The sequence below is a fragment of the Rhizobium sp. WYCCWR10014 genome (assembly GCF_001657485.1).
GTDB lineage: Bacteria > Pseudomonadota > Alphaproteobacteria > Rhizobiales > Rhizobiaceae > Rhizobium.
Genome location: NZ_LXFU01000032.1, coordinates 1 through 41,265, shown reverse-complemented (window position 1 = coordinate 41,265; position 41,265 = coordinate 1). Strand labels below are relative to the sequence as shown.

The 41,265-nt window shown below is 53.7% G+C and carries 40 protein-coding genes; 7 read left to right on the top strand and 33 right to left on the bottom strand.

Translation table 11 applies throughout. The features are described from left to right. Positions 1-104 precede the first annotated feature (104 nt). Together A6U98_RS13525 and A6U98_RS35860 are read left to right on the top strand one after the other, a co-directional pair. Positions 105-518, top strand: coding sequence for a hypothetical protein (locus A6U98_RS13525; RefSeq protein ID WP_064650505.1), 414 nt, complete (start codon positions 105-107; stop codon positions 516-518). A 1-nt stretch (position 519) separates the two neighbouring features. Continuing rightward, positions 520-744, top strand: a complete 225-nt coding sequence (locus A6U98_RS35860) for a hypothetical protein (RefSeq protein ID WP_017993019.1) — start codon at positions 520-522, stop codon at positions 742-744. Between the two features lie 209 nt (positions 745-953). Here A6U98_RS35860 and rffA read toward each other — a convergent pair whose 3' ends face one another. From rffA to A6U98_RS13455, 14 genes are all read right to left on the bottom strand, one after another. Next, positions 954-2,102, bottom strand: a complete 1,149-nt coding sequence (rffA, locus tag A6U98_RS13520) for a dTDP-4-amino-4,6-dideoxygalactose transaminase (protein ID WP_082933909.1) — start codon at positions 2,100-2,102, stop codon at positions 954-956. Further along, a complete protein-coding gene (rfbA, locus tag A6U98_RS13515; RefSeq protein ID WP_064650501.1) occupies positions 2,092-2,985 on the bottom strand; it encodes a glucose-1-phosphate thymidylyltransferase RfbA in 894 nt (297 codons plus the stop codon). Before rfbA ends, rffA begins: the two co-directional genes overlap by 11 nt. Before the next feature lie 92 nt (positions 2,986-3,077). Continuing rightward, positions 3,078-3,959 carry a class I SAM-dependent methyltransferase gene (locus A6U98_RS13510; RefSeq protein ID WP_082933908.1) on the bottom strand — a complete coding sequence of 294 codons (882 nt, stop codon included), beginning with the start codon at positions 3,957-3,959 and terminating at the stop codon, positions 3,078-3,080. Then, complete coding sequence (locus A6U98_RS13505; protein WP_245304529.1) at positions 3,956-4,342, bottom strand: GtrA family protein; 387 nt, start codon at positions 4,340-4,342, stop codon at positions 3,956-3,958. The genes A6U98_RS13510 and A6U98_RS13505 overlap by 4 nt, the downstream gene beginning before the upstream one ends. Positions 4,343-4,352: 10 nt before the next feature. Beyond that, on the bottom strand, positions 4,353-5,294 hold the full coding sequence (locus A6U98_RS13500) for a hypothetical protein (RefSeq protein ID WP_064650499.1): 942 nt from the start codon (positions 5,292-5,294) through the stop codon (positions 4,353-4,355). Further along, positions 5,291-5,956 (bottom strand): acetyltransferase, encoded by a 666-nt coding sequence (locus A6U98_RS13495; protein WP_064650496.1) that lies wholly within the window; start codon positions 5,954-5,956, stop codon positions 5,291-5,293. Before A6U98_RS13495 ends, A6U98_RS13500 begins: the two co-directional genes overlap by 4 nt. After that, entirely contained in the window at positions 5,953-6,588 is a 636-nt protein-coding gene (locus tag A6U98_RS13490; RefSeq protein WP_064650494.1) for a class I SAM-dependent methyltransferase, read from the bottom strand. The genes A6U98_RS13495 and A6U98_RS13490 overlap by 4 nt, the downstream gene beginning before the upstream one ends. Positions 6,589-6,992: 404 nt before the next feature. Continuing rightward, positions 6,993-7,940 carry a glycosyltransferase family 2 protein gene (locus A6U98_RS13485; RefSeq protein ID WP_064650492.1) on the bottom strand — a complete coding sequence of 316 codons (948 nt, stop codon included), beginning with the start codon at positions 7,938-7,940 and terminating at the stop codon, positions 6,993-6,995. Further along, on the bottom strand, positions 7,937-8,758 hold the full coding sequence (locus A6U98_RS13480; protein ID WP_064650490.1) for a phytanoyl-CoA dioxygenase family protein: 822 nt from the start codon (positions 8,756-8,758) through the stop codon (positions 7,937-7,939). Before A6U98_RS13480 ends, A6U98_RS13485 begins: the two co-directional genes overlap by 4 nt. Further along, positions 8,755-9,852: a class I SAM-dependent methyltransferase gene (locus A6U98_RS13475; protein ID WP_064650488.1), complete on the bottom strand. Its 1,098-nt coding sequence runs from the start codon at positions 9,850-9,852 to the stop codon at positions 8,755-8,757. Before A6U98_RS13475 ends, A6U98_RS13480 begins: the two co-directional genes overlap by 4 nt. 490 nt (positions 9,853-10,342) lie before the next feature. Continuing rightward, a complete protein-coding gene (locus A6U98_RS13470) occupies positions 10,343-11,035 on the bottom strand; it encodes a WbqC family protein (protein ID WP_064650486.1) in 693 nt (230 codons plus the stop codon). Between the two features lie 528 nt (positions 11,036-11,563). Further along, positions 11,564-13,609: a DCC1-like thiol-disulfide oxidoreductase family protein gene (locus tag A6U98_RS13465; protein ID WP_082933907.1), complete on the bottom strand. Its 2,046-nt coding sequence runs from the start codon at positions 13,607-13,609 to the stop codon at positions 11,564-11,566. Positions 13,610-13,791: 182 nt separating this feature from the next. Then, entirely contained in the window at positions 13,792-15,630 is a 1,839-nt protein-coding gene (locus tag A6U98_RS13460; protein WP_064650484.1) for a hypothetical protein, read from the bottom strand. 410 nt (positions 15,631-16,040) lie between these two features. Continuing rightward, entirely contained in the window at positions 16,041-16,751 is a 711-nt protein-coding gene (locus tag A6U98_RS13455) for a class I SAM-dependent methyltransferase (RefSeq protein ID WP_011650555.1), read from the bottom strand. Positions 16,752-16,819: 68 nt separating this feature from the next. Here A6U98_RS13455 and A6U98_RS13450 point away from each other — a divergent pair, with 68 nt between their 5' ends. The 3 genes from A6U98_RS13450 to A6U98_RS13440 are packed head-to-tail and all read left to right on the top strand — an operon-like array spanning position 16,820 to position 17,713. Beyond that, positions 16,820-17,077 (top strand): hypothetical protein, encoded by a 258-nt coding sequence (locus A6U98_RS13450; protein WP_064650482.1) that lies wholly within the window; start codon positions 16,820-16,822, stop codon positions 17,075-17,077. After that, a complete protein-coding gene (locus A6U98_RS13445; RefSeq protein WP_064650480.1) occupies positions 17,052-17,519 on the top strand; it encodes a lysozyme in 468 nt (155 codons plus the stop codon). The genes A6U98_RS13450 and A6U98_RS13445 overlap by 26 nt, the downstream gene beginning before the upstream one ends. Beyond that, positions 17,519-17,713, top strand: a complete 195-nt coding sequence (locus tag A6U98_RS13440; protein ID WP_064650478.1) for a hypothetical protein — start codon at positions 17,519-17,521, stop codon at positions 17,711-17,713. Before A6U98_RS13445 ends, A6U98_RS13440 begins: the two co-directional genes overlap by 1 nt. On the opposite strand, the gene A6U98_RS35855 is transcribed toward A6U98_RS13440, so the two are convergent. Beyond that, on the bottom strand, positions 17,638-18,027 hold the full coding sequence (locus A6U98_RS35855; protein ID WP_245304528.1) for a lysylphosphatidylglycerol synthase domain-containing protein: 390 nt from the start codon (positions 18,025-18,027) through the stop codon (positions 17,638-17,640). The two genes, A6U98_RS13440 and A6U98_RS35855, sit on opposite strands and share 76 nt — an antisense overlap. Positions 18,028-18,451: 424 nt before the next feature. Between A6U98_RS35855 and A6U98_RS13435 the strand changes: the two genes are divergently transcribed. Further along, positions 18,452-20,524: a nucleoside-diphosphate sugar epimerase/dehydratase gene (locus tag A6U98_RS13435; RefSeq protein WP_064650476.1), complete on the top strand. Its 2,073-nt coding sequence runs from the start codon at positions 18,452-18,454 to the stop codon at positions 20,522-20,524. 304 nt (positions 20,525-20,828) lie between these two features. Next, on the top strand, positions 20,829-21,656 hold the full coding sequence (locus tag A6U98_RS13430) for a Wzz/FepE/Etk N-terminal domain-containing protein (protein ID WP_064650474.1): 828 nt from the start codon (positions 20,829-20,831) through the stop codon (positions 21,654-21,656). A gap of 4 nt (positions 21,657-21,660) precedes the next feature. On the opposite strand, the gene A6U98_RS13425 is transcribed toward A6U98_RS13430, so the two are convergent. The 18 genes from A6U98_RS13425 to A6U98_RS13340 form a co-directional block, all read right to left on the bottom strand. Beyond that, on the bottom strand, positions 21,661-22,437 hold the full coding sequence (locus tag A6U98_RS13425; RefSeq protein WP_064650472.1) for a glycosyltransferase family 2 protein: 777 nt from the start codon (positions 22,435-22,437) through the stop codon (positions 21,661-21,663). 62 nt (positions 22,438-22,499) lie between these two features. After that, positions 22,500-23,672, bottom strand: a complete 1,173-nt coding sequence (locus A6U98_RS13420; protein ID WP_064650470.1) for a glycosyltransferase family 1 protein — start codon at positions 23,670-23,672, stop codon at positions 22,500-22,502. Then, on the bottom strand, positions 23,669-24,619 hold the full coding sequence (locus A6U98_RS13415; RefSeq protein ID WP_064650468.1) for an SDR family oxidoreductase: 951 nt from the start codon (positions 24,617-24,619) through the stop codon (positions 23,669-23,671). The genes A6U98_RS13420 and A6U98_RS13415 overlap by 4 nt, the downstream gene beginning before the upstream one ends. 9 nt (positions 24,620-24,628) lie before the next feature. Continuing rightward, positions 24,629-25,471, bottom strand: coding sequence for a class I SAM-dependent methyltransferase (locus tag A6U98_RS13410; protein WP_064650466.1), 843 nt, complete (start codon positions 25,469-25,471; stop codon positions 24,629-24,631). Then, positions 25,468-26,061, bottom strand: coding sequence for an acyltransferase (locus tag A6U98_RS13405; protein ID WP_011650563.1), 594 nt, complete (start codon positions 26,059-26,061; stop codon positions 25,468-25,470). Before A6U98_RS13405 ends, A6U98_RS13410 begins: the two co-directional genes overlap by 4 nt. Further along, a complete protein-coding gene (locus A6U98_RS13400; RefSeq protein ID WP_064650464.1) occupies positions 26,058-27,149 on the bottom strand; it encodes a glycosyltransferase in 1,092 nt (363 codons plus the stop codon). Before A6U98_RS13400 ends, A6U98_RS13405 begins: the two co-directional genes overlap by 4 nt. Positions 27,150-27,157: 8 nt before the next feature. Further along, a complete protein-coding gene (locus A6U98_RS13395; protein ID WP_064650462.1) occupies positions 27,158-28,516 on the bottom strand; it encodes an O-antigen polymerase in 1,359 nt (452 codons plus the stop codon). Next, complete coding sequence (locus A6U98_RS13390) at positions 28,506-29,666, bottom strand: N-acetyl sugar amidotransferase (RefSeq protein ID WP_011650566.1); 1,161 nt, start codon at positions 29,664-29,666, stop codon at positions 28,506-28,508. Before A6U98_RS13390 ends, A6U98_RS13395 begins: the two co-directional genes overlap by 11 nt. Then, on the bottom strand, positions 29,659-30,414 hold the full coding sequence (locus tag A6U98_RS13385) for a HisA/HisF-related TIM barrel protein (RefSeq protein WP_231283837.1): 756 nt from the start codon (positions 30,412-30,414) through the stop codon (positions 29,659-29,661). The genes A6U98_RS13390 and A6U98_RS13385 overlap by 8 nt, the downstream gene beginning before the upstream one ends. Beyond that, positions 30,414-31,025 carry an imidazole glycerol phosphate synthase subunit HisH gene (gene hisH / locus A6U98_RS13380; RefSeq protein ID WP_064650458.1) on the bottom strand — a complete coding sequence of 204 codons (612 nt, stop codon included), beginning with the start codon at positions 31,023-31,025 and terminating at the stop codon, positions 30,414-30,416. The genes A6U98_RS13385 and hisH overlap by 1 nt, the downstream gene beginning before the upstream one ends. Beyond that, the gene (locus A6U98_RS13375) at positions 31,026-32,621 is read right to left on the bottom strand and encodes an oligosaccharide flippase family protein (RefSeq protein WP_064650456.1); all 1,596 of its coding nucleotides are present in this window, start codon (positions 32,619-32,621) and stop codon (positions 31,026-31,028) included. After that, positions 32,618-33,721 (bottom strand): DegT/DnrJ/EryC1/StrS family aminotransferase, encoded by a 1,104-nt coding sequence (locus A6U98_RS13370; RefSeq protein ID WP_064650454.1) that lies wholly within the window; start codon positions 33,719-33,721, stop codon positions 32,618-32,620. Before A6U98_RS13370 ends, A6U98_RS13375 begins: the two co-directional genes overlap by 4 nt. Positions 33,722-33,935: 214 nt before the next feature. After that, a complete protein-coding gene (locus A6U98_RS13365; protein ID WP_064650451.1) occupies positions 33,936-34,421 on the bottom strand; it encodes an acyltransferase in 486 nt (161 codons plus the stop codon). Continuing rightward, on the bottom strand, positions 34,418-35,497 hold the full coding sequence (locus A6U98_RS13360) for a Gfo/Idh/MocA family oxidoreductase (protein ID WP_197496388.1): 1,080 nt from the start codon (positions 35,495-35,497) through the stop codon (positions 34,418-34,420). Before A6U98_RS13360 ends, A6U98_RS13365 begins: the two co-directional genes overlap by 4 nt. A 20-nt stretch (positions 35,498-35,517) precedes the next feature. Next, on the bottom strand, positions 35,518-36,636 hold the full coding sequence (gene gmd, locus A6U98_RS13355) for a GDP-mannose 4,6-dehydratase (RefSeq protein ID WP_064650449.1): 1,119 nt from the start codon (positions 36,634-36,636) through the stop codon (positions 35,518-35,520). After that, positions 36,636-37,616, bottom strand: a complete 981-nt coding sequence (locus A6U98_RS13350; protein WP_064650447.1) for a GDP-L-fucose synthase — start codon at positions 37,614-37,616, stop codon at positions 36,636-36,638. Before A6U98_RS13350 ends, gmd begins: the two co-directional genes overlap by 1 nt. Before the next feature lie 894 nt (positions 37,617-38,510). Beyond that, entirely contained in the window at positions 38,511-38,900 is a 390-nt protein-coding gene (locus tag A6U98_RS13345) for a hypothetical protein (RefSeq protein ID WP_150131655.1), read from the bottom strand. 1,087 nt (positions 38,901-39,987) lie between these two features. Continuing rightward, the coding region (locus A6U98_RS13340; RefSeq protein WP_197496387.1) for a calcium-binding protein at positions 39,988-41,265 on the bottom strand (1,278 nt) is incomplete at its 5' end.

The window sequence follows — 41,265 nt, the reverse complement described above, 5'->3', positions numbered from 1 at the left end:
CACCAGCAACGATCTTGAATCACAAAATCAAAGGCAAGGGAATCTCTCCACACGATTCCGATTAGCGCTGACAGACTCTAGAGCAATCGGCCGACAGCGAAGCCATGCATGATGAAGATGAGATGGACCTTTCCGGTCTCTATTGGACGCCACCGGGCGAAATGCAGCGGGAGGACGCGCACAAGAACTTGTTGGAGGCGATTGCCGGAAGGCGACCGGATCAAGTCAAGCTCTTCAGTGCCAGCGCTTTTGAAATACCTTCGGCCTTCCCGGCTGGCTTCTTTGATGTAGCTATCGACATGGCTACGCATGAAGCGTGTGGTGTTTACAGAGCTTATCGCGACCACAACGACTATGCGACGAAGCCGGAATGGTTCTCCAGCAAACTGAAGGACACTGACGAAATATTCAGCGAAGTTTACAACCGCTTGATTAAGTCAGGCTTTTTCGACTGGTATTTTCAGGGGAAGCGTCCCGAGGAGCCTGTTGACCAAGGCGCGACATCACACGGCCGCTGACATGCCTGAGACCCAAGCAAAACGTGGTGTTGTCCCCATTCGGGATGACGTTGAGACCGAGCGGGAAATTGAAGCAGTTCTTGCTTGGCATGACGACAATGTCCGCGCAGCGATCGGCACGCTACTCGACGATATCCGGCACCTTCGCCGGCAGTTGGCATTGGCAGAAGGTGCCATGAGCCGAGGCATGACCCGCGGATGGCGGCCGGACTATGACCGTCGATGATTGGAATTCGTCCGACGCCGGCACGGGGCTAAAGTCATATGCAGGTAAGCGGGTGGGCGTGATTGAGGTGCTCCCCGATAAGGGGTGAATTTTGGATGCTGATTGACAACCTTGGAAATTCAGCGGATGGCAGCTTGCGTATCCAGCCTCTATAAGGAACAGCCGCTCGTTCGCGGAATTTTGGGCTGAGGTTAGGCGCGGATGACAAACTACGCCGCCCATCCTTCCAGCGCGTCAGCCAGAACTGCCGCAACGCGGTTCTGTTGCTCGAACGTCAGGCCTACCCACAAGGGCAAGCGTATCAGACGCTCTGACTGCGAAGTCGTTACCGGCAACTCGCCTGACATCCGCGCATATCGTCTTCCTGCGGGCGAGGAATGAAGAGGGACGTAATGGAAGACTGACGAAATGCCGTTGCTTTTCAGCTCACCTAGTACCTTTTGACGGTCTCTCTCTTCCGGCAGCAGTACATAGTACATGTGGGCATTATGCTGGCAATCATCAGGCACGATAGGGCGACGGAGCAGCCCCTCGGTTTCGAGCGGCTCAAGGATCGCGTGATAATAATGCCAGATCGCCAGACGGTCTTTTGTAATGCGCTCTGACTCTTCGAGTTGCGCCCACAAGAAGGCCGCGATCAACTCCCCCGGCAGGAAGGACGAGCCCACTTCCTGCCAAGTGTACTTGTCAACTTCACCCCGGAAGAAACGACTGCGATCAGTGCCTTTTTCACGGATGATTTCGGCCCGCAGAGCCAGCGCAGGATCATTGACCAATAGCGCTCCGCCTTCGCCAGAAATGACATTCTTGGTCTCGTGAAAACTGTATGCCGCGAGATCGCCGATGCTGCCGAGCGGGCGCCCCTTATATGCGGCCATCACGCCCTGTGCCGCGTCCTCTACGACCTTGAGACCGTGTTGTTTGGCGATGCGCATAATGGTGTCCATTTCGCATGCAACGCCCGCGTAGTGAACTGGGACTATAGCGCGAGTGCGCGGGGTGATCGCCGCTTCAATCAAGCTTTCATCTAGATTCAGAGTGTCTTCACGGATGTCGACGAATACCGGGACACCGCCGCGCAGGACGAAGGCGTTTGCAGTCGAGACGAAAGTGTATGATGGCATTATGATCTCGTCACCCGGCTGAATGTCGAGAAGCAGAGCCGCCATTTCGAGCGCCGCAGTGCATGAGTGAGTTAGTAGCGACTTGTTGCAGCCGCTTGTTTGCTCAAGCCACTCATGACATCTTTTGGTAAATGGGCCGTCTCCCGCAAGCATGTTTCCAAACTTTGCTTCGGCAATGTAATAGAGTTCCTTCCCTGTCATGAAAGGACGGTTGAATTCTATTTTATTGCTCACTGCTTCCCCCTTGAAGTCTGTGCCATTCCTCGGAGACACTGTGCAGGTATTCGCTGTATTCGCATTTTGGCATGCGAGTTATCAGGCCTTCGAATTGCTCAATACTGAGGAAGCCTCTTACGAGGGCAGCCTCTTCCGGGCAACCAATTTTTACGCCCTGTCTTCGTTCGATCGCTTCGATATAGCTAGACGCCTCATGCAGAGCAGTGCTGGTTCCGGCGTCAAGCCAGGCGAAGCCACGGCTCAGGCGTCGCACCTGTAATTGGCCGCGTTCAAGGTATTCCAGATTGACAGCGGTAATCTCCAGTTCGCCGCGCGCGGACGGCTTGACCGCTCTTGCAATCTCCAGCACGCTGTTGTCGTAGATATACACTCCGGGTACTGCAAAATTGCTTTTTGGGTGGCTTGGTTTCTCTTCAATGGAAATCGCTTTGCCGTTTCTGTCGAATTCCACAACGCCGTAGCGTTCTGGATCCTTGACATGGTAAGCAAATATCGTCGCACCCCCCGTAAAACTTGATACCGCTCGGGGAAAATCGTCCCCGCCGGAAAAAATGTTGTCACCTAGCATTAGGATGACATCATCGGAACCGACGAAATCGGAGGCGATCAAAAATGCCTGCGCAATTCCTTCAGGCCTTGGTTGCTCGCGGTACTGGATCGCCACTCCCCATTGTTCGCCGTTTCGGAGCAGTTGCTGGTATCGGGGTATGTCTGCTGGCGTTGATATGATGCAGAGTTCCTTGACACCCGAAGCAATCAGGACGGTCAGAGGGTAATAGATCATAGGTTTGTCGAAAACAGCCTGGAGCTGCTTACTGGACACTTGCGTCAGAGGATACAGGCGCGACCCCGCGCCGCCAGCAAGAACAATCGCTTTCATTCATGTCTCCCCACACGATAGCCTCGCCGCGATCGGTCTCCGTTAGATGAATGCCCTTCCACTCGACAAAAGGGAAAGGGACAACATCAGCCTCACATCTTTCTGGCGACGAGCAGTCGCGAACCACCCAAAGGGAAATCCAAACCAGTTCCGATGAGAGCGCTTTCCGCACGCAATATCCATCTGAAAGCGTTATTGAGCAGGCTTGGAAGTTGCATCTCGGTTCGAACGTCGATCTCGTCAACCGATTTATTCCGGCTCATTAAACGCGAAGCAAGCATCGCCGGCAGCAGGAACGAGACGAAGGAGGTGTTGCGAAGGATGGTGAAGCCCGCGGCAGTAACTTTCCTGTTCAATTCGCTGGCCGTGTACCGACGGCAATGGTGAGCGTAATCGTCAAGGGGACTCCACAGCCATGGATGTTGCGGAACAGTCACCAGCAGCGTACCTTTAGGCTTCAGCGCGGCGTGCATTTGCTGCAGGACGGTTTCATCTTCCTCGATGTGCTCAAGAACATCAAATGCGCCGATGGCATCAAATTCCTCCGCGAATGGAATTGCCCGGGCATCCATTTGCATGAGTCGTGCATTAGGCAATCTCTCAGAAGCGAATCGCAGACCCTCGATAAATATCTCGCTTCCGAAAATCTCAGCTTCTGGATATTTCCCGGTGACGCCGGAAAGAACAAAACCCGTTCCACAGCCAATTTCCAGAAAAGAGCGGAATTTGGGATGGTACTTGCGCAAAGCCCACAGGATAAGATCGTTTCGGGACCGGAACCAGAAATTTGTGGCCTCTAATTCCGACAAAACTTTGAAATAAGAAGCCTCAAATCCACCTCCTTGGTTAGCAAACTGTGGAGCGTAAGCTGCAATTCCGCCTATTTCCTCAGGCTCCCAACGGCAAGCGGGGCAATGAGGCTTGCCGGCTTCGCTGTCGAATTTAGTTCCACAACCCAAACAACGGGAGCTCACGGATTTTGTTTTCTCTTGCTGGTGGAAGGGAAGGCATAAATGCTGCACGCCGCATATACGAATGCGGCCACAGCAACTATACCAAATGCTTGCACATAAAAGTGAGCGTAATGGAGCCTATCCACAAACACGTAGAGGATGCTGTAGTTCAGCGCGTAACCAACGCCATAGATGATTCCATATCGGACTAGGGCGCTCTGCTGCTCCGCAGCCTGCATGAAAACCCAGCGCCGATTGGCAGCAAAACTCATAACAACTCCGAGCAAATAAAGTATAGTCATTGCCAACTTTGGCGGAATCCCAGCAAAGGTGACCATGAGGTACAGGATATATCCGCAGGCGTTCGTCAATAAGCCGATAAATCCAAAACGGGCCAGCTGCAATATACTACTTTTAGATAGAATCAGATCTCTCCACCTTATTTTCGTCCAGAACGGCCAAGCCAAAACCCGTTTTCCCGAAACTATCGCCATTGTATAGCATATATGTATTGTCCCCGTGCCGAAACACGTAAGGGTACTCGATCATCGTGCTATCCCAGCCGTTTTCGGAAACGTCTATACCCGCTTGGTCTAATTTCAAGATCCACGCGATTCCGTCTCGGCTTTCAGAATACCCGATCCGATAGGCTTCGCCTTGACCGCTGCGGTAAGAGAACCACATCCGGTAACCACACACTGCATCAATGAGAACCGTGGGCCGGGAGAAGGCTTGCGCCTTGCCTATTTCATAGGGAATTGCCGTACCGTCCTTGTGCCATATATGGCCATCCCTTGAAGTTGCGGACTTGATAACATGGAGCATTTCGCCGTTGCCCGCGTCCCAGCTTACGGTAGATCCGTACCACATCCTGAACGTTTCACTATCTGTCCTTTCAACCCATGGATAGGAAAGACTGACGGAATCCTCCTCATCCGAGGCCATAAACGCTAGGTCGGCGTCCAGTTCAAGCGTTAGATCGGGTCGAACCTTTATGCGGCCTATATCGCCTCGCCAGTGCCTTCCCGGGGGCCTCTGCCATCCCATGAATAGCATATAGCGCTGCGGACCCGCACAATAACAGTTACCGATGCTGATACCCGCTTCAAAGAAACTGCCGCCAGCACCGTGTACCAGAAAGGGCTGCTTGTGCTCGTGCACGACTTCTCGCGTCAAGAGATTGATATCAACGGCGCCCACAGAGGAACGATTCTCGCTGTCACGCCCGCTAAAAAATACCCTGTATGTGTCACGTTCGAGGTGAAGTGCGAGCGGGTTCGCAGCGTGACTCCTCAGCTTGGGGTGAACGCCGGACGGCTTGAAGAGCAGGCCGGCTTTGATCCATGTGCCGGTCATATCTTGCGCAGTTTTGAGCTGGGAACACGCGAGCGTTCAGTGGTGCTAGATACGTAGACTCCATCAGCCTCGGCATCGGACAGTATGAGCGCTGCGGCACCGATAACGCATCTTGCCCCGATACTAACGTGATCGCGAAGGGTGGCATTGACCCCTATGAAACACTGCTCGCCAATCCTGACCCCACCGGACACCACGACATGCGAGGAAATAAACGTGTGACTTCCAATATCCGAATGATGACCGATATGGTTACCACTCCACAACGTGACATTATCACCAATATGCGAAAATGGTTGGATCGTATTGTCTTCAAGAATAAAACAATTACGTCCGACGGAGTGCTCGTTGAGGACTGTTGCGCTAGAACTGATATAGCTTGCCAGGTCGTAACCGAGAGCCAGCCCGGCCTCGAACTTCTGCTTGCGGATTTGATTTAGCTTAGAGTAGCTGAGTGCGACGAAAAGGGCATGGTCGGCCGGGGGATAGCGATCAGCGACGTTTTCGAAGGCAACGACCGGCAGGCCACAAAACTCTCGATCAGTTAAATAAGCTTCGTCCACAGTGAACGCGACCACATCATAATCGCTGTCATTTTCGAAATAGTAATGGGCGAGTTGGGCAATTTCACCTGTCCCAAAAATGACGAGCTTCCGCCTCATGGCAACTTCCTCACGATCATCGTAAACTCGTATAGCTCATAGTCATGTAACAAAGCTACCTGCCGTGAATAGCGCCGTTTGCAAAGATCGAATAAGTCCAGCGGGTTGGCGTAAAAAAGATCACCCCGCATCCGGGCTTCGTCAGAATAGGATGTTAGACAATTGAAAGAAAAACCTGTCCGACTGGATATGTTCATCATGTCCAGTGTTTCCACCAGATACGCAAGCCACTCCTCGTCCGTCCGACTAAGCCGCACATTGAAAATTCCCGACGCTACAGAATAATCGACGATCTCACCTGGCGAGTTACCCGGCCTAAAAGTCACGTCCGGCGACGCGGCGATACGCGAACGGGCGGCTTCAATCATCGGCAGAGCAATGTCGACACCTATATACCGAGTGGCGTGTCCCAACTGCGAGAGGTGGTCAAGCAACGCTCCATATCCGCATCCTATATCGGCGATAGAATATGGTTGCGAAGAATCGACCACTTTGAGAAGTTGATTGAAGCGCATGATTTGGCCGGCTTGGCTGTTCCAGTCAACACCTGCTGCGGTTTGGCCATGTTCAGCGATCCGTCCCGAATAATAGTCAGCCACATCCTTCAGGATGTCATCACTCGATTCAACCATGAATGTCCCACCACGTGTAAGGGCGCTGATGTTTAGCGGCGCTAATTGTTCTCAAAAATCCTATAAACACACTACCAGTCCGCCACTCAAAGAAATATGAGGTCTTCCTTCGATCTTCGTTATCGCTTTCAGCGCTCGCATTTGTGAGGGACCAGCAACATCTCGTATCCCAATTTTGGTCATTTCCCGTGAGCCGGTTACCGCGTCCGAATACTCAAGTGACGGGTATCTACGATTGACGCGGGCGATCATCAACATGAACTCCAGGTAGGTCACGCCACGTGGTAGCCATTCCAGCAATATCTACTCCAACACCCGCGACAGCATATACCGCCCGGCTGACGACGTTGGAAACGCCCCTCCAACTTTTGTAAAGCGCGTGAGTATTTTTCGGAATAGATCGGCTAGGTCTCTGAGGAATTCCTTTTAGAATAGATATCTTGAATGATCGAGCGCGGTCTATCCTTCACCTCCTCCAGGATCTGCTTGACATAAAGGCCCATCAGCCCGGTAAAAACAGCATTCAAGCTGAAGAAAAAGACCACGACGGCCATGAGTGACGCCCATCCGTCTTGGACCGGTCCGATCAGCGCGCGCACCACAACAAACCCGCCGTAGACGATACCTAAGAAAGCCATCATTAAGCTGAAGCACAGCATTAATATCAGTGGCTTGGCTGAAAACGTCGTGATAGCAAGGGCGGTCAGAGCAATCCGCCTTCCTAACGAGTAGGTCGTATCCGAGGTGCTGGCTTTGACAAAAGGGAACGATGCCTGGGGATAGCCAACAAGAATGCTTAGTGGAACGAAGACTGGGTTTTTGTCGCGAAATTTAAGTAGAGCGGATACATAGCGACGGGTCATCAATCGCATCGTTGATACGTTCTGGGGTAGGCGTACCTCGCTTAACGCGGAGAAAAGCCAATAAAAAAGGTGCCCCGATATCCGCTCCATCCGGCCGCCTTTCCGACGTTCCTGCAGCCCGTAGAGACAATCAACAGCTTTTCCCCGCAAAACCTGCGCCATTTCCGAAAGCAACTCGGGAGGCTCCTCGAGATCGCTGTCAATCAGGAATATTAGGTCGCCTTGGGCATGCTCCAAACCCACGAGCATCGCTTTATGATGCCCGAAATTTCTGCTCAAGCATAATAGCGAGATCCGAGCGTCGCGCTCAACCCAATTTCGCACGATGTTCGCCGAACCGTCCGGACTGCCATCATCGACAATCACGATTTCAATATCATCCGATACCGCCTCTCCCGCGGCCAAGGCACGTTGGATGAACTCATCGATTGTGTCCATTGACCTGTATAGAGTGGTAACAATGGATAACTTGCGTGTCATGGAACTCATTTGACTTTCGGCAACCGAGAGTTGAACCAGTCGCCAACTGAACGAAATTCATCTAGGCCATAGCCCAGTATTTTCTTTTGCTGCTCTGTAAAATCTGGAGCTTCACCTAGCACAGAAGGAATATGGAACTGCTGACGCAGCATAGGAATTGTGAAGACGTGATTAATGGCGCGACGATTTTTATCGGTCTTATTGGTGCTGCCGGCGTGATAAACCATGCAGTCCAAGACAATGAACGTCCCCCGTTTGACGGTGACGTGGGTCTCCAAGCGCCGAACAACTTCGTCAGGTGGAAACGCTTCACGATGATGTGTTCCAGGGATCACGCGCGTGGAGCCATTTTCGATAGTGAAGTCGTCTAATGCAAAGAGTGCATTGATAGCGAGCGGCCGAGAGCTAGTGAAATGCTGATACGGAAGATCTCTGTGATACTGGGCTTGGTGGTATTTGCTTTGGTGGCCGCGGTTTATCAGGCCGTTCACCTGGTTCAGGATGAAGTAACCGCCGAGGAGCCGCGACAATAACACATGAAGTGGCCGATTGAAAACGACCTCCCAGAAATTGGGGCACACCATCGGAAGGAGGCGAATCGTATCACGCTCATTAATCTTGCTAAGATCATAACCTCGGTCTGTTGCCTCGGTATCGTATTCTAACTCCGCTCTATTGAACAACTGCGAGAGTTCATCGAGCTGAGCCCCGGCCAATCCGGAATCTAGCGTAGTGTATCCCAGTAGCCTGACCTCCTCCGCGAGGATGTCGTAAATGTCGTTTGCTTCGGTTGTCGCAATAACGCCGTAGCGAGAAATTTCCGTCATAGGATGGCATCCTGCCTTGCAATTTCAAGAGAATGAAAGATCGGAACATCCTCCGATCCAAAACGATCTCGGATGAGCGACCAGCTTCGCTCGTGCACAGCCGCGATCAGGGGCATTCTTGGAAAGCTCAAGAAGTCTTTGACCGATACAACAGGTTTACCATAGAAATCCGCCTCTACCGGTTGATCCCTAACAAAAAACTCTGCGTTTTCGATCACGGACGGGCTATAGGCGTGAAGAAGATCCGAATACTCACCCGTGCCGAAGATGCCATACTTCCGGCCCTTAAGCACTCGGTTGGTCGCGTCTCGTATCTTGCTCCACGTGTTCACATACTCTGCGCGCTCCTGAGAAAGAAAGGCGAAGCCGCGGATCTGACTGTCAGGGTCAGCGTCGCCGAACTGCAACAGGTAAATCCTAAATCCCTGCAGGCTGCCCGTTAAGGGGGAGTTCGCAACCATCCGCAGGTTTGCACCCGCTACAATCATTGCCAAGGAAGCGGACGTAAAGTTGGATATATGATCGTAAAACAGCAACTCCGACCCTACGATTTCTCCATCCGGACAAATGACGACAATATTCCCCGTTTTAACAATGACGCGTCGGCATGCTTGCAGAAAACCGAGGGGATTACGTGTGTGCTCTATCACGTTAACGGACAGGCAAAGATTGTAGCCGGGGGGGGAGGCCTCGAACTGCTCAGCAAAACCCTCGTGGATGGAAATTCGACCTCCCACGTTTGAACGCGCATTCGCGGCTATCCGGGAACTAGGCTCCACTCCGGTTGAAATTTGAGCGCCAAGCCTCTTGGTCAGATGACCGAGCAACGTACCGCTGCCGCATCCAAACTCTATGATTTTGGAAAAATTGGCTTCATTCCCCAGATGATGCGTCAAGAAAGCTTCTATCTGTCGGCTATATTCGGCGGAGCGCGCAGCCTCCGCCACCGCGTCTCGCAGGCCGATCGAGTAGTCGGCGCTATAAATCTCTTTTATTTGCTCTTCTGAAAAACTTTGGGTGTGGAAGCCATGGCCGCAGTTGTTACAAGAACAGCGCTTAAGAGGATTCGATACCACCTTGCCGTCGCTAACCATCGAGCGGGCTGCATGCGGAATAGGTAGATTTCTACAATCTGCTGACCCACATGCGGGACACCTAGAAATATATTCCGTCAAGCGAAGTCCCCCGCAGTGCTTGCTAGCGGACCGCAATAACGCAATTTTGTCACCACGCGCAAGCCTTAAAAGTGTGGAGGATTGGCGCCAGTATCCGGTACGCTTTCTTCTTTCTGCACACGCGCACCAATGCTCCAAAGGGTGGTGCGGCGCCGGAAACCCACGCCAAAGATTCAAGTGTTAGTCAACTCATTATGCCTCTCCCAAGGATCAAAACTGCCCCACGCTATTTACATTGCAGCCTCCAGGCTACAGAGAGCGCCGATCATCCACCCTTCGTTTCCTTGTTCCCGGGAGTTGGTGGCGAGAGTGTCGAAACACCGAAACACCTCCAGCGGTGCCCAATCATTTCCGCCACTCTCAAAAGCGCAATTCACTAGAGGACCAGAAATTTGGCGCTGTGAAGGTTTCATTTCAGGTACCTCATGTGATTTCGCGTGTCCCTTCCACAATTAAAGAGAAGATCGAGGATCGTCACTCCATGAACGAATTCACCCCAGAGCTGAGGGTATTTAGGATAGCTGGCATAGTCGAACCAGGTAAGCCTAATTCCTCGTTCTTCAAAGACTTCTTCATCTACATAGTCTTTTGCCGCGGGGCCAGATACGTACTCTGTGCCACCCGCTTGAGCACAAAGCGCAGCCAGACGCTCTGTCTTTCCTTCCACTAACGTGTAGTCCCATGAATGGGAAATTACAGTTTGGATTGAGAGATAATTGCAGATTGCTTCAATGAATCGGCGATTGAGCGGCGAAAGGTGACTTGGCGGTTCATTCAGGTAAAGAGGCTCCAGCCACACAGCGATTTCCTCAAAGTGTGCAGCACGACGATAGTTCTGGATCAGGCTCTTCCAATGGGCGTTCGCCCATTCGGTGCCTTCTATCTCAGTTTCTCGGATTTTCTGATGGTACTTTCCCTTTACCTGAACGGGGACTGTGAGCCATTGAATCCCCTGAGGCGTCTTGATCTGATTGCGATTGCGCCAATCACGTCGCGTATATTGCATGTCGTCGTAGAGGATAAACTCATCCACGGCAGCGATCATATCGAAATAACCCTTCCACGGGATATAGTTTGACTGGACGATAGCCACCTTCTTCACTTCATTTCCTTCGCTCGAATGGCACGGCAGGCGTTCAAAGCCTCACTCGCTGCCGTCGGTTTGTAAAGCTCTTGAGTACGGCTGGCATCATAGCCGCCTGCGCCTGCGGCTGCACATCATTGTTTGTTGGGAGATCGTCAACGCGCCTCCTCGGGGCATCCTGTTCAAGGAGATTGGCAGCGCCCGCTGATCGTCGATGGGCTGACTAGAGTCTCGGTAATCAGATGGTATGGTTCGCGTCTTGATGAGCCCCGCGATGATAGGAGGCCGATACGGCGGCGTGCTCCGAAGGAGCTCTGGGTTGAACTGAACCAGTCACGTCACAGGACAGCAGCTCGACGGTTCGCAGGAGCCGCCGACGAAGGACGATAATTCTCTTGACCACGAGGGTTTTAACAAGAAGCCGGAGCAGATAAAGTCCTTTTGGTCATCGCAGCAAAAACGATTCAGGATTAGCGAACTCGCCTCCCCAGTCCTGATGAAAGATGATTGTATATGGACAGCCGCCCTCAAACGTCGACAGTTCCGCTAAAACGTCACTTCGCAAACCAGTCGTCTCTCGCTCGCCATATATTGGCCCCGCAGTAGCAAATCCACGCTGGGTAGCGGCTCCACGTACTGACGATAAATGAGGGTCTCACCGTTTGAATGTTCGTTTTCGCCAAGGTAGCTGACCTGCTGGCGAAACGCTTCAAATTGGCAGCCCTCCTTCCCGATTACGCCGCGCCTGAACGCCACAGTGTTCCCAAAATAGACCCGGTCCGATCTGTGAGCAGCTAGACGTTTCCCGTCCTCGGAGAATATTGGAAGAAGCTGTTCGAAGCCGTCCTTGGTCTTCTTGCTGAGGGTAAACCAGTTCTCAGCCATCCGAAGATCGGTAGAATTAAACACGTCAATTGGACCGACCCCGTAGATACCAGCTGCGTTCGTCGGGGCCGCAACGGATCTCTGGATTTTCCGCAGGACCGTCGGAGGATTCTTCACCAGGTACGGCAGAGGAAGCGAGATAGCAAAGCATGCCAGCAAAATCATTACATGACAGAAGACGGTGGAGATCGGATCACCCGGGACGATGTCCTTGTGGACCATCTGGCCCGTTGGCAACAGCGTATACTCTGGCTTTGGCGTAGGGATTTGACAGACGCCGAACATCCTCGTCCGACGCTCGGCAACGAACCTGTACACTGCCGGTCCGCCCAAATATCGACCGACTATGAGCAACGGATGAAGCGGCAGCAAAAGGAACACGTGCTTCGATAAAAGCACATAGAACTCGTAGCCCTTGACGGCATTCCCGCTGCTGACGTCGACAGCGTAAAGGTCCTTTCGTGCATCATCTGGATCGATGCCGACTTCGATAAGCCAAGGAATGTTCTTGGACAACGGCTTAAGGTGGACTCGCCTGAAGAGATCGACGGCCTTTACGAACGTCACCGTTCTATCGCACAGGTTGCAGCGGTCATCGTACGCCACCTGCAGCCTGTTTGCGCCACTGATGAATGTCTTGCTCCAAAACAAGGCGGCCAAGAACAGGAACTCGAATTGGGCTAGCCACCCGAGCTGGAGGATGAATAGGCTCAGCCCGAAGAACAGCAAGCCCCACATGATTACATATTTGCGAAACACTCCGCCGAGAAGCACAAACGGAAGCAGCAGAAGATACCACGGCAACATCGCCCAGAGTGATACGCGCGCCAGGAAAACCGGGATCGGGCCTTGCGAAAGCAGCCAGCTAAACTCACTCGAATATCTGGACATGAAGTTATTGGTGAGCAGCAGTGGGCCAGCCGAACCTGACATCCAGGCAGGCTCGGCCAAATGGATCGAAAGCGAGTACAGGCACACGCACCAGTAACAGGCGAGCGTCATCAACTTTGCGAGCTGCAGCCCGGATTCACTTGGCAAACCGTTGTCATAGTAGAACGCTGAGATGACCTTGCACGCGAACGTGCCTCTTTTCATAAGCAGCCGGTCCAGCGAAAAATTCGCTCCGGCGTTTGCGAAAATCAGAAGCACTGAAAGCATCGCTGCGATCCAGTTTCCCAATGTGGATGTGCGGAGTAGTATGTCTCCCATCTGCCACTGAAAAACGATCAGATACACGAGAGTGTACTGCGTCAGCAGACCCGCTGTCACCAAGACGCCGCAGAGCAATCCCATCATGGCAGTCAACCAAATCGATGGCTGCCCCCAATCCGAAGGCTCAAGATAGGAGATCACCCAGAAGGCGCGCTCGATCATGAAGAGCCCAAATACTATTCGGATCAGCGCGAATTTCGGTGCTTCCTCCTCTGGATTTGATACGAAGGCCCCGCGTCTAGCGAGCCAATCCGCAAGACCACTTAGGACGACTGCGGCCTTCACTCTAACTACGGGGTGGATGCCGAGTACGAACAAACCGATCAGCAGCGGGAAAAAGCCGAAAAAGCGATTCGCGAACCAGTCCCAAGTTCCGGTAAGAGCGACCAGGGAAAGAGCAATGATGAATATCAGGCTGGTTACGAGGATCCCTTTGCTGCGGCGCACGTTTGAAAGGGACTCCACGCCCGCTGATATATCCGTCGCATCAACCATGCCCAACCGTCGCCTTCGATTTCTTCGCTAAGTCTCATTAGGGGCGTACCGTTCAGCGGCCTGGAGCTTAGCGCCTCCTGCTTCCATGACCTCTATCCAAGCGAACGCTTACTTTAGAATCGAGCGAAGCTCAAGGCACGACTTCCAAGGGATGTAATTTGACTGGACTATCGCAACTTTCTTCATTCCGCATCCTTATCTCGCAGTGCCTTGCACGCTTTCAGAGTGTCCGCGGGGTTTATCGGCCGATAAAGCTCCTGAACCCGGCTTGCGATGTAACCGCCCGCACCATCAGCGGTGCTCCACGTTCCCGCATGCTTGTAGTTTTGCGGAAACATTGCTCCCATGTCGGCCATGAGTTCTGTCGGAATGCTGCGAGGGCCTGTTGCCTCCACCAGAACCCAAGCTGCGGCGAGTTTTTCACACGACACACGGCCCATCACTGCGGTCGCATATTTCAGGCTGCCGGTGTAGCCGCCAATCATCCAAGCGGCTCCGATGCTTTCGGCGCCCATGGCGTACAGGAGCGTTGGAGATTGACCAGATAGATCGATGACGGGATCGCCTGGTTTGAAACCGCTGTTTTTAGCAGCCATAACCGCATCCGAAATATAGGAAGCATACGCCTTCGATAGTATCAATTCAGATCGATGAGGCCCAAGGTTTATGGGGGCATCGTTGAGCTTGAGCGATTGAGGTTGGCGAAACGGTTGCTCTAGTGCTGACTGAAGAAGGGTCGCCGTCACCGCTTGGGCGGCAAGGACGAGGGGTAACAAAAACGACCAATTTGATCGTTCACGAGCAATTGGGCTAAGTAGTACAATGCCGGCCAGCAGCCAAAAAAAACCCGCTTGTATCCCACTTTCCCAATAATTAACGTTTGTCCCAAAGGCATACATATGCGGGGTTATCAAAAAGAGACACGCGATGCTCCAGTGCGCCACCGATAAGCCCTTGAATGGTCTCGGCCTGCCAAAGGCTAGGCCTGCGAGCGCTGCAGCATAGACGACGCCGAAAAATGACAACCCTTGAAACTGCCCCAGCTCTGCAACCTTAGGGATCTGGCCAAATACGAGGAGCGCCGTCACGAGGAAGAGGCTGACCGCAGCGATCAGGGATACAATCACGCTCACGGATCGTCGCGACAAGAAACCCCAGACGGCAATAAACGTTGCTAGGAATACGAGTTGGGTAAGTAGTTTATCTTTGCCGTTCAGCCAGAAACTATCGATGCGCAAAAGTTCGGTGAATGTGTGGCCGCCACCGAGATATTGTCCAAACTCAAGTCCTAGCTGTAGCCGTTCCACAAACTTCCGAAGGGAGCCATCGATTACGAATGCGCTGAGCAGAAGTGGGACGACCGCACTGGTGATGGCAAGTAAGAGCAGACGCAGCTGGAACTTTTTGGAAACGATCAGGTAGACCAGGGTGCCCACAGCCAGTGCGCCTGCAGTGCTTGGCTTGGCCATGAAGGCCAGCCAGCCACCTGCGCCGATCAACATCGAGCCTGCAACGCTCCGCCAGTTCCATGCTGGTTCAAACATGAGCATACCGATGCTCGTCACCAGCAAAGACTGAAGTGCCAAGCTATAATAGCTGGGCGTTAGAAGCCACGAGTCGAACAGGGCAAAAACGCTAGTTGCCAGTCCAGCCGCGGCAGCGCACAGGACGACATCATTCGCTCTTGATTCGGGTGCGACTGCCACGAGAAGTGTATGTGCCAGCCCCCCAGCCAAAGCGAATGTGACGAGTATGTTGGCCTGCCTTAATGCCGCAATGTCCCCGCCGAGCAAAACATACAGAGGATGATACACAAATCCGAACTGCGTGATCGAAAAATCATAGATGAACGGGTTAGATATCGACACCAGATGAAAGCCTTCATCGGTGAACTCGATCCCGTAGGAGCTATATTTGAGCACCCAGCCGAGGATCAACATTGTTGCTGCTAGCGTCAGGCCAGTCATCGCGTGACTGGAGCCTGCGACAGGGGCGCTTTTATAATTCTCACTCAGCGCCATATTGGACTGCTCGCTGCTTATTTCTGGATCGCCTTCGATTAAGCGACCCTGTCACGGTTGTGGTTAAAGTCGTCTTAGATCACTTTTCACGTGATATAAAACTGCTTTTTCATGCTGAGGTCCAAGCTAGCTTTTTTCACCTCTCCAATTTCAATCCGACCGTTGATGTAAGCTGCAAATTGGGAACCAACTGATTCAGCCCACGCGTCTCGCTCCCCACGGGTCGCCGTGCTTGCTCTGATCATCGACGGTGTTGTGGACGAATAGGCAAGTGCCGGGTTCCCGGTTCGCTCTGTCCCGGTGAACAACTTCTACAACGCCACGACGGATTGCGATGAGGACGGCATCCACCCGCACACGATCGGGCATCTGAACTATGCGTGCGCCTATATATCGGAAATCCACATCCTCTAGGCGGAGCAGAGAGCCCCGGCCATATACACCATGTTCCGCGCAGCAGTCTTCGGAGCCAATTTCAGGAAATTCTGCCGGATCTGATACTTCAGCCACCCCTTTGCCTTACCGGCAAGGTGCTGCTCGTATTCGATGTCATGTGGGAACACCATGAGGCGCTCCACCTTAAAACCGCATGTCTTCAGCAGGTTTTCGAAAGAGCCGGGGGTGTAGAAGTTGATATGCCCATAAGGGCCGGATTCGCGGATCGACTTGTCTAGGTTCCGCGTCAGCTCCAAGGGCACCTCGATATAGAGCTTCCGGCTCACCCGTCTGGCCTCGTAGAGGAACATACGCTCATGCTCGACATGCTCAAGGACATGGATGGCAAGCGCGAGGTCAAAGGCTTTGCCCGGGTGGGGGATCTTGTAGCCATCGAACTGATCAACTGAAGCCAAGTTCTTGATGCGCCGGTTGCTTATCGCGTCCAGCCCTGATTTCGAGATTTCCACGGCTGCGAACTGCTTTGCAAAGGCAGAATTGCTCAACTCGGAAAGAACCGCACCTTCGCCGGCGCCGATGTCGACAACCGAGTTGAACGTCTGGCCTTCCGTGATTTTGCGTATGTGCCCGACAGACTGCCGCGCAGCTATGGCTCGTTTCTCCGAGACTGAGCCGTCTGCGTAATACCCCTCGTACATCTCGAGTATTTCGGTGCTGCTGTTCATCTCGTCCTCCGGAGCAGTGAGAGGGCATCGATACACCACAAAGTGAAATCCCACAATCTGGAGCTCCCATGCTCGTCAGCAACTTGCGCGCGGTGGTCAAGCATGCCTGGTCAATCAGGTTCATGGTCCTGGCCCTGCTCTGCATCATCATCGAGCCGATCTACACCTTCTTCGCCGCCACATGGGTCGCGAAGAACATCTACATCCAACTTGGGATGTCGGCGGTCACCGGCCTCTTGGCCGTTGCCGCTATCATCGCCCGCATCTTCGTTCAACAGAAAGTCTCTGGAGACCTCGCCAATGGCAAGCCGCCTCAAGAAGGGTAGCGCGATTGCTGCTGCCTGCATCGCCGTCGTCAGCACCTTCGAAGGGCTGCGAACTGTCGCCTATCGAGATCCGATCGGGATTCCAACAGTGTGCTTCGGAGAGACACGCGGCGTCAAGATGGGTGACAGCTACACCGTCGCTCAATGCAAGGACATACTCGGCGACAGCCTGAAGGAATTCGAGACGGGCATGCGCGCCTGCATGAAGCAGCCGGATCAAGTGCCGTCCGGCGCCTATGTCGCCTTCCTCTCCTTCACGTACAACGTCGGAACCGGGGCGTTCTGCAAATCGACACTGACGCGCAAGCTGAACTCGGGCGACGTCGTCGGCGCCTGCAATGAGCTGCCCAAGTGGGATAAGGCCGCCGGCATCCGTCTCCCGGGCCTCACGAAGCGCCGCACAGCGGAACGGGCGCTCTGCCTCAATGGTATCCGGACCTGATGTTCGGCATCATCGACTATCTCAAGATGGGCGCCGGCCTCGCTGGTGGCCTGATGCTCTATCACCTCTATGCCGTCTCGATCGGCTATCCCTCAGCGGCGAGGCAGGCGCGCGCCGGCTATGTTCTTGTTGCCGAGAAGAGCGCAGCCGAGGCCCAGGCGGACGTAGGGACTGTCGCGACAACTCGGCTGTAATGCACGCGCAAAAGGTCTCCGCCTCTCGCGGGAAGAAACATGTTGGCGCCCAGACCGAGCAGGGAAGCCATGAGAGACGTCCCGTAACTGATCTTCCCGTCCAGCAATAGCCGCCATCGCAGCGCATAGCCGACAGCGATACCGAAGGTAACAAGCATAAACCACAAAAGCGATGTTGCCGATATTCCGCTACGAAAAATGCGGATAGCTTCCTCCCAATCCAATGCCCGAAGCAGGAAGATCAGGACGACAAGGCTTATTGCCGAGGCTATAAGCGCCCGCGGGCGCTGATGATTGAAGAGGCCACGTATCACGTTCTTTTGATGTTCTCTTTGGAAGCGGTACCGTCTCTGGACCGGGAACGCCTTCGCTCTTCTCGGGTCGCTGCCCCTAACATATTACCACAATCAGCTGCAACCCCGTGACCTCGCGCTTTCACAGGCGTTGCAGTCACGACGGCGGTTGACTTATCTCTTGACCTGCTCTCTCTTGATTCAGAGCCAAGTGAACCGACCATTGGCTTGCGATTCATGATGAACCGATCGTCAACCTCAATGTGCTGACGTATGCCGGCAACTTGGAGAATCTCGCCTCCATCATGACCCGCGCCATCTGTTCGTCAACTTCTGATAGATAAGTCGGTGCGGAAGACCTTGATTTCCGATTATTTCAGTTGCGCTCGTTGCAGAAAGCGACAAGAAGGTGGTTGTCCATTGATCTGCGAGACGCTGGTTAGCAATGCCTGAAAATACTCCCACTGAGACGCCGCGCTCAGGATGGTTCTTAATGCCGATGCAAGCGCTCGTCGCCCCTCTGCTGGCGATGCCGCGGGTTGCCAAACGTGCCCTGGCTTTGCTGGTCGATTCCAGCTTTTGTGTTCTGACGATCTGGCTCGCCTATTGCTTCCGCCTAAACGAATGGACGGTGCTGACGGGTGTGCAGTGGCTGCCGGTCTTCGTTTCACTGTGCATGGCCCTTCCCATCTTCATCGTCATGGGCATGTATCGGGCGATCTTCCGCTATGCCAATATGGCTGCTTTCATTACTGTTCTGAAGGCGATTGCGATCTACGGCGTCGCCTTCATGACGATATTTACAGCACTCAGCGTCCCCGGTGTTCCGAGAACCGTCGGCATCCTCCAGCCCTTCCTTCTGTTGATTGCGATCGGGCTGTCGAGGTTGAGTATCCGCTACTGGCTCGGGGATGCCTACCAGCGCATCCTTCACAAGAATATGCTCGCCAAGGTGCTGATCTATGGGGCAGGGACGGCCGGGCGGCAACTGGCCGGTGCCTTGATCAACAGTGCCGAACTCAATGTCGTCGGCTATCTGGATGATGATCCGCGTCTCAAGGGCGGCGTCATGGGTGGTTTGCCGATCTACGACCCCTCGGATCTTCCGGTGCTTGCCGAATCTCTCGGCGTGCACAACGTGCTTCTTGCTCTTCCCTCCGCATCGCGGCAGCGTCGCAACGAAATCCTGGAGCACATCCGTAAAGCCAGGGTCAATGTTCGCACGTTGCCGGATCTCACTGCCCTGGCTCAGGGACGTATCGCCGTCTCCGACATCCGAGAGCTGGAGATCGAAGATCTGCTGGGAAGAGAAGCGGTCGCGCCGCGCCAGGAGCTACTCGACAAGTCGATGCGCAACAAGGTGGTGATGGTCACCGGTGCTGGCGGCTCGATCGGCGGCGAGCTATGTCGTCAGATTTTGCGCACCGGGCCTTCCAGCCTCATCCTCATCGATCAGAACGAGTTTGCGCTTTATAATATCCATGCCGAATTGCAGAAGCTGGCCGAACTGTACAAGCATGAAAATATGCAGATCGTTCCGATTCTGTGTTCTGTCCGCGATCAGGATCGCATGGAACATGTCATGCAGAGCTGGCGACCTCAGACGCTCTATCATGCAGCCGCTTACAAGCATGTTCCCCTTGTCGAACACAATGCCGTGGAAGGCATCAAGAACAATGTGATGGGTACGCTGGTCGCGGCACGCGCGGCGAATAAATGCGGCGTCTCGAATTTCGTGCTGATCAGCACAGACAAAGCCGTACGTCCGACAAATGTAATGGGCGCCAGCAAGAGGCTGGCGGAAATGGTTCTGCAGGCGCTTGCGGCGGAATCGGCTGTCGACAGAATGCGAACGAATTTCTCCATGGTCCGTTTTGGAAACGTCCTCGGCTCCTCCGGATCCGTCGTGCCGCTTTTCCGGCAGCAGATCAAGGACGGCGGCCCCGTGACGCTGACACATCCTGACATAACCCGCTATTTCATGACCATTTCGGAGGCTTCCCAACTCGTCATACAGGCGGGCGCGATGGCCGAGGGGGGCGATGTCTTCCTGCTCGACATGGGAGAGCCGGTTCGCATCGCCGATCTCGCCCGCAAGATGGTAGAGCTTTCCGGGCTGGCCGTCCGCGATGAAGACAATCCCGAAGGCGATATCGAGCTGTCCGTTACCGGTCTTCGGCCCGGCGAGAAGCTCTACGAAGAACTGCTGATCGGGGATAATCCGAAAACAACCGAACATCCCCGGATTATGAAGGCGCGCGAGGATTTCCTGTTGTGGCCGGAGCTTTTGAAAAAGCTCAACGCGCTCAATGCGGTATTGGATCGGAACGATATGATCGCTGCACGTGCGATACTAGCGGAGCTTGTTTCCGGCTATTCGTCAACCGGCGAGGTCTCGGATCTGGCTTTCACCGGCACCTTAAAACCAACAACGCGGCTTAAGACACCCAAGGTCGGCGAGCCCACGTCGACGAATGTTGCTGCGAGTGACAAAGCGCGGTGGGTGCAGCAGCCGTAAAAGATCAGCACGACGAGTTAGGCGGAGATAGGTTCCAGAGCTTTTTGATCAAACATGATAAGCTCCCGTTATGATGTTGCTGACGGCGAGAAGCAGAGCGAGCATAATCGCTAGCTCAAGGACCGATTCAGGTATTTTTTCCAGGCCTCGTCACGGCCTAAGGAAGCATGGCATCGCGATATGCGCTGGATGTGATTTTTTCATGATTGACATTGCAGGGCCAATAAGATTGAAGCGACATTTAGGCCTGCTGTTGTGAAATTTTTTGCTAATTTTGAGCCTACGGTGGATTCTGAAAGCTGAGATGATGGAACAGAGATCATTTGACGAGGAAATTAATCTCTTTTCTGTTGTTTCCTTCCTACGAAGGGGCATCGGCACCATTGCTTTGTGCTGTTCCATTGGAGCTATACTAGCAGGCATTTTCCTGTGGCGTAGCCAACCCTTTTATCAAGCCTCAGCACAACTCGTGCTTGCGGCTTCGTCCAATCCAACGCAACTAGACCCTGATGCAGTCGCTCTTGTGGAGCCTCGTGAGCATGTTACTTTTCGTCTGCGATCTCCATCAGCTTTCGATCAGCAGACCGTCTCCGCGTGCTCCGACGGCGGCCCGGTAACCGCCGAACAGATTTCGCAAAATGTGAGGGTGACGGCACCATCAGTTCCCAGTGACGTCATCGAGATTTCCTTTACCGCCCCAGCCGCTGAATTGGCACGGCAGTGCGTCGCCGCGATCGTGCGGGGGATTCAAGAACAGCAGACGTTGGTTGCGTCCATCAGCTTGGAACATCTGAAATCTCAAATCAGGTCACTGCAGGATCAACTCGTGGAAAATTCGAAGCTCCTGAAGGAGGCGCAGGATTCCGGGTGGCAGCAGGCAATATATCTCGCGACACGCGACGATGCGATCGCATTGCGTAAGGACATTGCCGACTTGACGGGTAAACTAGAACTAAGCAAGCCTGCGACTCTGCTTTCCCCAATTTACGCTCCATCAAATGCCGCCTCTCCGACCAAGATAACTATTCTGACTGCAGGTCTCTTTGTCGGGTTCGTTATCGGCGTTCTAGTCAACCTCCTTAAAAGCGCATACCTCATGCAGCGAAATCGCCGTAGCCGGTCGAACGGCTAATGCGTTAGCGCACGTTAAGCAAGGCCGCACGAAGTACCTGCATGCCCCGCGACATAAGCTTCTTAGAGAAGAAATGTACAGGGCTGGCTCTCAACCCGTGAGTTTCAAGCGCACGTAGAATTTCTTTGTTTTGCTGCAGGATATTCTTCCAGCTGCGATTTGTGGTGCCGCCCATTCGCATCTTCACCATAATGCCGGGCAGGTATTCCGACTTGATACAGTGGCGTTCTAGGAAGCGCATCATTAATTCTACATCAGCAGCAATCCTATAACTGAGGTCAAATGACCCAAGGCGCTTGTAGACCTCGCGCCGAACAAAGAATGTTGGATGAGGCGGGCACCAGCCTTCTTCGAAAGCCTTAGGTACAAAAGGCGAAGAGCGCCAGTCGCGCACTATCGTCGAGGTATCATTTTGCCGAACATAGCAGAGATCCCCGTAACATGCTTCCAAGGCCGGATCCCGGAACGCCTCCGCGACCTTTGCCAGAGCGCCCGGCATGTAGAAGTCATCCCCATTGATGAAGCCGATAACTTCGCCGGTTGCAAGACTTATTCCTTTATTCATAGCATCATAGATGCCAAAGTCCTCTTCGGAAACCAGGCGCGTGATAACATCGCGGCGTTCGTTGATCCGATCAAGCGTGCGGTCCTTTGAGAGTCCGTCGACGACGATATACTCCATATTTGGGTAGTTTTGAGCGCGAACGGATTCGATCGTATCAGCGATCGTGGCTTCGTTGTTGAAGACAACGGTGATGATTGAAATTTTCGGTTCGCGCATTCACACTTACTTTCATAGCTGGTGGGTAGAGGCGAGGTCCCCCGGCATTCTTCGGTGGTTTGCTACCGGCGTTTGGTGGCAACCCGTTGAACAAGCGCATGGAAATCAGTGATGAAACGGTTGACGCGTTCATTAGCGAAGGCCTGTGCCTTCGCCGCCCGTTCGAACAGAATATCCGGCGAAGACAGATTTGTCGAAGCAAGTGCGTCGGCAAGCGCCTGCGCGTCATGGCGATCGAAAAATACGGCCGCTTCGCCCGCCTGTTCCCTGTTGACGTCCAAATCAGACAAAATCAACGGCACGCCCCACGACAGGGCCTCTTCAACTGTCGTGCTCCATCCTTCGAAGAGAGATGGGTTCAGCAAGGCCATACTAGCGGTTGCGAGTGGAGCAAGATCGCCATATGGGATAAGACCGAGAAGAATGAAGTTCGAGGAGAGATCGGCACTTTCGATAGCAGCCTTCACACGCGGAAAATAAGAGGGGTCGCGCGGATCAGACTGGCTGCCACATGCTACGACAGTAACGTCGTGACCGCGGCGACGGAGGATCGTCAATGCCTCCACGACAAGAAGATGATTCTTGTGCTGCCAGAACTGGTTGGGAAGGAAGATATACCGCTCAGGCAGTCCGTATTTGTCGGCAAGAGCACGAGCAGCCGCAGGAACAATCACTCCCTTGGGCGGCACCGCAAACCTGACGACGTGTGTGCGCCCCCGGGAGGACGGATAGAAAACTTCGCACGAGACGCGCGAGTCCTCACTGCTCAACATGATCTCGCGTTTTCCCAGGACCTGAATTCTAAACCCTATATCGCGTTTCCAGTAGCCAAGCTTACTGAAGAGACGGGGGAGGAAGCGGTGTTGGAAATCTGGGATCCAGGCAATAGCGGGGATGCCGAGATTGAAACCAAAAAATTGTGCCACCTCAAATACGACATCTATCCGGTGAGTTTTAAACAGCTTACGCACACGCCAGTCGGCGCCGGTGACAAGACCGGTGAGCAGAGATCTAAAGCTCCTGGATCTGTTAAAGAGCGGGCTACGGACCACCTCAACGCAATTGAGAGCCGCAAATGGAGTTATATCTTTTTCATCGACGTCGGTTCCAAAGAACATAACGGGCGTAAGAGCTCTGCTCTGATCAGCGGACAGCAGCCTGGCGAGATTTATCAGATAGTTATAACCGCCGGTCCAGTTTTTCCCGCCGATCATCGTAAAGGCAATACGGGTCATGATCTCACACCGGATTCCGATCGAAACCACCTGACATAGCCTGAGAGGCCTTCCATCAAATCCTTCTGCCACTCGAACCCGAGGGCTGCGAGTTGCTCGGATTGGGCTATCAGGCTTTGAGGGTCGCCAGCTCGTGCTTTACCCGAAAATTCAATCCTGGCTTCCAAATTGGTATCGACCGCCCATGCTTGGGCAATGCCTTCAACGATCGCACGAACATTGGTGCCGCGGCCCGTGCCGATATTGATAACTTTTGGCGAGGGATTCGCCTCGGTGTGGATAAGCGACAGCGCGCGCACGACGTCGGTCACCGCCGTCCAGTCTCTAAGCTCGTTGCCACTGCCGCCGAGAAGGAGTCGCTCAGGATGAACCTCGAGCTGGGAGCAAACGTCCCAGAGCAATTGCTTGCGTAATCCCTCCCCATAAACTGAAAACAGACGACCGATCACGACCTTTAACTCGTAGCTCTCGCAATAGGAGACGCAGAGAGATTCCATTATATGCTTGTGATGACCGTAGGGAGAGAAGGGGTTGGGTTTCGCCGTCTCAGCTATCTGACCTGTGTGGCCTGCCCCGTAAACAGCAGCGCTAGAAACCGCCACTAAGCTGCTTTTAGGGGCCTCCAGTCTCAGCCATTCAAGCAGTTCAATGGTCGAGCTGACCGTGCGGTGGAAATCTTCGCGAGGATTTGCGATTGCTGCTCCGACCGACGAGCCCCCCGCAAGATGGTACACAATGTCCACCGTCCCAAACTGCTGTTGAATCAACCGAAGATTGGGGATATCGACCTCACCGTTATGCCAAGAAACCAGCCCCCAGCGTTGGGCATGAAGCGGTGACCAGGTACCGTGCCCAAGGCCGAATACGGAGTTCCCGGCAAGTGCAAGCGACTTTGCCAGATATCTTCCGATAAATCCGTGAGCGCCTGTGATTAATATACGAGCCATTCTTTTTCTTTATTGGGGCCGCGTGGCGACGAACGAATACAGCCGGCCCGGCCGCCGATCGAATTTTGCTGCGATATGCGAGAAGATCGTCCAGACTGACCGAGAACTCAAAAGCGCTGGAGCGGCTCTTGCGAAGAGCGGCAATCGCATGGCAATCTGCGCCTTCAACTCCGCCGGAGTGTAGGGGGCGAAGTTGATCTCGCTCTCCAGCGGCATAAGGAGCTTGTCCATCTTGAAACCGGCCGAAACTATAGAGTTCTGATACTCCTTCAGAAGAAAGGCGTTTTCCCCTCCATAGAGTTTGTGCAGGGGATGGCGATCCAGAAAGATCGGCAAATCGCGTTCGCTCGATATCACATGTTCGCGAACTGCGATGAAGCGCCCGCCGGGCTTGAGCACTCGAAAGAATTCACGACACGCGGCCAACAGATCGGAGGTGTGATGCAGAACGGCTCTGGCAAAGACCACATCGAAGGCATTGTCGGAGAATGGGAGCTTTTCGGAAAACTCCTCGGCGATCGAAATGGGAAGATGAACTTCATTGAAGAGGGCACGAATTGCACCAGCACCCACGAGGTCGCTCGCGTCGGGCTCCAGTGCCGTTACTTCAAAACCTTCCTTGGCCAGAGCATAGCTGGCAATACCACGACCGGCGCCGATATCGACTGCAGTTCCTGGCGCCTGCGGGAGAAATTCGCGGATGGCACCCCACTCGCCGCTCCGCCAATACCGCTCGGCCGCCTGCAGAATCGGATCGTCGTAGTAGGCATCGAGCACCAGCTTTTGCTGGTCAGGCTGTTGCCGAAGCCACTGGACGGCTGCTTCCCACGTGTCCAATTTTGTTGCCGTCATGGTTGACCTTCTGTCTCTTTTTGCGTCGGCTTGAGATTCCGAATTATGCGAGCGGGGTTACCGGCGACGACGGTGTAAGGGGGGACATCGCGCGTGACAACAGCATGGGCTCCAATAACTGCCCCGTCGCCGACTGTCACCCCCTTCAGGATACTCACGCCAAAACCAATCCACACCTTGTTTTGAATAAACACTGGCTTGATGGAAACCCCGGTCCAATCCTTCTTTCCTAAGCCCCAATCGGTCACATCGTTCTTGCGCAATTCCCAGTCGAGAGAATGAGAATCATGATCCACGATTGTCACTCCCCATGAGATGATGACATCGTTTCCAATCGTAATTCCGGAATGGCATACCAGGTGACTGGCACCAATATAGCAGCGATCGCCAATGCTGATGCGGCCGCGGGGATCATCGAAGCTGATATTGCAATTGATGATACAGTTCTCGCCGATCTTCACATTGCCTCCGCGAACGGATCGCAATACCAGCCAACGGACATTGCTACCACTCCCAACGACAAATTTGCTCCGCTTGCGAGCCAACCATCCCGCCGCCATGTTTGCGATCGTGGTCAGGCTAAGCTTCATGCGCTTGCAGCCAGCCGTTGGAAGTTAAGCCATTGGGCACGCTTGTTGTACACGGTTCGTACAGTACGGGTTCCTTCGTTGGCTAACGCCTGGAGGCGCTCCGGTTCCCGAAGCAGATTTACAATTGTCCGCGCCGCGGATTCTGCATCTTCATATGTTACCATGCTGATATTATTGACCATCCCCTCAGGATAAACACCGGAGTCCGAGACCATTAGCGCACCGCATCCTAGCGCCTCCCAGCATCGCATATTTCCCCTGTCCGTTCCCGCCATATCCACGGCGCCATTTAGAACAATTTTCGCCTGCGAAATCGCTTCATAAAGCTCACGTCCGAAGAGTGGGGTACGGGACACTGCACGAATATTCTTCGGACGTCTGTGCTTCCCAAGCGGCAGAAGCCAACCAATCGGGCTCTCAGCAAGCCTAGTCAATCGCGATCGATCAAGGTGGTAGTAAACTTTAAAATCCCTTCGAATAGCCGAAACGGCTTGCAGTATCTCTGCACGCCGACGATGGTGACGGCTATAGCCGCCGACAAAAAGCACATCGATTGGCCGGTCTCGATTTTCGGCATAGCTATCCATTGCCGGATCATGGGCTGGTGCAAAATATTCCGCGCGCCAGCCCAGCTTCCGATAACCTTCCAATATGACAGGAAAGTTGCAGACGATCAAATCGTAGGCGCCGAAGTCGGTATTGCCGGAAGGCGCCGCTCGCCACATGATTGACTTCCGAACGCAGCCAGGAAGTTTGCGGACGAAGTCGTTCCCGTATCGCATCGGATCCGAATTATAAAATATCTCGGTGCGGTGATGTTCGATCTGGCTCAGCAAGATCTGCTCCATGTCGGAGGTGGCGGGCAAACCATTTTCTACCGCCCAGTATCGTTGAAGTATCTCGTCATCGCCGTTCGTAAAGAAGATGTCTGGAGAGGTCTCCATTACCGGTTGCAGTATATGGCAAGCGCCATAGCGATCATCCAGAAAAAGGGCCAATCTGTCTGAAAAACTTCTCGCATCAACTGCGAGCATATCAAGCCGCCGCATATAAGCAGCATATACCCCGGAATTTTGAAAAACGCGCATATTGGGTTCTATACCGATCCGAGGTGGACAAGATGCTCTTGTCCACCGTCGTTCTTTTCTGGCACCCACTTCATCGCGCTGGACAGCGCTAGCACTAATGGAACAACCAAAACCAAACCGCCGGTCATCATCGCCGTTTGAAGTGCGGTCGAAAGCATGACGAATATTCCATAGTGGCCGAGAGCCAGCCCCGCAATCGTTGCGACGGTCTTCCCTCGTTTCACTATCAGCTGGATATCTAGCAAGCGGATAAAAAATCCGGCGAATAGCGAAAATAGAAGGACACCCATCCAAGAGAAGTCGGCCCAGGCATCGGCGATAAACATCGCTGTCGAGGTGGAACCTTCCATGCCGCGATGGACGGCGCCGACCAGTAGATAGGTTGGTTGGCTGGGTTGACCGGTCAGAGAGCCGACCAGCCAACTGAACTTACTACCCCAACCATAGGGGAGAACACTTGGAATTGCAGTATAATACTCAAGCAAGCTCTCATTCGGGATCATGAATATCCGGTAAAAGAGAAAGTCGAGTGCGTCACCGACACCGTGTAATTCACGAATGGCAATAAGTACCATCGCTCCGAACAGAAGTACGCCAAACAGAATAAATCTGATCGCCATCCCCAACGGCAAATCTAAAGATTTTCTAAGATGTTCAACGACTAGCAACTGCAGTATAAATATCGCCAGTGGTGCCTTGCTTAGAGTTGAGGCCTTGGCCAACATAACGGCGATTATAAAAGCCCAAGCGATCGCTCTCAGTTTCATTGACCGCTGTCTTATCGCTATAAAGCAGCAAAAGGCACAGAACGGAAGCACATTGGAGACCAGGAGATTGAAAAGATAAAAGCGGCTTCCACCCGACTCTCGTCGCATCGCAATTTTCGCGACCTCACTTGCATCCGAAATAAAGTAGACGATAGTTTTGGGTATGTTGTTTTCTAACACAACAACCGCCAAAATGATAAGGAGTCCGATTATTGAAATAAGCTCGACGCGTTGAGCGACGCCTTCAGATATCCGGACAGGCCGAGTACGCCAGGAATGCAGGGCAGCCTGGATCTGCTGATGACTAATGCCAAACGCGAAATCTGCCAACCCTATACCGAGAGTAATGCAGACAATTGAAATGGCAAGTGAGAGATCCAGCGCGCCTATGGCATCATTATAGGGGGCAGCAGACATGATTGTCTCGAAGAACTTGGTCTGAGGACCCCATACTCGAGTGTAATATAGATACATAGGGCCATGAAGCGTGAGCATGAGGCCTAAAAATACTGACGAAAGCGTCAGATTGATACCCACCTTCCAAATGTAGAAGCCCACCGACAGTGTGACAGCCATTGCGAAGACGAGGCTAGTCGACATCAGCTGCCTCTACGGTTGCGCTACGTGACGGCAGCAAAATTCGAGTCACCTTACGCAGGCGCAAAAGCGCTTTATGAAGCCACATGCCGTTCGGAAAATTACTGTGCGGTACTGGCGGTGCCTCGATATACCATTGGAGCTCTTCCGGCTTCAATCCCAGTTTTTTGGCCACGAACTTTGTTTCCCTGCGGGCATCCTGAACGGAGATGATGGGCGTTGAAATTTCGCGCAGCGCCTCCTCCCGTGTCATTTGTCCGGCAACAATCAAACTTGAAAGATGAAGCCGTCTTTTGTCAAAGTTAAATTTTCTCGGAAGATAGATATCCTGGTAGAATTTTGTGAATCTAGATTCACTGTGTTTGCCGCCGTAGTCACGCCACCCATATTCGCGCTGAAGCTCAGTGCGCGCCTCTTCTTTATTGTAGTCGATGTAGTTGAGTGGACGGTGAATGGTGAGTTGCCGGCGGACGCGGGTAAGCCAAATATACTCAAGAGGGCTCATGAAGGGATAGGTCGTGAGCTTCAAGGAGCCGAAGCGTTTTTGAATCGCGCTCGCATGCGTTCCGTCAATCGACGGATAGCCAAAGCCGCGGGGTATCACCGATTCTGACGCGAAGTTTACGCCGCTGAGGAAGTGACGAATGCCGAATTTAGCTGCTGTCCTATAGAGGGTGGAAAAGAATGCATGATCTTGCGGGATGTCCTGATTGAGGACAGAAGCCTTCATAAACGCAATCTGCAGATCGCGCATCTCCTGCCACTCGATTACATACGTGTGAAGGTCGAGATCGAGTTTCCGGACAAGAATTTCAATATTGTGGACGGCGGGCTCGGAATTCCAACCGCCGTCGACATGGACCGCCAGAAGACGAAGACCATGCTTTCGGGCGGCGAGATGCGCAAGAAACGCGCTGTCAATTCCACCGCTAAGCCCGACCATTGCGTCGTATGGCTTACCTGCGCCTTCTTCCTTCAATGTGGCGATCAATCGCCGCATTCGTATGTCGCCTTCGGGGCCGGTCCACCACTCGTGCGGCTTGCGATTCAGCGCATCCCGACAGCAGTTACATTGGCCGTTTGCGTCAAACACGATCGACGGGTTGGAATTGTCCATGACGCAAAATGAGCAAACTCGCGACGCGTTATCCATGAGCACCTTGCTCCGCCTCCTCCAAAATTTCTGGTGCAGGGTAGCTTATAAGGACTGCCCTCAGCCGACCGATAAAGGTGAAGGCGCTCCCCGAGGCCGCGGCGGAAGCGCCGGCATCAAGGCCTTCCATCAGGTGGGCGACGTTTCCGGCGCCACCCAAGGCAACGACCGGAATGCTCAGCTTTCGGGTAATCGACTGGATCAACTCAAGATCATACCCGTTGCGCGTGCCGTCGAGAGTTTTCGACTGGAGAATTATTTCGCCAACGCCGACATCCTGCAGCCTCAGGCAGAATTCTATCGGCTCTTGCCTCGCACCGCTTGAAGTGTAGCAGCTCGCCGCCGCGCCGCGACCGTCAACGTCGACACAGGCAACCAGAGCCTGGCTGCCCATATCGGCAGCAATCGCTCCCACCAGTTGCGAATTGCGCGCGCCTTGACCGAGTACAAACTTCTCGACGCCGGAGCGGTTAAGTTCCTCGCACTGCTTAAGCTCGGTGATGCCGCCGCCATATGCCAAAGGCATGAAACATTCGGTTGCGAGTTCGCGAACGAAGCCGAGATCAGGACCTCGCCCCGTACGCGTGGCGTCGATATCGAGAATGCAGATCTCGTCGACTTCCTTTTCGTTGAACAGGCGAACAACATTGAAGGGATCGCCGACGTAGGTGCGTTCACCAAACTCTATCGTTTTCACCAGCCGACGCTTCTGATCGACCAGCAGGACGGGTATAAGCCTTTTTCTCATCAAAGCTTTCCGAATGCTTCAAGAATCCGCATTCCGAAGCGGTGGCTTTTTTCAGGATGAAATTGCACGCCGCTGACATTGTTCGAACTCACTGCGCAACATAGCTCCTCGCCATAGTCGATGACGGCGGTAACGTCATTCGGATCATCGCAATCGACAAAATAGCTGTGGTCGAAATAAAAGCGCTCCCGCCGGTTGGACCTGTCGAACAGAGCGCTTTCTCGGCGCGGCCTTATCTCAAGCCAGCCGATATGAGGAACCTTAAGGGATGATGTTGCCGCTAGCCCGATGCGCTTTACATCCGCATTTATCCAGCCAAGTCCAGTTTCCGAGCCTTCCTCGCTGGATCGCGCCAACAGCTGCATACCGAGACATATGCCGAGAACAGGAACCCTCCGTTCGCGCACCGCGTGATTCAGCGGATCGACTAATTGTCTGTTTCTCAACGTGGCCATTGCTTTGTCAAACGCACCGACTCCTGGAAGAATGAGCTTCGCGGCACTTTCGATCTCCTTGGGATCGCCGCTTGGCCGAGCATCGATCCCCAGATACTCCGCCATATTGGTGATTGCGCCGATATTCCCGACGCCATAGTCTACCACAGTGATCACTCAAAACCCTCTCTTGCGTTTCACAAGATGGTTATTCCATCCAATCAGGCGTCTCTCGGACAAAGCCGTTCTAACGGACCCATAGATACGGGACAAGATAATGCTCCCGGTTTTCGTCGTCATCGCCACGGCTGCGATCGCGGCGGAGACAACGCAGACAGAACAGACATACGCGAAAGCGAGGGACAGCCAGCCATTGATCCAGGTGAAATTCAGGCCTAAAGATCCGACAACTATGCAGATGCCAACCAAGATAGGAGCAACTGTACAGGCAAACATTTGCTCCGCGCTGAAAGTGCGAAAGAAGCAATTGCGAGTCACCAAAAGCGCGAGAGGTACTCTTACAAGGCTGGCAGCAAGCAAGCCTGTTCCAGCAGCGTATGGACCGAAACACCAAATGGAAATGAAAGAAAAAACAACCGTCATCACCGAATACGCAAGTGAAGTATATGCAGCCGGTGCGTTTCTGCCCATTCCCATGGCGTAATACTGGAATACATTCGAACCGCACCCGACGATGCCGCCGAGAATGAGTATCTGGAGCAGATGCGTGCCGCCTGCAGCGGTTTCTTCGCCGACCCAAACCGTCAACAGCGGCCTGGAGAGAACCGCGATTGGTGAGAGTACGATGGCTCCGAAAGCCGAATTGCCCCATGAGGCGAGCATAAAGAAATCATGCCGCTCCTCTTCGCGGCTGTTCGACATGTTGCCAAATCGAGGAAACAGGACTTCACAGATACGTATGACCGCGATGTAAGCGGCCTCCTGGACGCGATTGCACACGTTATATTGGCCGACAACGGCAGACGGCGCGAGCGAAGCCAGAACGTAGCGGTCAATCTGGTTGCCAAAGATTCCCGCAAGCTGAGAGAGGCTTTGCCATTTTCCAAAATGAAGCAATGATTTCAGTTCGTCGGGAGACGATGAAATCAATCTGCCGCTCTCACGGAATTCCGAGGATGTAATCCATATCCATCCTACAGTCGACAATACGAGACTTCCAGAAAATCCGAGCAAATAGCCGTTCAGCACTGGAAAGGACCAAGTGCATCCCAAGGTCATGATGATGGTTGCGAATGAACTCCAGGCTGATGCTTGGGCCACCAATCGAAAACTTTGCTTTCCCACGCAAATACCTTGCAGGACAAACGAGAACTGCTGCGCCATTGTGCCGGTTGCGACAATGAGGAAGGAGACGGCGAGATTCTGTGACGGAAGAGACGCACCGGCGATGCCGGTCATGATCCATGGACCGGCAAGCACGATCCCTAGCCACGCCACCGCCGAAGCGATCAGGCAGATTTTTATTCCGACGATAGCAATACGGGCGGCGGCATGCTCCTCGCCACGTCCAATCCGCGCGGAAATTTCCCTGACAACGGCCTGCCCGAGCACGGTGCCGATCAGCGTCACGGGAGCTGCGATAGCGATCACTATGCCGGCGCTTCCCAGCGTCTGCAGTCCAATCCAGCGTACGACGAACGGCACCGTGGCAAGGTTAGCAACCAGCATAAAAAGGAAACCCGCAAAATTCCAGCCTGAGTTTCCAAGAAGATTGCTGCGCCTTCCATGGCTCTCCGGGCGTTCATCACTCACTCGGCGAATCCCCTGATCGTATCTGCGACGTACAGGAGTTGAGCTTCTGTCATTTCAGGGAAAATCGGAATTGAGAGAATCTTGGATTGATTTCCAAACGCGTTGGGAAAATCTTCCGGCCGATGGCCAAGGCGTTCGTAAGCCGGCAGGAACGGCAGCGATATTGGATAGTTGACCACGGTTTGGATGCCGGCATGATTGAGGTGGGCGGCCAGGGCATCGCGCCGCTGGTGCTTGATCACAAACAGGTGATAGACGTGATTTCGTCCGGCTGCCGTTTCAGGCAGGTCCAGCCGACCAATATCCTCGAGGGCGCGCGCATATCGTCTCGCCCATTCCTGCCGCTTTGCAGTCCACTCAGGCAGACGCGGCAGCTTCACCGACAGGATCGCGGCCTGCAGTCCGTCGAGGCGGCTATTTATGCCTTCGATCTGGTGGTCGCCCTTTGAAAGCCCGCCATGCCGCGCAAACATTGCCATCCGATCGGCAAGTGATTTGTCCTTGCAGGTAATGGCGCCTGCGTCGCCCATCGCGCCAAGGTTCTTACCCGGGTAGAAAGAATAGGAAGCGACATCCCCGAAGCTCCCGACGACCTGCCCATCAATCTCAGCCAGATGGGATTGAGCACAATCCTCTATGACCCAGAGACCGTGCTTCCGGGCGATCGCCATGATCGCAGTCATATCTGCCGGTTGGCCATAGAGATGAACCGGGATGATGCCAACCGTTCGAGGCGTGATCTTCGCTTCGATTTGAACAGGATCGATGGTGTATGTCGAAGCGTCGGTGTCGCAGAAGACAACATTGCCGCCGGCCTGTGAAATGGTCTCGGTAGTTGAAATCCATGAATGGGCAGTCGTAATAACTTCATCCCCAGGTCTGACGCCTAGCGCGCGCATGGCGATGAAGAGTGAGTCCGTTCCATTAGCACATGAGATGCAATAAGGGGCGCCGACGGCGACGGCAAATTCGTCCTCGAACTTCTGAACGAATGGCCCCCTGATAAACGAGGAAGACCGGATGACTGAAGCAATTGCAGCATCGATCTCCTCCTTTAGCGAGAGATATTGGAGATGAAGATCAGCGAAAGGAACTTTCATTAAACCTGCTCTCGGTAAATTTTCATGATTTCCGCGTCTGGCAGCGCCGTCACTGCAACAAGTCAAATAACATTCGGCCATGCATTGGCTCAACACTGAAACAACTTTTTCCCAAGGGGCAAGGTCAACGACCTTCTATGGGCCACCTTGCGGCGAGAAGCTCACAAAGCCAAAGGTGCCGGGTTGTCTACCAACGACGACATTTCCGCACAAACTAAGTTTCGTTGCTAGCCGAGCGAGGTAAAGGCCGGGCGGGGTTGCCGGCATAGGTGCCAGAAATGGTGATATCCCGGGTTACAACGGCGCCCGCGCCGATGACAACGTCGTCGCATATCTGAACCGGAAGGACCGTAGCGTTCGAGCCGATCGAAACCCGATTGCCGATTCGGGTTTCCTTCCAGAGCTCGCGATTTCCCCGCGCAGGCCCACCTCCCGAAAAAACGTCGTTCACAAAAACAACCCCATGTCCGATGAAACAATCCTCACCAATCTCTACAAGTTCGCATATGAAACTGTGTGACTGTATCTTTGTGCGCGGCCCGATCTTCACGCCCTTCTGGATTTCGACGAACGGACCGACGAAACAATCATCCGCAAGTTCGCATTCATAGACATTGGCCGGCTCAACTATTTTCACCCGAGCGCCGCAAACGACGTCTCTGACCTGCGTCTTCCAAAGCGTGGGGGAGCCGTCGGTCACTGGGAAGACCGTCCCAGTTTCGAGTGTTTCAATTCCAAAGGAAGTTTCACTTCTTTATTCGACGCGATTGATTCGTAAAGCGCCGAGATCAGTTCAAGACTCTGGCGGCCCTCATGACCATCCACGAGGGCTTTTGTATCATTCACTAGGCAATCGACGACATGCTCGTAATAAGCCTGATGACCAAAACCATAAACGTTCGGAGGATTAACAGAGTATTTCTCCATAACTTGCTCATCGCCTAAGTCATGATCGCTGAACTGCCAGGTGCGGATTTTGTTCACCGCAAAGCCCGCAATCTCAACAGAGCCCCCAGCTCCAAGTATCGAAATCGATCCTTCAATGTCTTTGGGTCGGGTTGCTGCGGTAGCTTCTATAATGCCGAGAGCACCATTGCGGAACTTCAGTGTGGCTACTGCGGTGTCTTCCGCCTCGATATCCACCAACGCTGTCGCCGCGCGCGCGTGAACACTTTCGACATCACCCATGAACCAAGTTAACATGTCGATATGATGACTTGCCTGATTGGCAAGGACACCGCCGTCGTATTGCCAGGTACCGCGCCAGCTATCCTGATCATAGTAACTCTGATCGCGGCACCATCGTACCCTAACCGTGCCGAGCACGAGCTTACCGAAGCGGCCAGCATCAAGAGCTTCGCGCGCCTTCACGACCGGGACATTGAAACGGTTTTGTTTGACGACGAACAATCGAATATTATTCTCGTCGCAAGCCCTGATCATCGCTTCAGCATCGGTCAGAGTCAGAGCCATTGGCTTTTCGACAACGATATGTCGTTTATATTTTGCTGCCGTAATGACGTGTTCCGCATGCATGCCGCTTGGCGTCAATATCGATACGACATCCACCTCAGTGTTCTGAAGCATCTCATCGATCGACCGATAGTAGGGAACGCCGAATCGTTCACCGAACTCCCTCGCTCTTTCCTCTGCAACATCGCAAACCGCAGCGAGCGTCGCACCTTTTATCTGTGACAGGCCCAACAGTTCGGAATGTCTTTTGGCAATGCGCCCGCAGCCAACAATAGCGAATTTTATCAAGAGTTCTTTCCCCATGCGATCGTATTCGCCCGCAATCACTCGGCACTTACGTTAACATCGAAGCCATGCTGTTTAAGCAAGGCATGTCTCTGTGCATGCCCCAAATCATGCATGACCATTTCCCGGCACATTTCTCTCGCGGAAATTTCCGGAACCCAGCCGAGTAGTTCGCGGGCCTTCGTAGGATCTCCGAGAAGTGTTTCGACTTCGGCCGGACGAAAATAGCGAGGATCGATCTGTACGACTACGGAGCCGGGTTTCACGCGATGGGCCTTGTCGCCTGTGACGGTCTCAACGATCCCTCGTTCATTCAAGCCCACTCCCTCGAAGCGAAGGGTAATTCCGAGATCCTCTGCAGCCCATTGGATGAACTGACGTACGGTGTATTGCTTGCCGCTCGCGATCACGAAATCCTGCGGTTGATCCTGCTGGAGCATCATCCATTGCATGCGAACGTAGTCTTTGGCGTGGCCCCAATCACGCAACGCATCGAGATTGCCCATGTACAGGCACTCTTCCAGACCTTGCGCGATATTGGAAAGACCTCGCGTGATTTTTCTCGTCACGAACGTTTCGCCGCGACGAGGACTCTCATGATTGAATAGGATTCCATTGCACGCGTATAAACCATAGGATTCGCGATAGTTGACGGTGATCCAGTAAGCATAGAGCTTCGCAACCGCGTAGGGACTGCGCGGATAGAATGGTGTCGTTTCCTTCTGAGGGGTTTCTTGCACAAGGCCGTAGAGTTCGCTCGTGCTCGCCTGATAGAATCGCGTTTTCTTTTCAAATCCCAGTATGCGTATGGCTTCGAGCAGGCGGAGCGTTCCGAGTGCGTCGGTATCGCCTGTATATTCCGGGCTCTCGAAGCTTACGGCGACATGGCTCTGGGCGCCGAGATTATAGACCTCGTCCGGCTGCGTTTCTTGCATGATGCGGATGAGATTGCTTGTATCCGTCAGATCGCCGTAATGCAGCTTGAACAACATATTCTTGCTGTGTGGATCCTGGTAAATATGATCGACGCGTTGCGTGTTGAACGAACTCATGCGTCGCTTGATTCCGTGAACGGTATATCCTTTCTCGAGGAGAAATTCCGCCAGATAGGAACCGTCCTGACCGGTGACGCCGGTTATGAGAGCGACTTTAGACATTATGCGACGTTCTCCCGAGACAGGAAATCTTCATAGGCAAATTTGAGACCTTCCTTCAGATCGGTTGCCGGCGACCATCCGAGTTCTCTCGCCACCCCGCTGTCCATGAGCTTTCGAGGTGTTCCGTCCGGTTTGGAGGTATCGAATTCTATCTTCCCTCGGAAGCCGACAAGATCGCCGATAGTCGTCGCAAGCTCGCGGATGGTCACGTCGCTTCCATATCCTACGTTGATATGGGTCTGGCCTTTTGGCTTCAAGGCGTTGTAGCGTTCCGCCGGCAAATTCATGATATGCACGCTGGCGGCGGCCATGTCGTCGACGTAAAGAAATTCCCGCAGCGGCATCCCGCTGCCCCAGATCACCACGCTGGACGCGCCGCTGGTTTTGGCTTCGTGAAAGCGCCGCAGGAGCGCCGGAATGACATGCGAATTCTGGGGATGATATGAATCTCCCACACCATATAAATTGCTGGGCATCACAGCGCGGTAGTCTACACGGTGAGTATCGCCGTACTGGCGATTGTAGCTCTCGCAAAGTTTGATACCGGCAATCTTGGCAATTGCATAAGGTTCATTGGTCGGCTCGAGCGGACCTGTAAGAAGCGCATCTTCCTTGATCGGCTGGTCGGAAAGCTTCGGGTAAATACAACTTGATCCGAGCAGCAGCAGATTCCGAACGCCGGTCCGGAACGCAGCCTCCATGACGTTCAATTCAATCATCAGGTTGTCGTAGATAAAGTCAACCGGATAGGTATTGTTTGCGTATATGCCGCCCACCTTCGCCGCTGCAAGGTAGACCTGATCAAGGCGCTCCTTTTCGAAAAACCGACGAACGTCCAACTGCTCTATCAAATCAAGGTCTTGATGCCTTGCGGTGATGACGGAATCGGGCGGATGCCCTTCGGCGACCAAGCGCCGTACGATCGCCGAGCCGACCATACCAGTATGACCGGCTACGAATATTTTTGGAAAACTGCCCATATTTGCTCGCGCACCCGTGGCATGACCGGAAGCTTCCCGGCTTCTTTATCTACGACCGCACAGTTGCCATGTCGGACTCGCGCGGAAAGGATTAGTTACGCCTCATTGGGTGTTCTCGCCACAAAAGTCAATCTTCATCAATGGGAGCATACTGATCATACTGGTAGTTTTTTCGCGAATCTTACGCACACCTCCTGAGTGGTGGCAGCTTGCCATTTCCCGTCTGGAATTGGCATTTGGCCTCAGTGATCACGGTAGCCTCGACACAGGTGATGGCCGCAACGCTGACGCGCGCGGAATTCAAAGCGCTATCTGACCTAAGATGAGATATTTGAGCCGCTCTTTTGATGAACTCTCAAAAGTCGCGACCATGCAATAACGTGAGTTGCCCCAATCGACGTAACGAAAAAGTACAACGGAAACAATGGTACCGCATAGCGCGGATTCCCAACCTGAAACGCATACGCGACAGCGAAGGCTGGTGCTAATGCGCAAAGAAGTAATATTGTTACTTCCCTCGCTTGTACGGCCAAAAGTGCAGCAGCGAGCAACGCCAATATCAGCCAGACGTCGGGCGGGGCAACACCAATATCTATTGGGTCACGCAGTCTCTCTGGGAAGGTCGAAATATACGGATTGAACGCGGCATAGATCTTCGCATTCGATGAAACTGCAAAGGGGAAAATCGCCGCATCTGAAGCTGCCTGTGGCCCAAAGAAACGCTCGAACGTCGACCGATAGTCCTGCCCGGATGTCCAGCTTTGCCAGCGATAATAGTCGTATAGGTGATTGAGAAAATCCCTGGGAGAGTATCCCGGGAGGACTTCGTGGGTTTGCGGAACTACGGCAGACGGCAAGATCGCCCGATTGATGCCATACCATACAGAAGCCGGTTCAATTGAACTTCATGCCATCCGACCGTAGTGCGCTGGCGAGCCCCTCCGCCTTCTTGTTAATTTCGCTATTGGAGAGTCCTTCCGCTCTCCATTTTTCGGCGGTCAACACAGCGTCCGACATTGTGATGACGCTGTCGACCGCCTCGCCATCCGCCGACGACGGATGGGGGTTAGCCTGAGACGCCGATATCAGAAGATTGATGCCGCCGGCCGGAAGAAAAAATTGCCCGACCTGCAAATATCTATAGGTCGGAAACGCCAGGGCCGAGCCAGCCGACACAGCTAGCAGCAGCACCATCCATCTAGAGATAAGAAGTGTCCGAGACGCAAGCGCGTGGAACAACATTAAAGCGACGATCGCTCCCCAGTAGCTTCTAAACTGGGTCACGCACACAACTGCTAGAAGTGCTACAACAACGCAACTAGTGATCGAGCGATTCCCCCACGTTCCAGACGTCATTCAAGGCAATGTAGTCTGGGTGATATGACCCGCCGCCAAGAACCCATAGTTTTCCGTGATAATGCCCGCGGCTGCCATGCCGCGTGTTCTGTCACCTTGGTCCGGTTGATACCATCGCGGGAGCTCCACACGTCGTTCTTAAGGGTCTGCTTGCGATCAACCCACTCAAGCCCCCCGAGAATCCACAGCTTACCATTTAGCATCACAATCGGCGTGGCTGTTCTAGGACTCCAAGAAGCTGCTACTTGCACGTTGTTCCAGCGAATTCCGTCATCTGAGTTCCACACCGCATTGGTGGCAGGATGCTCCGGGTCCGAAAGTGTAGTCCCACCCATTACCCACATTCGGTCCTTGAAAACGATCGTCATCGGCAGGTCGGTATAATGGAAAGGTAGCTCCGACTGGACAGATCCCACTTGATCCCATCCGTCGAGTTCCAGACATCCCGAAGCAACTCTGTCGGCTTTGTTTTCCAGCCGCCTAAGAGCCAAAGCTTGTCATGATACACGAGTTCTCCAGCCGAATCACGCGGTTGCCAATCAGCGACGGCTATCCGCTTCAAACTCGGTGCCGGGAATCCCGGTGCCCCGCTGTAAATCCACCCGAGAATAAGGCAAAGAACAACCAGCGGAACGACGCGGAAAAACAAAAGCCGTTTGACTTAAATTCATGATTTCATCCCGAACCACTCTTGGAGAGCAGGCGTTTATGACCGCACAAGTACCTTCATTCGCACAATCGCCGATTGTCACAACTTCAAGGCCACCAGCAACGGGGCGGACCAAATGCGACGCTCTTGTGTTAATGATTGTTTCTGTGGATCAGCCACTTTGAGTTCCATCACGGCCTGATCCCCACGGCGACGAAGAGCTGAGCCAAATTGTGATTGCCTCAATTGCCGGAAAAATGGTGTGTTCAATCCCCTTGCCTCATCTCCTCCACAAACCGCCGTCATCCTCTCCGCCGCAGCATGCTCGATCTCCCCCGCAGGGTTTACCAAGAGGTCCGATTGGGTTCACGCAAAAAAGAAATCCCCCGAGTCTAGGCTCGTCAAGGCTACGTTCCTCAACACTATGGTGTTGTCGATATCGGCTGTAACGATTGTATCGTTGCCATACTGACTGGATGCCGCAAAAAGCGATTCCCAGTCGGCGAAAATGCTGTGGTCGATCCTGATCGTGTCGTGTGCGGAGCCGGTTGCCACGAAGTTTGTGATCGTATCGTGGCCCCAGTTCAGCAAAAAAACGAAGACGTCGGCTGCCGCTCCACCAGTGAGGGTATCGTTGCCGGCGCCACCCATCAGCGTATTAGAACCACTGCCGCCGACGATCACGTTGTTAAGCGCATTCCCTGTTCCGGCAAACGGCCCAGTTCCGATATAGGTGAGGTTCTCGACATTGGCGGCAAGCGTATAGCTCGCCAGGCTCGTGCGAACCGTGTCGACCCCCTCATTGGCGATCTCGGTGACGATATCACCGGCATTGTCGACGATATAAGTGTCGTTGCCCGCACCGCCGATCAAGCTATCCGCACCTGTCCCGCCATTCAGCACATCATTGCCGGCGCCGCCGGTGATCGTGTTGGCGAGCGCATTGCCGGCGCCGGTGAAGCTGGCGGATCCCGTATAGGTCAGGTTCTCGACATTGTTGCCGAGCGTATAGCTGACAAGCGCCGTCCGGACCGTGTCCGTCCCTTCGTTCGCGTTCTCAATCACGATGTCAGTCGCAATATCGACGACATAGATGTCGTCACCCGTCCCGCCCGACATCGTGTCGGCACCAGCCCCGCCGATCAATGTGTCGTTGCCGCCAGCCCCCACGAGCTTGTCGGCAGCAACACCGCCTATGATAATGTTGTCGAGCAGATTGCCCGCCCCGGTAAAGGCTGCCGTTCCGATGTAGGTGAGGTTCTCGACATTGGCCGCCAATGTGTGGGCACTCAGGTTTGTCCGAACCGTGTCGATCCCCTCATTGGCGACCTCAGTGACGACGTCGCCGGCATTGTCGACGATGTAGGTGTCGTCACCCGCCCCGCCGATCAAACGATCGGCCCCGCCGCCACCATTCAGCGTATCGTTGCCGACACCGCCGAAAAGCGTATCGATGGCGGCGCCACCCGTGATTATGTTGTCGAGGCTATTGCCTGTTCCGGTAAAGGCTGCCGTGCCGATATTGGTGAGGTTCTCGACATCACTGCCAAGCGTATAGCTTGCCAGCGTCGTGCGAACCGTATCATTCCCCGCGTCGGCGGCTTCCGTGACGATGTCGCCGACATGGTCGACGATATAGATGTC

Bases quoted from the DNA above. Each gene is read 5' to 3' on its own strand.
- A6U98_RS13525 (WP_064650505.1), top strand. From the start codon at position 105: ATGCATGATGAAGATGAGATGGACCTTTCCGGTCTCTATTGGACGCCA.
- A6U98_RS35860 (WP_017993019.1), top strand. From the start codon at position 520: ATGCCTGAGACCCAAGCAAAACGTGGTGTTGTCCCCATTCGGGATGAC.
- rfbA (WP_064650501.1), bottom strand. From the start codon at position 2,985: ATGAAAGCGATTGTTCTTGCTGGCGGCGCGGGGTCGCGCCTGTATCCT.
- A6U98_RS13500 (WP_064650499.1), bottom strand. From the start codon at position 5,294: ATGACCGGCACATGGATCAAAGCCGGCCTGCTCTTCAAGCCGTCCGGC.
- A6U98_RS13495 (WP_064650496.1), bottom strand. From the start codon at position 5,956: ATGAGGCGGAAGCTCGTCATTTTTGGGACAGGTGAAATTGCCCAACTC.
- A6U98_RS13490 (WP_064650494.1), bottom strand. From the start codon at position 6,588: ATGGTTGAATCGAGTGATGACATCCTGAAGGATGTGGCTGACTATTAT.
- A6U98_RS13485 (WP_064650492.1), bottom strand. From the start codon at position 7,940: ATGAGTTCCATGACACGCAAGTTATCCATTGTTACCACTCTATACAGG.
- A6U98_RS13480 (WP_064650490.1), bottom strand. From the start codon at position 8,758: ATGACGGAAATTTCTCGCTACGGCGTTATTGCGACAACCGAAGCAAAC.
- A6U98_RS13475 (WP_064650488.1), bottom strand. From the start codon at position 9,852: ATGGTTAGCGACGGCAAGGTGGTATCGAATCCTCTTAAGCGCTGTTCT.
- A6U98_RS13465 (WP_082933907.1), bottom strand. From the start codon at position 13,609: ATGGTTGATGCGACGGATATATCAGCGGGCGTGGAGTCCCTTTCAAAC.
- A6U98_RS13460 (WP_064650484.1), bottom strand. From the start codon at position 15,630: ATGGCGCTGAGTGAGAATTATAAAAGCGCCCCTGTCGCAGGCTCCAGT.
- A6U98_RS13455 (WP_011650555.1), bottom strand. From the start codon at position 16,751: ATGAACAGCAGCACCGAAATACTCGAGATGTACGAGGGGTATTACGCA.
- A6U98_RS13450 (WP_064650482.1), top strand. From the start codon at position 16,820: ATGCTCGTCAGCAACTTGCGCGCGGTGGTCAAGCATGCCTGGTCAATC.
- A6U98_RS13445 (WP_064650480.1), top strand. From the start codon at position 17,052: ATGGCAAGCCGCCTCAAGAAGGGTAGCGCGATTGCTGCTGCCTGCATC.
- A6U98_RS13440 (WP_064650478.1), top strand. From the start codon at position 17,519: ATGTTCGGCATCATCGACTATCTCAAGATGGGCGCCGGCCTCGCTGGT.
- A6U98_RS13435 (WP_064650476.1), top strand. From the start codon at position 18,452: ATGCCTGAAAATACTCCCACTGAGACGCCGCGCTCAGGATGGTTCTTA.
- A6U98_RS13430 (WP_064650474.1), top strand. From the start codon at position 20,829: ATGATGGAACAGAGATCATTTGACGAGGAAATTAATCTCTTTTCTGTT.
- A6U98_RS13425 (WP_064650472.1), bottom strand. From the start codon at position 22,437: ATGCGCGAACCGAAAATTTCAATCATCACCGTTGTCTTCAACAACGAA.
- A6U98_RS13420 (WP_064650470.1), bottom strand. From the start codon at position 23,672: ATGACCCGTATTGCCTTTACGATGATCGGCGGGAAAAACTGGACCGGC.
- A6U98_RS13415 (WP_064650468.1), bottom strand. From the start codon at position 24,619: ATGGCTCGTATATTAATCACAGGCGCTCACGGATTTATCGGAAGATAT.
- A6U98_RS13410 (WP_064650466.1), bottom strand. From the start codon at position 25,471: ATGACGGCAACAAAATTGGACACGTGGGAAGCAGCCGTCCAGTGGCTT.
- A6U98_RS13405 (WP_011650563.1), bottom strand. From the start codon at position 26,061: ATGAAGCTTAGCCTGACCACGATCGCAAACATGGCGGCGGGATGGTTG.
- A6U98_RS13400 (WP_064650464.1), bottom strand. From the start codon at position 27,149: ATGCGCGTTTTTCAAAATTCCGGGGTATATGCTGCTTATATGCGGCGG.
- A6U98_RS13395 (WP_064650462.1), bottom strand. From the start codon at position 28,516: ATGTCGACTAGCCTCGTCTTCGCAATGGCTGTCACACTGTCGGTGGGC.
- A6U98_RS13390 (WP_011650566.1), bottom strand. From the start codon at position 29,666: ATGGATAACGCGTCGCGAGTTTGCTCATTTTGCGTCATGGACAATTCC.
- A6U98_RS13385 (WP_231283837.1), bottom strand. From the start codon at position 30,414: ATGAGAAAAAGGCTTATACCCGTCCTGCTGGTCGATCAGAAGCGTCGG.
- A6U98_RS13370 (WP_064650454.1), bottom strand. From the start codon at position 33,721: ATGAAAGTTCCTTTCGCTGATCTTCATCTCCAATATCTCTCGCTAAAG.
- A6U98_RS13360 (WP_197496388.1), bottom strand. From the start codon at position 35,497: ATGGGGAAAGAACTCTTGATAAAATTCGCTATTGTTGGCTGCGGGCGC.
- gmd (WP_064650449.1), bottom strand. From the start codon at position 36,636: ATGTCTAAAGTCGCTCTCATAACCGGCGTCACCGGTCAGGACGGTTCC.
- A6U98_RS13350 (WP_064650447.1), bottom strand. From the start codon at position 37,616: ATGGGCAGTTTTCCAAAAATATTCGTAGCCGGTCATACTGGTATGGTC.